We start from the raw sequence: 55,854 nt of genomic DNA, 5'->3' as shown, positions 1-55,854 counted from the left end.
GTGCGTCGACTGATCGGCGGCGGCATCGTCGGCACCGGCTCCAGCCCCGGCCTGGCCAACGTCTCGTTCCTCACGCCGCTCCGCCTTGCCGAGCTGCTGGCGGTCGACTCGCTGCCGGGCCACCCCCTCACCAACGCCGCGCTCGCCGCGGCCGCCCGCGTCGTGCTGCGCCGCCGGCCCGAGCCCTTCGGCCGCGTCGCCGACCACCACGCCAGCGAGGCGGCGGTGGTCGCCCTGTACGCCGAGCTCAGCCGCCTTCGACCCCCGACGCGGCAACGCCTCGCCGACGGCGACGAGCGGACCGCGAGCCTGGTCGCCATCCACCGGGCCGTGGGGCGCGAGCTGGGCGACCGCTTCTACGACGAGGACACCCGGGCCCACGTCGCCGCCGAGCGCCTGCGGAGCGAGGAAGACGCCATCGCGTTGCTCGGCCGTCTCGTGTGGTTCCTCCCCGAGCGGCTCAGCCCCGCGCAGTCCGAGCTCGTCGCCGCCGCGCTCGCCGCGGTGCCGTCCACGGTCATCGTCGGACTGACGGGCGACGACGACGCCGACGGCTCGGTCCTCCGCACCTGTCGCGGCGTCGGCATCGAGGCCGGCGACGAACGGGGGCGCCCCGAGTCGCCCACCGGCACCCGGATCATCAGCGTGTCCGACCCCGACGAGGAGGTGCGGGCCGTGTGCCGCGAGGTGCTCGCGCTCGCCGAAGCGGGCACCCCCCTCGACCGCATCGGCGTCTTCCACCCCGACCCCGACCCCTACGCCCGCACGCTCCACGAGCAGTTCGCGGCCGCGCACCTGCCCCACAACGGCCCGTCCCGCACGAGGCTCGCCGACGGGGTCGCGGGGCGCACGCTGCTCGACGCCCTCGCCCTGCCCGAGCGGGCCTGGGGCCGGGCCGACGTGCTGGCCGTGGCCAGCGCCGGGCCGTTGCGCCACGAGGGCCAGGTGGTGCCCACGAGCGCCTGGGAGAACCTGTCGCGGGCCGCCGGCGTGCTCGGAGGCCTCGACGACTGGTCCGCCAAGCTCGAGACCCTGGCCGTCCAGCGCGAGGAGCGCCACCGGCTGCTGGGCGAGGATCCGACCACCAGCCCGGGGTACCTCGCCGCCCTGCTCGACGACGCCCACCGGGCCCGCGCACTCGCCGCCTGGGTGGCGGCCCTCGCCGAGATGGTCGAGGCGGTCGATGCGGCCACGGGGTGGACGGCGAAGGTCGAGCGAGCCCAGCAGCTGCTCGTCCACCTCCTCGGCCGGGCCGGCGCCCGGCGGGGGTGGCCCGACGCAGAGGTCACGTCCAGCGAGCGGGTCGAGGCGGCGCTGGAGCGGCTGGCCCTGCTCGACACCCTCGACCCCGATCCGAGCACCACCACCTTCCGACGGGCCGTCGAAGCCGAGCTCGACGAGCCCGCGGGGCGGGTCGGTCGCTTCGGCGACGGCGTCCTCTACGGGCCCTTGGCGATGGCCCCGGGTCTCGACCTCGACGCGGTCTTCGTCCTCGGGATGGCCGAGGGCACGTGCCCGAGCCCCCGCTCCGAGGATGCCCTCCTGCCCGACGACGTCAGAGCGGCGGCCGACGGCGAGCTCCTCACCCGCGACGAGGGCCTCCGCCAGCAGCACCGGCACCTGCTCGCCGCCCTCGACGCCGGCCGCGAGCACCGGATCCTCGTGTTCCCCCGCGGCGACCTGCGTGGCAGCCGCTCACGGCTGCCCTCCCGGTGGCTGCTCGACACCGCCTCCGCGCTCCACGGCGAGCGCGTCCACAGCACCGACTTCGGCGCCCTCGGCGAACCTGTGGTGGGAGAGGTGCGCTCGTTCTCGGACGGGCTCGTCCGGGCCCCGGCCGCGGTCTCGCTGGTGGAACGCGACCTGTCGGCGCTCGAGGCGCGTCGCCGCGCCGGGCACGACCCGCTCACCGGTACCGCCGTCGGCCCCGACCTGCGCCGCGGCCTCGTCGCGCAAGGGGCTCGGCGCAGCGAGCACCTCACCGAATGGGACGGCAACCTCGCCGGGCTCCCCGTCCCCAGCCCGTCGGGGGGCAAGCGGTTGTCGGCCACCGCCATGCAGTCCTGGGCCTCCTGCCCGTTCCGCTACTTCCTCGGGCAGGTGCTGGGGCTGGCCGAGCGCCCCGAGCCCGAGGCGGTCACCACCATCGGGGCGGCCGATCGCGGCACGCTGCTCCACGAGGTCCTCGAGCGATACGTCCGCGAGGCCATCGAGCGACCCGAGGGCCCACCCGACCCCGACGAGCCGTGGTCCGCGGCGGACCGGGACCGCCTCCGCGAGATCGCCGCCGAGGTGTTCGCCCGCTTCCGGGGCGAGGGCCGCACGGGACGCGAGCTGTTGTGGCGGCTCGAGCAGCGGTTCCTCCTGTCCGATCTCGACGCGTTCCTCGCCGACGACGCAGCGCGGCGAGCCGCCTTCGGGTCCACCCCGATGGCCGTCGAGCAGCCGTTCGGCATCGACGGAGAGGAGCCCCTGCGCATCGAGCTCGAGGGAGGTCGGACGCTGGCCTTCCGTGGCTACATCGACCGCGTCGACCGCACCGTCGACGGCGGGCACGTGGTCGTCGACTACAAGAGCGGGAAAGGCAGCGCGTACAAGGACCTCGAGTCGGATCCCGTCCTGGGCGGCACCACGCTCCAGCTCGGGTTGTACGCCGAGGCCGTGGCCCAGCGCTTCGGTGGCACCGGGACGTCGAGCTACTTCTGGATGCTCAGCGCACGGGGCGACTACCTGCTGCACGGCGGGCCGTGGGAGGACGGGCACCGGGCCCGCTTCCGCGAGGTGCTCACCGCCATCACCGACGGCATCGAGGCCGGCGCCTTCCCGGCGCAGCCCGGCGGGTACGAGACCTTCTGGCGCACGCACGAGAACTGCGGGTTCTGCGACTTCGATCGACTGTGCCCTCGCGACCGGGACGAGCACCAGCTGGCCAAGGCGGACGCGCCCGAGGTGGCGGTGCTCACCCGGCTCCTTCCACCGGCACCCGCAGATGACGACGCCGGGGAGGTGGCGGGATGACGGGGCCACCGTCGGCGGGACTGGTCGACGACGCCGAACGCGAACGGATCTCCCGCACCGGGCTGCACGAGACCCTGTTCGTCGAGGCTGGCGCCGGCACCGGCAAGACCACCCAGCTCGTCACGCGGGTCACCAACCTGGTGCTCCGCGAGGGCGTCCCGCTGCGTCACATCGCGGCCATCACCTTCACCGAAGCCGCCGGCGCCGAGCTGCGCGACCGCATCCGCCAGCAGTTCGAGGTGCTGCTCGACGGCGAGCTCGACGACGCCTCCCGCGCCGCGGCCGAAGCCGCGCTCGCCGAGAGCGACGTGGCCGCCATCGGCACCCTGCACTCGTTCGCCCTGCGCATCCTGGGCGAGCACCCCCTCGACGTCGGCCTCCCCCCGCGCGTCGAGGTGCTCGACGAGGTGAGCTCGCAGTTGGCCTTCGAGGACCGCTGGGCCCTGTTCCTCGACGAGCTCTTCGACGACCCGGGCGCCGAGGAGCTCGTCGTCACCGCGAGCCTGCTCAACATCCACATCGACGGGCTCCCCACCCAGGCCTCGCTCCGTGACGTCGCCGCGGTCTTCAGCGACAACTGGGACCGCCTCGATCCGGACGAGCCCGATCCGGGCCCCCTGCCGGCACTCGACCTCGCCCCGCTGCGCCGGGCGGTCGACGCGGTCGAGGCGCTCCTCTCGTCGTGCACGGATCACGACGACACGCTGTACAAGAAGCTCGTCACCGCCTGGCTGCCCCAGGCCCACGCCATCCTCGACAACGCGGACCCGTACCAACGGGTGGCCCAGCTCCACCAGTACCCCGCCAAGTGGAAGGGCGGCTCGTCCGGGCGCAAGGACCGGTGGCACGACGTCGCCGCGGCCCGCGCCGCGGTCGACGACCTCGGCACCGTCGGGCGCTCCCTGCTCGCGGACCTGACCGACGACGTGCTCCAGCGCCTGCGGGTGCGCCTCGCCCACTTCACCCACGCCGAGGCCGAGCGGCGGCGCCACGAGGGTCGCCTCGAGTTCCATGACCTGCTGGTGCTCGCCCGCGAGCTCGTGCGCACCAGCCCCCGCGCCCGGCGTTCCCTGCACGAGCGGTACCAGCGCCTCCTGCTGGACGAGTTCCAGGACACCGACCCCATCCAGATCGAGGTCGCCACGCGCATCGCCGCGGCACTGTCCGACCCCGTCGCGGCGCCCCACTGGGCGGACGTGCCCGTGGAGGCCGGCCGCATCTTCTTCGTGGGCGACCCCAAGCAGTCCATCTACCGGTTCCGGCGGGCCGACATCCGCCTGTTCCTGCAGGCCCGGGCCGCCTTCGCCGGCGGCGAGCCCGTCGCCCTGGTGCAGAACTTCCGGACCGTGGCGCCCATCCTGGAATGGGTCAACCACATCTTCTCCTCGGTGATGCCCGAGGAGGTCCCCACCGCGCAGCCCGAGTATCGGGCGCTCGTCGCGGCACGATCAGCCAGCGATCACGGCGACCACCGGGTCGTGCTGCTCGGCGGCGGCCGACCCAAGCCCCTGAAGGCCGCCGAGCTCCGGGCCGAAGAGGCCGCAGACGTCGCGCGTGCCATCGCCCTCATCCGCGACGACCCCGCGGCCTGGCCCGTCGAGGAGGAACGGCCCGCTCCCGGAACGCCGGCGTGGCGCCCGGCCCGGTTGTCCGACATCACCGTCTTGTTGCCCACCCGCACCTCGCTCGGTCAGCTCGAGGACGCCCTCGACGATCTCGCCATCCCTTACCGGGTCGACACGGGCACCCTCGTCTACGACACCCAGGAGGTGCGCGACGCCCTGAGCGCCCTGCGGGCCATCGACGACCCCACCGACCGGATCGCGCTGGTGGCCGCCCTGCGCTCGCCGCTCTACGCCTGCTCGGACGTCGACCTCTTCACCTACGTCGCAGCGGGCGGCGAGTGGAGCCTGCGCAAACCGCCGCCCGACCGGCTGCCCGACGACCACCCGGTGGTGGCGGGCATGGCCCACCTGCGCGAGCTCGCGGCCCAACGCTGGTGGCTGGAGCCGAGCGCCCTGCTGCAGCGGCTGTTCGAGGACCGCCAGGCCTTCGCCCTCGGACTGGGCCACCGCCGGCCGCGGGAGGTGTGGCGCCGGCTGCGCTTCCTCGTCGACCAGGCCCGCCAGTTCGAAGAGTCGGGCGGGCACGGTCTCCGCGCCTTCCTGCGCTGGGCCGACCTCCAGTCACGGGAGACCAGTCGGGTGCACGAGCCCCTGCTCCCCGAGACCGACGACGAGGCGGTGTCCATCAAGACCGTGCACGGCGCGAAGGGGCTCGAGTTCCCCATCACGGTTGTCAGCGGGCTCACGACTGCGCGGGGCAACGGCCGCCGTGGCGTCACGGTGGTGTGGGACGAGGACGACCTCCGGCCGGGCATCGGCATCCGCAAGGACACGAGCACCGCCAACTTCGACCGCCAGGCCGAGTACGAGTCCGAGATGGACGCCCACGAGCGCCAGCGCCTCCTCTACGTGGCCTGCACCCGGGCCCGCGACCACCTCATCGTCTGCACCCATCACCTCGAAGGCGTGGACTGCCACGGCGCCACGCTCGCCCGCTGCAGCGCGGACCTCGGCGAGGAGGTCGTTCGGCGCCTGCCCGAGGATCTCGTCGTCGGCGTCCCGGTCGCACCGCCGACCACCTCTGCCGCCCCCGCGGACGACGACCGGCCCCGCTGGCGGAGCCGTCGAGCGGCGTTGCTGCGCCGCAACCGGGACCCGCGGGTGCTCTCCGCCACCGCGGTGGCCCGCCTGGGCCGCCTCGAGGACCCCACCGCGGGTCCGCCGGGTGATCCCACGGCGTCAGCGGAGCGGGACGATCTCGCCGACGAGGTGGTCGAGGACGACGCCACCGCGACGGACGAGTCCGGCCGCCCCGCGTTCCAGCGCCGGCGGGGACGGGCGGGCACCGCCGTCGGGCGGGCGGTGCACGCCACCCTCCAGGTCGTCGATCTCGCCACCGGCGACGGGCTCGCCGACCTCGCCGCCCAGCAGGCCTTCGCCGAGGCCGTCCCGGACCTTGCGGGAACGGTCGAGACCCTCGCCCGCTCTGCGCTGGCGTCGGCGTCGGTGCGGGCCGCGCTCGCCGGCGGTCGCCTGTGGCGGGAGGCCTACGTCGCCGCTCCCCTGGGTGACCGCGCCGTCGAGGGCTACGTCGACCTCCTCTACGAGGGCCCCGAGGGCCTGGTCATCGTCGACTACAAGACCGACGCCGTGGCCGACGAGGCCGCGGTGGATGCCAAGCTCGGCCAGTACCGCCTCCAGCTCGCCACCTACGCGGAGGCCCTCGCGATCAGCACCGGACTCGCCGTCGCGGCGGCCCGCCTCGTGTTCTGCCACGCCGGCGGCGCCATCGAGCGCGACGTGGACGACCTCGATGCCGCACGCGCCGAGGTCCGGGCGCTGCTCGCGGGTTCGGCGGTGGACTGACCGTCCACAGCCATCTCCACAGGTGTTGAAAAGCACGGAAATGGCATCAAGATGAGCAGCGAGTGAACATCGAGGGTCGATCCCACCCGCGCTCGACGTCGACCCACGTGCCACGCTGTCGGCGACCGAGGAGACGTGCCATGGCCTGGACCGAGAAGGACATCCCCGACCTGCACGGCCGCACCGCGGTGGTGACGGGCGCCAACGGCGGGCTCGGCCTGGCCACCGCGCAGGCCCTCGCCGGCGCCGGTGCCACCGTGGTGATGGCCGCGCGCGACCAGCGCAAGGCCGCCGCCGCGGAGTCCGCCATCCGCAACGCCCATCCCGCCGCCGCGCTCGACATCGTCGCCCTCGATCTCGCCAGCCTCGCGTCGGTCCGCCGAGCCGCCGACCAGATCCGCGAGCAGCGTCCCACCATCGACATCCTCGTGAACAACGCCGGCCTCATGGCGATGCCGGAGCGCCGCACGGCCGACGGCTTCGAGATGCAGTTCGGGGTCAACCACCTCGGCCACTGGGCCTTCACCGCGCTGCTCCTCGAGCCCCTGCTCCGGGCCGACGCCGCCCGTGTGGTGACGGTCACGAGCACGGCGCACCACATCGGCCGGGCCGTCGACCCCGACGACCTCGACCTCGAAGGCCACTACAAGCCCTGGGGCGCCTACGGCCGGGCCAAGCTGGCCAACTTCCACTTCGGCCTCGGCCTCCAGCAGGCCTTCGAGCGCGCCGGGGTCGCCGCCGCCAGCCTCGTCGCCCACCCGGGGCTGTCGAACACCGACCTCCAGGCCCACACCGTGGCTGAAGGCGGCGGTGGCGCCTCGGCCCCGTTCTTCCACGCCCTCGCCGGCGCCACGGGCATGAGCGCGCAGAACGGCGCCCGCTCCCAGCTCCGCGCCGCCACCGATCCCGAGGCGAAGGGCGGCGAGTTCTACGGCCCGCTCTTCGTGAACAACGGCCCGGCCGTGCGCAAGCCCGTCCTGCGCCGCCTCGGCATGCAGAAGGCCATCGCCACGCTCTGGCAGGTGTCCGAGGACGCCACCGGCATCCCGCTCGACATCGCCGGCGCCAAGGCAGCCACAGGCGCCTGACGCCGGCTGCGCCCCGACCGCTCAGGGCGCCTCGGCCGGCGCCGATCCGTCGGGTACCGGGAACTGCCAGATGCCTCGGGCGGCGTCGAGGCGATCGGGCTTGTAGACCACGTAGAAGTCGCCGGTGGCGTCGAGGGCGTCCACCTCGAACACCACGTCGCCGGTGACGGGCTCGTCGGCGACCTCGCCCGTGGACGGGAGCGTCGACGACACCGGCTCGTAGGTGGTGACGTCGGGGGACACCAACTGCCAGTCGGTGGAGAACATCGGCTGCGGCTCGTCGTCGCGGTTCTCGATACGCACCGAGACCGTGACCGTGCCGTCCCCGTCGTAGGACACCGCCTCGACCGACGTCGTGTACCCCGACAGCCCGGCCGCCTGGCCGAGCGCCCGTTCCTGGTCCTCCCGGAACTGGTTGGCGCGTTCGGGGAACAGCTCACCCGGATTGGGCTCGCCACCGCCGGCGCTCCCTCCGCCGCCGCACCCCGCCGCGCCGACGAGAGCCACGGTGAAGAGCACCCCCGCCACCGCCCGCCGGAACGACACCCGCCCGCTGCTCCCCGCCACCGGTTGCACGACGCCATCTTGGCCCGCCCGGACCGAGGGGTGGGAAGCGAGGCACGGCACCACGCGCCGCTCGACCACGCCGATTCACAAGAGTTCTCTAGCTTTTCATATGTTCTCATGCCATCTTCGTGCGATGCACACCGACACCGCCACCCTCGAGGCCCGGTTCGAGGCCGAGCTCGGCCCCCTCGTCGCCACGCTCCTGGGCGTGGTCGGGCCCATGCCCACCGCCCGCATCACCGCCGTCCTCCAACGGGCGGGCCACTTCGCCCCGCTGGTCGCGGAGGGCTACGACGACGGCGACCTCCACGGCCTCGTCGAATGGGTGGTCGACGACGAGCAGGTCTTCTTCGCCACCGGCGACGACCTCGTCGCCCACGTGCCGACCCTGCTCGACGGCGTGGTCCTCACCCACCAGGTCACGGCGAGCGAGATCGACCGGGAGGTGCTGGACCTGGGGGTCGATCTCGCCGCCCTCGTGCGCTGCTGCTCGCGGCTCCCACTGCTCGGCGGCGGCTGCGCCGAGGTGCGTCACGACTGGGGCGCCCGTCCCGCCCTCGCCCAGGCGGCCATCGACCTGGGCCTGCCCACCGATGCCCGAGCCGCGCCGGAGGGCTCGCTGGTCGGCCCGCCCGGCTGGCTGGGCGGGATCGTCGCCGGCGCCCACGTCGCCGCCGGCGGCAACGGCGGGACCCTTGCCGTGGTCCCGGTGGCAGACCCTGCCGCGGTCACCTCGCCGCACCCTGCCCTCGTCGAGGCCATCGCCGCCGCGGCCGAACGACGTCGCCTGTGCGCCGACGAGGTCGACGGAGGCCCCACCGACGTGCTCCTCGACGCCCTCGCCCACGACCCGACCCTGCTGCGCGCACCGGCGGTCCCGCTCTCGCTCGTCCTCGGACCCGCCGGCCTCCTCTGGGACGGCGACACCCTCCGCCGAGCCCGACCCTGAGGTGATTGTCAGACCCCCGGCGTAGGTTCGATGGTGGCTCCTCGACGTCCGCCACCCGCCATCCCCACCCGCCGCCCAGCGGCCTCGGCCTCTCCCGGCCCCACGACCCGCCGCCCACCCCACCGGGGTTCCCATGCCCAGTCCCGACTCCAGCTCCTCCGACACCCGCTCCCCGAACGCCACGGACGCCACGACCGCCGGGCAGGCCCGCGCCCTGCTGCACCGCCTCGCCGGTCCCACCGCCGAGTTCCACACCGACCAGCTCGAGGCCATCGAGGCCCTCGTCGACGAGCGCCGACGGGTCCTCGTCGTGCAGCGCACGGGCTGGGGCAAGAGCGCGGTGTACTTCCTCGCCACCCGCCTCCTGCGTGACCAGGGCAGCGGCCCCACCCTGCTCATCTCGCCCCTGCTCGCCCTCATGCGCAACCAGATCGAGGCGGCCGAGCGCATCGGCCTGCGGGCGGCGTCGCTCAACTCGGCCAACACCGACGAGTGGGACGTCGTCGAGCAGGAGATCCTCGGCGACGGGGTCGACGTCCTGCTCATCTCCCCCGAGCGCCTGAACAACCCTCGCTTCCGCGCCAACGTGCTCCCCCACCTCGTGGCCACCGTCGGCCTGCTGGTCATCGACGAGGTCCACTGCATCAGCGACTGGGGCCACGACTTCCGCCCGGACTACCGCCGCCTGGCCCGGGTGCTCGACCGCCTCCCCCGGGGCGTGCCCGTCCTCGGCTGCACCGCCACGGCCAACGACCGGGTGGTGGCCGACGTCGAGGAGCAGCTCGGTGAGGGGGCGGTCGAGATCCGCGGCGGCCTCGACCGGGCCAGCCTCGAGCTCGAGGTCATCGACCTGCCCTCGCAGGCCGAGCGCATGGCCTGGCTGGCCACCGAGGTCCCCGCCATGGAGGGCACCGGCATCGTGTACTGCCTCACCATCGCCGACGCCCAGCGGGTGGCGGCCTGGCTGCGCAGCCGTGGCCTGTCGGTGCTCTCGTACACCGGCGCCACCGAGCCCGGCGAGCGCCTCGTGGCCGAGGAGGCGCTGCGGAGCAACGAGGTGAAGGCCCTCGTGGCCACCTCGGCGCTGGGCATGGGCTACGACAAGCCCGACCTCGGCTTCGTCGTGCACTACCAGGGCCCCGGCTCCCCGATCGCCTACTACCAGCAGGTGGGTCGGGCCGGGCGCGCCCTCGACCGTGCCCGGGTCGTACTGCTGCGGGGCCACGAGGACGCCGACATCCAGGACTACTTCATCCGCACCGCCTTCCCGCCCCGAGAGCAGGCCGAGCAGGTCATCACCCTGCTCGAGGACGCCGGCGGCCCGGTGAAGATCACCGAGATCGAGGCCGAGGTCAACGTCCGTCGCTCCCGCCTCGAGGGGATGCTCAAGATCCTCGACGCCGAGGGGGCGGTCGAGCGGGTGGGATCGGCGTGGCAGCGCACCCTCGTGCCGTGGTCGTACGACGACGAGCGGGTCGAGCGGGTCACCACCGCCCGCCGGGCCGAGCAGGCGGCCATGGCCCGCTACGGCACCGACGGCACCTGCCTCATGCGCTTCCTGCGGGCCGAACTGGACGACCCGGTCGACACCGACTGCGGACGCTGCTCGGTGTGTCGAGGCCAGAGCAGCGCCGAGGCCGGCGCCGCCCTGACCTTCGACGTCGACCTGGTCGAGGCGGCCCGCACCTTCCTGCGCTCCTCCCCGCTCTCCATCGAGCCCCGCCGCCAGTGGCCGCGCGACGTCGAGGCCCTGTCGGGCAACATCCCCAAGGACCGGCGCTTGCTGGACGGCCGGGCCCTGTCGGTCCTGGGTGATGCCGGCTGGGGCGACCTCGTCAAGCAGGCCCGCGTCGCGGGCGAGCCCTACGACGACCGGTTGGTGCAGGGTGCGGTGCAGGCCATCGCCGGCACGTGGCGTCCCGACCCGGCGCCGGCGTGGATCACGACGGTGCCCGGGGCCGGGCCCGCGGCGTCGCTCCTGGTCGACTTCGCCGAGCGTCTGGCCGGGGCACTCGATCTGCGCTTCGTGCCCGCGCTGACCCTCACCCGGGCCATCGAGCCGCAGGCCCACATGCACAACAGCGCCCAGCAGGTGGGCAACCTCTGGGGTGCCTATGCCCCCACCGCCGACGTGCCTCCCGGCCCGGTGCTGCTCGTGGACGACCTCGTCGACTCCCGCTGGACTCTCACCGTGGCCGGCGCCGCCCTGCTCGAGGCCGGCTCGGGCCCCGTCCTCCCCTTCGCCCTCGCCAAGGCCGGCGGCGACTGATCCCGACGCCGCCATGCACCCCTCCCCTCACCCTCCCTCCCCTTCTGGGTACTCCCCTGTGTTCTCCGCGACACACACCAGTACCCGGAACGCGGCCGAGCGAGCCTGATGGCCCGCCTCGACGACGGCGTGCTCGCCGCCCTGCTCCTCACCAGCCCCCTCGCCGGCGAGGGTCCCCCGCCCCTGAAGGCCCGCAAGTTCTGGGCCCTGGTCGCCGAGGTGGGCGACCTCGCGCCCCTGCTCACCGAGGTGCCCGCCGACCGCCCCGACGCCGACCGACTCCGCACCCTGCTCGGCCGGGCCACTGCGTTCGCCTTCTCGGTCGAAGAGGCCGAGCGTCAAGGCATCACCCTGTTGTCCGCGCTCGACCCCCGCTACCCCGCCCGCCTCCGAGCGGGGATGGGGGCGCAGGCGCCGCCGGTGCTGCACACCGTCGGCCCGCTCGAGTGGCTGTCCGGACCCTGTGTGGCCATCGCGGCCGAGGGCGGGGCGGCGGTCGACGACGAGTCGACACTCGGGGCGGTGCGCGCCGCCGCCCGCCAGGTCGCGAGCGACGGCCACACCGCCCTCACGGGCGGCTTCGCCACTGCGGTCGACGCCGCCGCATCCACCGCCGCGCTCGACGCCGGCGGCGCCGTCATCGCCCTGCTGGCCCACCCCCTCACCGCCCACCTGCGCCGCGCCGAGGTGCGCCGGGCCGTGCACGGCGGCCGCCTCTGCCTCGCCACCCCCTTCCGCCCCGACGCCCCCTGGTCCCACACCACCGACGCCGGCCGCGCCACCGTCGCCGCCGCCCTCGCCGAGCGCGTCGTCACCATCCCGGATCGCGCCCCGACGCTGCTCGACGACGCGCCTCCCTGACCGGCCCCGGGCGCACCCAGGGTGGGGTCAGACGCGCTCGATGATGATGGCGGGGGCCATGCCGCCGCCGGCGCACATGGTCACGAGGCCGACCTGCTGGTCGCGGCGCTCGAGCTCGTCGAGCACCGTGCCGATGAGGATGGCGCCGGTGGCCCCGATGGGGTGGCCGAGAGCCATGGCGCCGCCGTTGACGTTCACCTTGTCGCGGTCCACCTCGAGGTCGCGCAGGAACTTCTCGACCACCACGGCGAAGGCCTCGTTCACCTCGAGGAGGTCGATGTCGTCGAGGGTCATGCCCGCCTTGGCCAGCACCTTGCGGGCCGACGGCACCGGGGCGTTGAGCATCAACGTCGGGTCGTCGCCCATGTTTGCGGTGGCCACCACGCGCGCCCGCGGCGTGAGGCCGTGCGCTTTGGCGTAGTCCTCGCTGGCCATCAGGATCGCGGCGGCCCCGTCGACCACGCCCGAGGAGTTGCCGGCGTGGTGGACGTGCTCGATGACGAGATCGGGGTACTTCTGGTTGATGAGCTCACGGAAGGTGAGGCTGTCCTCGGTGTGGCGGTAGTCGGCCACGGCGGGGAAGCTCGGTGAGAGCTGCGCCAGTGACTCCTCGGTGGTCTGGGGCCGGGGGAACTCCTCGTGGTCGAGGGCGACGGTGCCGTCGAGGTTGAGGACCGGGATGAGGCTCTTGTCGAAGCGGCCCTCGTCGATGGCGACCGCGGCCCGCCGCTGCGACTCCGCGGCGAGGGCGTCCAGCGCCTCACGGGGGATGCCCTCCTGGCTGGCGATGGCATCCGCACAGACGCCCTGGTGGGACTGCGGGTGGATGGCCTGGAGGTGCAGGTTGTTGGCGCCCATGGGCAGCAGGCCCTTCTTGGGCAGCGACATCATCTCGGTGCCACCGGTGACCACGAGGTCCTCCATGCCCGCCATCACCGCGTGGGCGCCGTAGTTGGCGCTGGTGATGCCCGAGCCGCAGAAGCGGTCGAGGGTGGCGCCGCTGGCGGTGATGTCGTAGCCGGCGTCGAGCGCCGCCATGCGCCCGAGGTCGCCGGACTGCTCGCACACCTGCGAGCTGGTGCCCCAGATGACGTCGTCGACGTCGGCGGTCTCGAAGCCGTTGCGGTCGACCAGGGCGGCGAGCACCGTCCGGGCCAGGTGCTGCGGGTGCAGGTGGGCGAGCGACCCCTTGCCCTGCTTCCCGATCCCCCGGGGGGTCCGGCATGCGTCGATGATCAGCGCCTCAGCCACGTGGTGTCCCTCTTCCTCGTCACGGCGGCGTGCGTCGCCCCCCGTCCCGCCGACGCTACGCGTCCTGCGCGACCGGCCCCCAACGCGGCAGGCGACATCGGAGGCGGACCCGGCTGCTCAGGGCGTGGCGCCCCAGGTGTCGACGAAGGTGATCTCCTCGACGGGACGCCGCGCCGCCGGCCGGAAGTCGGTGCCGATCGTGTAGGCGACGGGGAACAGCGCCACCTGGGTCACGTCGTCGGGGATGCCGAGGAGCTCGGCCACCGCGCGCTCCTGGAAGAGGTGCAGCGTGGTCCACACCGAGCCGAGCCCCCGCGAGCGCAGGGCCAGCAGGAAGCTCCACGCCGCCGGGAGGATCGAGCCGTACGAGGAGGCCGCCACCCCGTTCGGGACGCCGTCGAAACGGCCCTCGATGCACGGGATCACCAGGACCGGCACCCGGTGGAGCACCTCGGTGAAGGCCAGGGCACCCTCATAGACCCGGCGCGTCCGCTCGTCCGTCGCCTCCTGCGCCGCCCGGGTCAGGTACCCCGTGCCGTTCTCGGCGTAGCGCCGGGCGATCTCTGCCTTCTTGGCCGGGTCGGTGACCACCATCCAGCGCCAGTCCTGACGGTTGCTGCCGGTCGGCGCCTGCGTGGCGACGCGGAGGCAGTCGAGGACCACCGACAACTCGACCGGCCGGTCCAGGTCGAGGCGGCGCCGCACGCTGCGAGTCGTGCTCAGCAGGCGGTCGGTCTCGGCGAGGTCGAACGGCGGGTCGCGGGGCTCGTCGGTCAAGCGACCATGATGCCCGCCCGGCGTGAGCCGGGCCCGGCGACCCCGTGAAGCCCGGCCAGGCGTTCGTCGACGACGGCCGCCGGCGCCGGCACGTCGATCACTCCTGGCGCGGACGGCGCGGTGACGAGTGCGTCACGAGGCGCCGTGGGGCAGGCTCGGGGCATGAGCGACGTCGACGCCCTCTTCGCCCGGGCCGCCCAGGTGGCGGCTGCCTACCGCTCCCGGGTGGGCGAGCTCCCCGTCGCGGGGCCGGCGACGCCCGACGAGCTGCGCGCCGCCTTCTCCCTCCCGCTGCCCACCGCCACCCTGCCCGCCGAGCAGGTGCTCGACGAGCTGGTCGCGGCCGCCGAGCCCGGGCTGGTGCACACCGCCGGCGGGCGCTTCTTCGGGTTCGTCATCGGCGGCTCCTACGAGCTCGCCGTCGCCGCGGACATGGTCACCGCGGGCTGGGACCAGTGCGCCTACAACGGCGTGCTGACGCCCTCGGGGGCCATGGCCGAAGAGGTTGCCGGCGGCTGGCTGAAGGAGCTGCTGGGCCTGCCCCCCACCGCCTCGGTCGGGTTCGTCACCGGCGGGCAGGAGGCCAACACCGTCGGGCTCGCCTCCGGCCGCCACCACGTGCTCGCCGAGGCGGGCTGGGACGTCGAGGCCGACGGGTTGGCCGGCGCGCCACGGGTGCGCATCGTGGCCGGGGCCGAGCGCCACGCCACCATCGATCGGGCCCTGCGCCTGCTCGGCTTCGGCACGAACACCCTCGAGCCGGTCGACGTCGACGTCAACGGCGCCATCCGCCCGGACGCCCTGGCCGACACCCTCGCCGCGCAGCCGCCGGGGCCGACCATCGTCTGCCTCCAAGCCGGCAACGTGAACACCGGCGCCTGCGACCCGCTGCGCGAGGCGATCGGCGTCGCCCGCGACCACGGCGCCTGGGTGCACGTCGACGGCGCCTTCGGCCTGTGGGCGGCGGCCAGCCCCACGACCCGCCACCTGGTGGACGGCATCGAGGGGGCCGACTCGTGGGGCTGCGACGGCCACAAGTGGCTCAACCTCACCTACGACTCGGGCTTCGCGATCTGCTCGCGGCCCGAGGTGCACGCCGCCGCCGTGCGCTACTCGGCGGCCTACCTGACGGGATCGGGGGGCGCCGACCTGGGCATGTCCGACTTCACCATGGAGTCGTCCCGCCGTGCCAAGGGCTTCGCCACGTGGGCGCTCCTGCGCCACCTCGGTCGCGACGGGGTGGCCCACGTCGTCGACCACCTCTGTGCGATGGCCCGACGCTTCGCCGCCGGCCTCGCCGATGGCGGGCTGCGCATCGCCAACGACGTGGTCCTCAACATCGTGCTGGCCGACGCGGGCGACGACGCCACCAACCGCGCCATCGCCGCCGCGGTCCAGGCCGAGGGCACCTGCTGGCTCGCCACCACCGAGTGGCAGGGCCGCACGCTCCTGCGGATGTCGCTGTCGAGCCGCGCCACCACCGAGATCGACATCGACCAGTCCGTCGCGTCGGTGCTCCGCCAGGCCCGCTCCCGCGCCTGACCCTCCGCCCCCGCGCCGCGCGTCAGCGGTCCCGGCGTCGGCGAAGCTCCTCGTGGTCGACGAGGTCGTCGTAGTCGGGATGGCGCTCGATCCACGCCGCGATGAACGGGCAAAGCGGGACCACCGGCGCCCCCTCGGCCCGCACCTGATCCAGTGCGCCGCGCGCCAACGTGGACCCGAGGCCCTCGCCTTCGTGCGCGGGGTCGACCTCAGTGTGGGTGAACACGTACCGCCCGTCGCGGAGGACGTACTCGGCGAACCCCGCCACCTCGCCGTCGACGCGGACCTCGAAGCGGCCCTGGTCCGGGGCGTGGACGACCGCGACCTCACTCACGACGGGTCGACCTGGCGGCGGCGAGAGAGGGCGACGCTCCGGTTGACCACCATCGGCCCGTCGGGGAGCACGTCGATGCTCGGACCGCCGCTGGGGTCGCCGTCCGGAGGGGGCGGGAGAGGTGACGTCATGGCCGGAGGGTAGGCGTCACCGTGGCGCTGTCCACCCCGGCTGCGGGCCATCGTCCTCGTCGAGGGGACCTGCTGAGGCCGGAGGGGAACAACGACGGGTGCACAGGGGTTCAGCCATCGATGGTCGTGACCCCCGCGCGGGCCGACCCCCGACGAGACCACGACGAACCACGAGGTGCACCGATGTCCGAAACGCCCGACATGAACGACTGGAACGCGCAGATCATCGCCGAGTTCCGGGCCAACGACGGCCAGGTCGGCGGTCAGTTCGAAGGAGCGCCGCTGCTGCTCCTGCATTCCACCGGCGCCAAGACCGGCCAGGAACGCATCGCCCCCGTCATGTACCAGGCCGTCGACGGCGGCTGGGCCATCTTCGCCTCGAAGGCCGGCGCCCCCGACAACCCCGACTGGTTCCACAACCTGCGCGCCAATCCCGACGCCAGCATCGAGGTGGGCGCCGACACGAAGGCCGTGCGGGCCGAGATCCTCGCCGGCGAGGAGCGCTCGACCATCTGGGAGACCCAGAAGGAGCGCTTCCCGGGTTTCGCGGAGTACGAGGAGAAGACCGACCGGGAGATCCCGGTCGTCCTCCTGCGCCCCGCCGACTGAGCCCAAAACGACCGGAGAGGAGGGCCTGGGGGGAAGGCCCTCCTCTCCTGGTTGTTGGGGCGGCCGCCGAAGCGGTGGCGCCCCGATCGGGAGCGATCTGTCGTGGGGGGACGACGATCGAGCTCCCGAGTCCTGTGGGTCAGGCCGCCTTCGCCGCGGGCTTGGTGGCCTTGACGGGCTTCACGGGCTTGGCGTCGGCATCGACGAACTTGGCCCGCACGGGGGCGGTGACGGTGACCAGCTCGCCCACGAAGGCCTTCTGGTTCTTGACCACCGCGTCGACGGCCTTGAAGGCGAAGTCGACGTACTCGTCGACGGTGCCGAGGCGGTCGAGGTTCGGGACCTTGATGGCCTCGGGGAGCTTCTCGTCGGCCCACTCGACGGCGCTGCGGACGCCGTCCACGATGGGCTCCTGGATCTGCTCGAGGAGCTCGAGGGCCTTGGCTTCGAACTCGTTCAGCTGCTCGATGACTTCAGACATCTGGCGCTTCCTTCACTCTTCGGCGTCTCGGACGGCGCTCCCGGAGGTCGTGCAGCTCGCTCCGGTGGCGCCTGTGCTCACTCTTGCAAGCATGTTCGCGAACGTCAACCTCTTTGCTAGAAAAATCTAGCAATCGTGACGGATGTCTCAGCCGATCACCGGGACGCGGTGGTCTCAGCGGGGCGTGACGCGCACGGAAACGGCCTGGAAGCCGCGGAGGGTCATGCGGTGACGCCGCACGAGCGGCCCGTCGAGCTCGATGGTGCGGCAGCGGTCGCGAAGGGCGGCGAACACCTCCTGCCCCTCGGCCCGGGCCAGGTTGGCACCGAGGCAGTGGTGGATGCCCGAGGCGAAGCTCATGGGCGGGCCCTCGTCGCGGCCGACGTCGAAGCGGTCCGGGTCGGTGAAGTGATCAGGGTCCCGGTTGGCCGCCCCGAGCAGGGTGACCACGCTCTGGCCCACGTCCACCGGCTCGCCCGCCACCTCGGCCGGCTCGAGCGCGGTGCGGACGTCGAGCTGCACCGGCGAGTCCCAGCGGAGCATCTCCTCGACCGCGGTGGGCAGCAGGGTCGGATCCGCCCAGAGGCGGGCCATCTCGTCCGGGTTGCGCAACAGCGCGACGGTGCCGTTGCCGATCAGGTTCGTGGTGGTCTCGAAGCCCGCGGCGAACAGCAGCATGGCCACGACGATGATCTCGGGCTCGCTGAGGCGGTCGCCGTCGTCGTTCACCGCCAGCAGGTCCGACAACAGGTCGTCGCGCGGTTGGGCGCGGCGCTCGGCCACGAGGTCCTGGAAGTAGCCGTAGACCTGGGCGTTGGCGGCTTCCGCAGCCTTCAGGTCGTCCACGCTGGCGCCGGCCTCGATGCCCGCGGCCGCGGCGGTGATGAGGCTGCGGAATTGGGGCCAGTCGGGCTCGGGGACCCCGACCATGGCACCGATGACGGCCACCGGCAGGGGGAAGCCGATCGCGTCGAGCAGGTCGCCACCGCCGGACTCGACGAAGCGGTCGACCACGCCGTCGGCCAGGGTGCGGATGCGCGATCTCATCTCCTCGACCCGCCGGGGCGTGAACGCCCGCGACACCAGCCCGCGCTGGCGGGTGTGGGTCGGCGGGTTGAGGAACAACATCGACATGGGCCGATTGGCGCCCCGCCGGCGGAGGAGGTCCCGGCGGAACTCGGTGGCGGCGGGGTCGCTGCTGGGGATGAGGCTGTCGCCTTCACGGTTCGACTTGCCGAAGCGGTTGTCCCGCAGGACCTCGCGGCAGTCCTCGTAGCGGCTGAGGAAGATGGCGCCCGTGCCGCTGTGGTGCACCGGGGCCACCGAACGAAGGTGGTGGTAGTAGGGCGTCGGGTCGTCGAGGGCGTCGGGCTGGAAGAACAAGGCGGCGACGGTCTCGTCCGGCGTCATCCCGTCCGCCGGCGACGGCGCCCCTTCCGACCGGGGCCCTGCTTCAGCGCTCACGTACCAACGGTACGTCCGAGCCGCAGCCGAGGGCGACCGCACCGCATGGTCCGGCCGTGGTCCGGCCGTGGTCAGGCCGCGGTCGCCGGACGGACCTTGTAGACGAGGCGGCCGTTGGCCACCACCCGGGCGTCGTCGGCCGCCCGGACCTCGGCCTCCGCGAACACGATCGAGTTGCCCCGCTGGGTGATCCAGCCCTCGGCCACGGCGTCGGCCCGGATCAGCGCCGCCCGGTACTCGACGTTCATCGTGAGCGTGAGCATCTGAGGAACGGTGGGGAACACCCAGCCGACGGCGGGCACCACCACGGTGTCGATGAGCGAGGCGACGGCACCGCCGTGCACGGGGCCGGCGGGCTGCTCGAGCTCGGGTCGGTAGGGCAGGCGGAGCCGGCAGTAGTCCTCGCGCAGCTCCTCGACCTCGAAGCCGAGGAACTTCGGCAGGTACACCCGGTCGGGCCACACGCAGAAGTTCTTCCAGAGCGCGGCGGCGTCGTCGGGCAGCGGGGCGTGGGCGGCGGCGCGAGGGGCGAGCGGGTCGGCGGCGGCGTCAGGCATGCGCCGACGCTACGCCGCCGCCCGGCAGGCGAGACCCGTCGCTTTCTCCGGCCCACTGACCCGTCGGACGCTCAGGCGCCCGGCTGCCGGCCGCCGGTTCCGGATCACCAGACGTTGTTGGCGGTGAGGATGGCGGCGACGGCGACCAGGGTGCCGGCGAGCGCCCAGAACTGCCGGATCATCTCTCGGTGGAAGGCCGCCATCAGCCGGGCCTCGAGCATGTCGACCGCTGATGCGATGCGCTCATCCATCCGCGCTTCGAGCCGGACGATGTCGTCTCGGATCACGTCGAGGTCGTGCTTGGTGGCCACGTCGGCCCAGCCCGTCGGTGGCAACAGGCTCATCAGCGCATCCGCTCTCGCGTCACCCAGCACCTCTCGAAGTCCTTCGTGCAGCTCGAATCGAGCCGTCTCGTCGATGGCCATGGACACACCCTTCCGATCGTTCGGTCACGGAGGGGAAGTCGGACAGCACGTCGACGGTACCGCTGTCCGGTCGAGCGCTCAAGGGTTCTCCAGCCGGTCAGCGCCGACGGAGGGCCTCCCCCATCGACCCGACGATGCGGTCGAGCAGCGCCGCCGAGGTGGCGAAGTTGAGGCGCACGTGCTGGGCGTAGGAGGACGCTCCACCGCCGGGACCCGAGACGTCCAGTCCTCCGCCGTAGGGCGGGCCGTCGCTGAGCGCCACCCGGGCCTCGTCGAGGAAGAAGCGGGCGGGGTCTTCGAGGCCGAGCGCGGCGCAGTCGAGCCAGGCGAGGAACGTCCCCTCGGGTGGGTGGAGGCGCACGCCGGGCAGCTCGGCGCCGACGAGCTCGACCAGGCGCCGGCGGTTCCCGTCGAGGTACGCCACCAGATCCGCGAGCCACCCCCGGGCGTCGAGGCCGTCCCGGTAGGCGGCGACGGAGGCGGCGATGCCGAGGGGCGAGGGGCCGGGCACGGCGAACAGCGGGAGGCGCCGCCACTGGTCGGCGTCGTCGTGGTTGGTGGCCACCACCTGGGCGCACTTGAGGCCGGCCAGGTTCCACGCCTTGGATGCCGAGATGACCGTCACGGCGTGCTCCGCCGCCGCATCCGACACCGAGGCGTACGGCACGAACGGGTGGCCGGGGGAGGTGAGCGGCCCGTGCACCTCGTCGGCGATCACCCGGCCGCCGTGGCGGTCGACCACCGCCGCCAGGCCCTGCAGCTCGCCGGCGGTGAAGACCCGACCGGTGGGGTTGTGCGGGTTGGTGAGCAGCACCGCTCGGGCGCCGGCGGCGAGGGCCGCGTCGATGCGCTCGAGGTCCAGCACTGCTGCACGCAGGGCGGTGCCCGACGTGGGGGGCGGACCGGCAGCCGGTGAGGCGCCGGCGGTCGTGCCCGCCTCGGCAGCGGTCTCGCTCGACCGCCTCGGCGAGCCGGGCGACGCCGGGTCGCCTGGGCCGGCGGGGGCGACGGCCATCCCGCCGCCGTCGCCGCCGATCATGGCCACGGGGACCACCGGCCGGCCCGACAGCTCGATCACGTCGAACAGCGGCGGGTAGGCCGGGGTCGGGAGGACGACGGGGGCGCCGGCGGGCACGAACGCGCCGAGGGCGCCGGCGATCCCCGCCAGGACGTCGGCGACGAGGAACACCCGCCGCGGGGACACCTCCCACCCGTAGGTGGCGGTGAAGAAGGCGGCGGCCGCGTCCGTGAGCTCGGAGGTGTCGGCCTCGACGTAGCCGAAGTCCTCGCGCTCGACGGCGTCGAGCAGCGCCGCCTTCACCGCCTTCGCCACGTCGAAGTCCATCTCGGCCACCCAGGCGGCCAGCACGTCGGGGCCGTAGAGCGACCACTTCACCGTGCGCCGGCGCCGCAGCCGCTCGACCGAGACGTCGTCGAAGCGCGAGGAGGTCATCGGCCGGCGCCGCTCGTGGCCACCCGACCCGCCGTCACGCGCCCGCCGTCACTCCTTCGTGGCGACGTGGTTGGGAACGACGTTGATCTTGGTCTCGTAGATGGTCTTCTCGAGCTCGTGCTGCTCGCCCCCGAGGGTGGCCCGCAACTGGTCGCGGCAGGGGTCGCACGGCCCGTAGAAACGGGCGGCGGCCGGCTGCCCACAGCGGGGGCAGTCGAACTCGTGCAGCTCGCTCAGGTCGCTCGTCACCATGCTCACGACGCCCATGCTCGCAGACCCGAACCAACGAGGTCGACGACCCTCATCGTGCCGCGGGAGCTGCGCTCGATCCTCACCCGCGGGCGACGGCTGGCGCCGTCGCGATCGGGGCGGCACCCGCTCGTCGCGACTCGGTCGAGTCGGTGGATGATCGGGATGCTCGCCGGCGGCAGCGAGCTGCCCCTCATCGATGACGGGCGGGTGAATTCCGGCCGGGGGCCGCTCGGGGCGAGACGAGACGGCGCGGAAGCGGCCATGCTGGGAGTGGTCGAGACCGGAGGGTGCACATGACCAACGACGCCAAGCTCGGGATCCTCGTCGGCGGCGGCCCCGCGCCGGGGATCAACAGCGTGATCGGGGCGGCCACCATCCGCGCCGAGCTGGCCGGGGTGCCCGTGATCGGCATCCGTGACGGCTTCGAGCACCTCATGGCCGGCGACACGAGCCATGTCACCGAGCTGACGGCCGAGTCGGTGAGCCGCATCCACTTCCGGGGCGGGTCGATCCTTGGCACCGCCCGGGCCAACCCCACCAAGGACCCGGCCCTGCTCGACGCCTGCATCGACTCGCTCGGGCGCCTCGGCATCACCCACCTGATCACCATCGGCGGGGACGACACCGCCTACTCGGCCATGCGCCTCGCCGAGCGCTCCGAAGGCCGGCTCCAGGTCGTCCACGCCCCCAAGACCATCGACAACGACCTCGACCTGCCGCCGTGGGTGGACACCTTCGGCTTCCAGACCGCCCGCCATCAGGGTGTGGGGATCGTCTCGAACCTCATGACCGACGCCAAGACCACGGGGCGCTGGTACTTCGTCATCGCGATGGGACGGAAGGCCGGCCACCTCGCCCTCGGCATCGGCAAGGCCGCGGGGGCCACCATCACGTTGATCCCCGAAGAGTTCGGCGACCACATCGCGCTGTCCGAGCTGGTCGACACGCTCGTGGGCAGCATCATCAAGCGTCGCCGAGCGGGTCGCCGCGACGGGGTGGCGGTGATCGCCGAGGGCGTGGTCCTCAGCCTCGACCCCGCCGAGCTCGAAGAGCTCGAGGACGTGGAGCTCGACGAGCACGGCCACGTCCGCATCGCGGAGATCGACATCGGCCAGATCCTCAAGGTGAAGGTGCGCGAGCGCCTCGCCGAGCTCGGCATCAAGACCACCATCGTGGCCAAGGACGTCGGCTACGAGCTGCGGTGCGCCGACCCCATCCCGGTGGACATGGAGTACACGCGCGACCTCGGCTACTGCGCCGCCAAGTACCTCATCTCCGGGGGCAGCGGCGTGATGATCACGATGCAGGCGGGGCACTTCGTGCCCGTGCCCTTCGCCGAGATGCTCGACCCCGAGACCGGCCGCACCGCCGTGCGGGTGGTCGACGTCAACTCCACCCGCTACGCCATCGCCCGCCGCTACATGCTGCGGGTGCGCCGCGACGACTTCGACGACGCCGACGAGCTGGCGGCGCTGGCCGACGCCGCCGGCCTGTCCGTCGACGCCTTCCGGGCCATGTTCGAGCCCATCGTGGCCAAGGAGCCGCCGGCACTCGACCTCCACGTCGCCGCCGCCGACGCCCCGCCCCCGGGCTGAGCCCCCCACTTCGTTCTGGTATGGAGTTGGCAACACCTGCGTGGCAGGGCGTGTACGAACGGGGCGGCGTCAGACGCGGTAGACGCGGCGGGCGGTGCCGGCGAAGAGCTGGGCCTGCTCGTCGGCCGGGTACTCGGCGGCGATGCGCTCGAAGGCCTCCCACACCACGGGGTAGTCGACGCTGATCTTGTCGACCGGGAAGTTCGACTCGAACATGCACCGGTCGGGGCCGAAGCAGTCGATGGCGTGGCGGTACCAGCGCTCCTGCACGGCGAGGAACGCGTCGACGTCGGGGCGCTCGCCGCCGAGGGGCCAGAAGCCGTTGTCGGGCATGGCCAGGCCGCCGAGCTTGGCCACGACGTTCGGGCAGGCGGCGAGCTCGGCGAGCTGCGGGCACCAGGCCTCGAAGATCTCGTCGTGGCGGCCGGCCCACACGCCGACGCCGAGCGGCGTCGAGAAGTGGTCACAGACGATGGTCGTGCCGGGCACCGCCCGGGCCAGCTCGATCAGGTCCCCGAGCTGCACGTGGTACTGCCAGGTGTCGTAGGACAGGCCCCGCTCGCCGAGGTGGGCGACGCCGCGACGGAAGTCGGCGTCGGTCGAGCGATCGGGGTCGGCGCCGCCGGGGATCATGAGCGTCATCCCCGACGGGACGCTGGCCAGCGCGTCCCGGATGCCCCGGAACCGCCCGCCCGCCGCCGACTCGTGGGCGTCGAGCACCTCGTCGAGCTGGTCGATCGGCAGGCTGAGGTCGGCGTGGCCGACGATCCCGACGATGGTGGCGCCCGGCGTCCGCTCGCTCTCGTCGGCGAGGCCGGCGACGTACTCCGTCTCCCCCACCGGGCGGAGGTGCTCAGGGCCGTCGGGCCGGTAGGAGGCGTGGCACTCCATGAAGATCGTGGCCACGACCTCCGGCACCGTGTCGGTGTCGGCCCGCAACTCGTCGAGCCCGTAGGCCCCCATCGCCCCGCCGGCGAAGTCCGCCGGCCAGAGGTGGTGGTGCGGGTCGACGATCTCGCGCGTGGTGGCCCCCATGGCCGCGGAGCCTACGACCGGCGCCGGCCACGGGCCGCCCAGCGCCCTCTCGCGCCACCCGACGCCGCCGGACGACCGAGCCCTGCCGAACTGGCTCCCGATTCGGTCGTCCTGGCGATCGGATCGGGAGCCAGAAGCGACGACCCGGCCGTCAGTCCGGCGGGCGGTGGGCGACGACGACCATGAGGCCCTCCATGTTCGTCTCGGTGCCGAAGCTGAGGCCGATGTCGACGGCGAGGCCCTCGGCCTCGAGCAGGGGGCGGACGACGCCCTCCACGTCGACCAGCACGTTGTCGTGGCGCTCGAAGCCGCGCTCGTAGGTGCCGTCGGGACGCCGCATGAAGGTGGTCATCAAACGGGCGAAGTGGTCGGGGGCGTCGCTGGCCCGCTCGATGATCAGCGCCCAGTCGTCACCCAGCCACGGGGTCGGGGGCCTCGCCATCTGGGCGTCGCGGGTGGTGAGGTCCTCGAGGTCGAGGGCCAGCACACCGCCGGGGCGCAGCGCCCGGGCGCAGGCGACGAGCGCCGCCTCGAGGGTGGTCCGGTCTGGCAGGTAGCTGAGGGCATGGCCGGTCGACACGATCGCGTCGCACTCGGGCAGCGGGTCGTCCGGCAGCGCCAGCACCCGGTGCTCCTCCGCCTCCGGTGCATACGACCGGGCGAGGTCGAGCATGTCCGGCGAGGCGTCGGTGGCGATCACCCGGTGGCCGGCGCCGAGCAGGTGGCGGGTCAGCAGCCCGGAGCCGCAACCCACCTCGACGACAAGGCCGTCCCGCCGCCGCACGTCGTCGAGCAGGGCGAGGATGCCCGGCGCACAGGCGTCGGCGTGGAACCCGAACCCCTCGTGATGGATGCGCGACAGCGCCGGCCGGTAGTAGCGGTCGTCCCCCATGCCCCCATGGTGGCCGACCGCCCGCCCCTCAGCCGTACTGCTCGCGCAGCTTGTACTTCAGGATCTTGTTGAGGGTCTCGTTGCGGGGCAGGGCCTCGACCACCTCGAGGCGCTCGGGGATCTTCTGGGTCATGAGGCCCGCGTCGCGGCAGAGCGCCACCATCTCGTCGAAGGTGAGCTCGTCCTCGCCGGGGGCGGCCTGGACCACGGCCACCACCATCTCGCCCCGCTCGCGGTCGGGCACGCCGATGACGGCCACGTCGCCCACCTTCGGGTGGGTGTAGAGGACGTCCTCGATCTCCTTGGCGGAGATGTTCTCGCCCTTGCGGATGATGATGTCCTTCAGGCGGCCGGTGAGCACGATGTGGCCGTCCTCGCGCAGGTGGCCGACGTCGCCGGTGCGGAAGTAGCCGTTCTCGTCGAAGGCATCGGCGTTGAGCGACTCGTCGGTGTAGCCCTTGAAGACCATCGGGCCCTTGAGGCGGACCTCGCCGTCCTCGCCGGCGGCGCACACGTTGCCGTCCTCGCCCACGATGCGCACCTCGCAGGCGTAGACGGGCTTGCCCTCGGTGTTGGCGAGCTGGTCCTCACTGTCGCTGGGCGAGCCCTGGGCGATCATCGGGCACTCGGTCATGCCGTAGCCGTGGAGGGTGCCGAGCTCGCAGAGCTCGCGCTTGACCTCGTAGTAGATCTCGGGCGGCTTGGGTGCCCCGCCGCCGGCGAGCAGGCGCAGCGAAGGCAGGATCGGGGTGGACGGGTCCTTGCGCTGCTCGGCGAGGAACATCAGGTAGTGGGCGGTCGAGCCGCCCGCCGAGGTGACGCCGTACTCCCGGAACGCCGGCAGGATGGCCTCGAGGTTGAAGCCCTCGACGATGACCGCGCCCACCCCGGTGACGAGCATGAGCACGAGGTAGTCGGGGCCGGCGATGTGGGCGAAGGGGAAGGCGATGGAGCCGAGGTCGACGTCCGGGTCCCACTCGATGGCGTGGGCGAGGCCGTAGCCGCCGGCGATGAGGGTCTTGTCGGTGTGCTGGACGCCCTTCGGGTCCGACGTGGTGCCCGACGTGTAGTAGAGCCAGCGGACGTCGTCGCCGGACTCGGGCGGCGGCGGGAGGGTGGACGGGTCGCCCTCAGGGAGATCGCTGTACGCCGAGAGCACCTGCACGGGCGGCTCGACGTCGGCGCCCAGGCGCTCGGCACGGGCGTTGTAGTCGACGCCGAAGAGCTCGCCGGGGCCGAGGTAGAGCTTCGGGGCGAACTGGTGGAGGGCGAAGTCGACCTCCTTCTCCCCGTAGATGTGCAGGATCGGGTTCTGCACCACGCCGAGGCGGGCGAGGGCCACCGAGGCCACGACGGTCTCGATGCGACTGGGCAGCTGCCAGGTGACCTTGTCGCCCGGGCCGATGCCCATGGCCTGGAAGCCGGCGGCGACCCGCTCGGCACGATCGTGCAGCTCACCGAAGGTGAGGGCACGGCCGTCCGGGTCGACCAGCACCCGGGCGTCGGGCGACAGCGCCGCACGGCGCTGCACCAGCTCCCACATCGTCTCCGATTCCTGCAGCGGCGTCTCGTCGGCCATTCGGTCCTCCCCTCGTCCGGGCGTCGGGCCCGGCACACCAGATCGCTTGTCGTCGGTCCCGGTCGGCGGCACCCGAGGGTCGTCGCCGACGAGGGGTCAGTGTGGCATGGCGCCGAGCCGGGCGGTGGCGTCAGGGCGCGGCCCGTCGCCGGTCACGGCCAAGGCGTGCCGTAGTTCGTGCAGCCGCTGAGGTCGGTCTTTGCCTGGGCATGGCGCATCACCGGGTTCTCCGAGGCGAAGTTGTCGTGGAACGAGCAGTCCGCGAACGCCGCGGTGGCCCCCTTGCCCACATAGACCGCCCCGGACCACCAGGACTTCCTGATCTGGACCGGGGCCTTGATGTGGTGCACCTCCGTGCCGCGGACGGAGATCACGCCGTCCTTGGCGACGCGGATCGCCGCCGCTCCGGTGCGGTGGATCTCGGAGTCGACGATCTCTGCCCGACCCTTGGTGACGTCGACGCCGAACCCGACCGTCTCGTGGATCGTGGCGTCCGTGAGGCTGATCGACCCGCCGTCGACGTCGACCCCGTTCCTCTTGGCGCCCGAGACGTCGAGGTGTCGGAAGGTCCCGACGGCCGCACCCTCGACGGCGATGCCGTGCCAGGAGCACCCCGCGATCGTGATCTCTTCGAACACGGGCTGCGCCTCGCCGGAGACGGCGACCCCCGACGGCCCACGTCGCCGATGGTGCACCGCGTGAGCCGAGGCGCGCCGCCGAGCACCGCGATGCCCGAGCCCCCGGCGCCCTGCACCTCGAGGCCCGAGAACGTAGGGACGCCGCCGGTCTCGACGATCACTCCCTGCTTGCCCGTCCCCGTCACCCGCCCGTCCTCGAACGTGCCGGCGCCCCGTTCACTGACCCAGACCCCGCACGATGCCCCGCCCTCGACGGTGAAGTCACGGAACGTCGGGTTGCTCTCGTCGTCGGCGACCGCGATCGCCGGGAAGTGCTTGCCGTTCAGCACGGCGCTCGAGCCCTCGATGCGGACCCGCTCGAACCTGCCCCGCCCGGCGGTGTAGACGACGATGCCGTGACGGGTGAGCTTGCTCATCGTCACGTCGGTGAAGGTGGGGTCGGCCCCTCCGTCCACCTTGATGCCCGCCAGCGTCGATCCGGTGACCACCACGTTCGCCCAGGTGCCGGCGCTCTGCTCGGTGAGGTGCAGCGCGTGGCCCTTGGAGCCGTGCACCTGCAGGCCGTCGGTGGTGGGCGTCGACGCGCCGTCGACCAGGAGGCCGGTGGTGACGGACGAGATCTCGCAATCGGCGAGACGAGGGGCGGAGGCGCCGGTGACGAGCACGCCCTGATCGGTCACCTCGTGCACCCGCAGGCCCTCGACGTCGGGCCGCGAGCCACCGCTGACCACCAGGCCCACCGCGACCTTCGTCACGTTGCAGTGCAGCAGGCGGGGGGACGAGCCGCCGCCCACGCAGAACCCCTCGGTGCCGGCCGCCCCGCCCCCGACCACCGCCACCCGGTGCAGCTCGGGCGCCGACGGGCCCGCCACCTCGACCCCCACGGCCGGCTCGCCGGCGACCTCCAGGTCGGTGAAGGTGCCGCCGGCGCCGTCCAGGATGGCGACGCCGGTGCGGACACCTTCGATCCGGCAGTCCTTCACCCACGGCGCGGCCCCCTCGCCCGACACCGCCAACGCGGTCCCGGGGCTGGCGAGGACCGCCGCCTCGTAGCTGCCGAGGGCCCGCGCGACGTGCAGCGCGCTCGTGCCACCGCGGACCTCACCGCCATGGAGGACGGGATCGGCGCCGTCGCGGACGTCCAGCCCGTGTTCCCCGCCCTCGATCCGGCAGTCCTCGAGGCGGCCGTGGGTGTCTTCGCCGAACACGACGCCCACCTGCACCTCGGCGATCTCGCACTGGCGCAGGACGGGGCGGACCGTGTCGCCCTCGATGATCACCCCGGTCGACCGGTCGTGGCCCCGAGCCGAGACCGCGCAGCCGTCCAGGGTCACCCGGCCGGCGGCGACCCGGACGCCCACGCCGTCGCGTCGGGCCGCGGCCACGACGGTGAGCCCTTCGACGAGGCCTTGCGGAGCCGTCCAGGTGAGGGCCGTCCCGTCGTCCACCTCGAGGACCACCTCGTCGCGCTCGCCCTCGGCCACGATCTGCAGCTCGCGGTCCACGGTCACCGCCTCGAGGTAGTGGCCGGGCCGGACGTAGATCGTCGAGCCCGTGGGGACGGCACGGGCGGCGGGTGCGATCTCCCGGAAGTCGGCCTCGCCGTGAGGGGCGACGATCACCGTCCTGGGATCGTTCGCGGCCGGGCCCGGGCCGGAGAGCCGCTTGCCGATCTCCTCGACGAAGGTGGGCACGAAGCGCTCCATGAAGCCCTTCTTCAGCAGCGGCTGGGCCTCCATCGAGCCGAGCTTCTTGAGCCCGTGCGGGAGTCGGTTCGTGTCCAGCTTGGTGACGTCGTCGACCAGGGCGAGGAAGATCGGGACGCCCTGGCGGAGCGCGGCCTGCACCTCCTGCTTGTGCACGTCGCGCTCACGGGAGGCGGCCTTGCGCTCGAACTCGTCGAACCACCGCTGGCCGATGACCACGACCATGGCGTCGGTCTGGCCCAGGGCCTCGTCGATCGCCTCTTTCCAGTTGTCGCCCCAGTAGAGGCTCTCGCCGTCGTAGAAGATCCGGTCGTTGCCGAACTCGCGGACGAGGGCGTCGCGGATGCGACCCGCGGTGCTCTCGGTGTCCGCCTCGCGGTAGCTGACGAAGATCTTCTTCCCGTCAGACATCATCGATCTCCACGTCGCCGATTGCCGTGCGGGTGCACGGGAGCGACGCCGTCGCGCCCCGCCTGCGTGACCCGTCCCATCGCCCGAGCCTGCCCGTCACCCACTGATCCGCCCACAGAATAGCGGCGCCGCGGTGACCGTCTCCCGGTGGGAGCGTGCGGCTCAGACCCGTTCGGCGACGAAGGTGCCCTCCAGCACCGGGAAGCCGTCGGCCTGGAGCTCGGTCTCGCCGGTGTCGCCGGTGATCTCGCCGCAGATGGCGGTGTCGGTGATCTCGGTGACGCTCACCGAGTGGAACCCGATGGGCAGGACCCGGTCGTCGCCGAGGTAGAGGGCCTCGAAGCTCACGCTCGGCGGCACGTCCGGGATGGTGGCGTCGGGGTCGGTCAGGTCCCCCGGTGAGTCGACGGCGCCCTCCCCCGTCTCGAGGGCGCGGTACTCGCCGGCGGTGATCTCGCCCTCTCCGCCCGTGGAGATGGTGACCACCATGATGAGACCGCCGGCGGGGACCTCGGGGTCGCCGACGGGCGCCGACAGCCCGAACTGCGGGTCGGCCGCCACTTCATAATCGGCGAACACGAAGCTGGCGCTGCTGCCCGAATCGTCGGCGAACGAGGTGGCGACGTCCACGGGCCCGCTGGCGAGTGTCACCGGGTCGCCGGCGGCGCCACGGGCCGACTCGCCGTTCACCACCTCGAGGGTGGTGGCGTCGGGGCACCCGCCGACCGCGCTGTCGGCCTCGCTGTCGTCGGTCGTGGCGACGGAGGTCCCGACCGTGGTGTCGTCGGCCGGGGCGGCATCGTCACCGCCGCCGCTGCCGCAAGCCGCCGCCGCGAGGGTCAGGGCCGCGACGGCGCCCGCCTTCCGTGCCCAACCTGACCGTCCCATCGGGTGCCCTTCCATCGCGTCCGTCGCGTGCTCGATCGTCCGGCCCGAGCGGGCCGGCGGGCGAGGGTACTGCGCGCCGGCCGGCAGCCTCGACGACCGAGGCGGCGGTGGCGGCTCGGGCCGATGCCCACACGACCGCGGCGGCGGCTCGGGCCGACTTCCGACCGGACCGAGGCGGCAGTGGCGGGTCGAGCCGTGGCCCGACCGGACCGAGGCGGCGGTGGCGGCTCGGGCCGGCTCCGACCGGACCGAGGCGGCGGTGGCGGCTCGGGCCGGCTCCCGATCGGACCGAAGTGCGGGCGCCGACCCGGACCGTGGGCCATCGCCCCGCCCGCGCCACACTGGCGTCGTGCGCCACGAGCTGGACCCCGCCCGGTCGACGGTGACCGTCCACGCCTCGTCGAGCCTGCACCCCATCACCACCGACGCGCCCGCCACCGGCTGGCTCGACGTCACCCTCGACGCCGACGGCGCGCTCGACCCGACCGCCCCGGTCGCCGGCCGCACCGAGATCGCACTCGGGTCGATGCGCTCGGGGAACCCGCTGATCGACCGCGAGGCCGAGCGCCGCCTCCACCTTCGTCGCTTCCCCACGGTCACCGGGACGCTGACCGGACTGGTGCCGGGCGCCGACGGGCACGCCGGCGAGGGCACCCTCGACTTCCACGGCGTGCAGCGGCCCCTCGAGGGCGTGCTGCACCTGTGGCGGGACGACGACGGCAGCCTCACCCTCTCGGGTACCACCGAGCTCGACGTCACCGACTTCGACGTCCAGCCTCCGAGCCTGCTGGTGGTGAAGGTCCACGCCAGGGTCCGGGTCGAGCTCGCCGCGATCGCCCTCCCCGCCGGCGCCTGACGAACAGGTCCTCCCCGCCACGAGAGCGACCCGACCCGGGAGGTCGTCGGTGAGGTCGAGCGGGCGACGGGCCCGCGCAAGGACCGTGCGTGCCGGCGACGATGAGGGTGGAGGCGAGAGCGACCGGAATCCGGAGGTGCTCGCCTCCACCTCACCCGCTCGGCGCCCGCCGCCGGCGCCTCAGCGGGGCTCGAGGCCGACGAGGTCGGCGAGCAGCTCCATCGAGCGGAGCCAGTCGTCGAGGTCGTTGCGCCACGGGGCGGCGACGACGTAGCTGACGCCGGCGGCCTCGTAGCGCTCGCGCTCGTCGCGGATGCGGTCGTGGTCCATGCCCTGGGGGTCCCAGCCGGTGCGGAGCGAGATGGTGAACCCGGGCTCGGGGCGCTCGGCCCGCAGCGCCTCGATGGGCGCCCGCACCTCGTCGGGGTCGAGGCCGATGAGGTGGAACCCGTCGCCCTTCTCGACCGCCCGCCGGCGGGCCCGGGGCCCCGAGCCGCCGACCCAGATCGGGATGTCGTGGGCGGGCTGGGGCAGCACCCGCAGGTCGTCGAAGCTCGTGAAGCGGCCGTGGAAGGTGGCGGGGTCGTCGCGCCACACCGTGCGCCAGAGGTCGAGCATCTCGTCGAGGCGGTCGCCCCGGTCGCCGAAGTCGTAGCCGAGGGCGGCGTACTCCCCCGCCGACCATCCCACGCCGACACCGACGGTCAGTCGGCCGCCCGACAGGTTGTCGAGGCTGGCGAGCTGGTTGGCCGCCTCGAGCGGGTTGTGCTGGGGGGCGACGAGCACGCTCGTGCCGAGGCCGATCTCGGAGGTGAGCGCCGCCGCCCAGGTGAGGGTGACCATCGGGTCGTAGAGGTAGGGCGACGGGTAGTCCTGCGCCGCGGGCTGGACCAGGTGGTCACTGACCCAGAGGCCGGCGAAGCCCCGCTCCTCGGCCAGCTTCGCCGCCCGCCCGACGGCCTCGGCGCCGGCGACCCGGCCGTACTGCGGAAGGTGGATCCCGACCTGGAACATGGCGACGTCCTACCAGACGGCGACCGGCCCCGGGCCGGCGCCGGCGCCGGCGCCGGCGGTCGTTGGCGAGCAGTGGCCCGACCCCGCCCTCTGGAACCGCCGCAGGCGGAACCCGTCGGGTAGGCGACGGAGATCGACCCTCCCCCCGCCGGTCGTCCCGGTCCTCTTACGCATCTTCATGGCTTTTCAGTACTTTCCATGCTAGCCCTGAAGCATGCACACCTACACCCGCCGCTGGACGGACGACTCGCCGTCGCCCGAGATCACCACCTACCGCTTCGAGGACGCCCTCGACCTGGTCGCCCTGGCCGAGGTCGACCGCCTCATCGGGTGGAAGACCTGGCCCGAGGTCTGGCACCTCGACGACACGGGCCGGTTCCGCTGCTACTTCCGGGCCTCGACGCTCGACGGTGTCAAGCGCTGGGCCGACGACCCGTCCGACCTCCACCGGTCCCGCATCGCCGGCCTCGCCGACGGGGGCTGCCCGAAGCGCTGGCTCATCGTCGACTCCCGGCCCACGGGCATCCGCCAGCCCGTCGACGACGGCGACGCCGAGGCGTTCCTGCGCCTCCGCGACGAGCTCGCCACCGTCGGCCTGACCCTCCTCGACGCGGTCGTGTTCGACGACAGGTGCCACTGGTGGTCGATGCACGAGGAGACCAGCGGCACGACCCGCTGGCCCGAGCCCGGCCCCAGCGACTTCGACGCGATCGCCGTCGGCGAGTAGGTCATGGCCGCGCCCTCGCGCCCACCTGACCCGTTCGAGCTGGTGCAGGACCACCTGCGCCCCGCCGTCGCGGCATTGCTCGAGACGCTGGGCCCGTTGCCCCTCGACGACCTCTACGGGCTCATGCACCGGGCCGGGCTGTTCGCTCCGCTCGATGCCGTGGAGGAGGGGGACGACCACCGCTGGATGATCGAGGATCTCACCGAGTTCGGCTTCGACGGGTTCCACCGCACCGGCGACGACGTGATCGCCTTCGTGCCCGCGATCGCCGACGGCATGGTGCTGTCCCACGTGCTGACGCCGTCGGAGCAGCGGCGTTCCCTGCTCGACCTCGGCCTCGACCTCTGCGTGATCACGGCCCACCGGCATCGGTACCAGCTGGCGTCCGGTGGTGAGGTGAAGGTGGCGCGCTCCTACCCGACCCCGGAGCTCACGGCGTCGGCGCGCGCCCTCGGGTTCGCCACCGACGACGAGGCCGACCCGCACGGCTCGCTGGCCGGGCCGCGCGGATGGCTCGATCCCTTCAGCGTCGGCGACGTGCTGACGGTCGGCGTGTCCGGCCGCACGCTGGCCGTCGGACGCACCCACTTGCGGTGCCTCCCGCCGCTCGCCCGCTCACCCCTGGTCGCCGCCCTCGATCTGGCCGCCCGGCGGCGGACCGAGGGCGCGTACGACGAGTACGTCGTGCTCGACGGTTATCCCGAGGATCTGGTCCTCGACTCCCTCGCCCACCATGCGCACCTGCTTCGGCTCCCCGACCTCCCGGTGTCCACGGCGTTCACCCACCTCGGCATCGAGTGGGACGGCGACACCCTGATCCGCCGGCGCCAGCACGCCGCTTCCGGTGCGCTCCCGTGAGCGAACCCTCGGTGCCAGTCTGGTACCACCGGGCGCTTCGGCTCGCTACGATCGGAGCGTGGATGTGAACGTGAAGAACGTCGACCCCGAGGTACTGGCCCGGCTGTCCGAGCAGGCCGCGGCCGAGGGGATGAGCCAGCAGGAGTGGATCCGCCAGACCCTGCGGCGAACCGCCGCCCGGCTATCGCCTTCCGAGCTCGTGGCCCAGCAGTCGCTCGTCGCCGACCCGATGACGGACGCCGAGTTCGCCGCCATCCAGCGTCGGGTCGCCGACCGCCGCCGCGCCGCCATCGAGCGGCTGGGCGACTGACGGGCGCCCCATGCACGACAGCGTCGTGGCCGACGCCAGCGGCTTGTTGGTCTTGGCGGGGGTGCTCGAGGGCACGCGCCACGGGGTCGACGAGGTGCTCGCTCTGGACGCCACAACACTGCTGCTGGCCGAGTACCTCGCCGTCCGCCACGAGGGGGCGCCCGACCGCTGCCGGTCGGACTACGCCGCCGTGACCCGGATCGTCGGCGAGTGGTTCCCGGCGCGGCCGCTCGCCGTCGACGCCGCCCTCGGCGACCTCCACGACGGCCTCGACACCGCGGTCACCCTCCGCCTGGCCGAGACGCTGGGCGTGCCGCTGGTGACGAAGCGCGCCGGCGCCGCCAGCGACACCGTCACCATCCTCTACTGCTGACGATCGCCGGCCCACCGCGTGAGCAGGTCGGCCAACAGCTCATCCGACGGCAGCTCGTCCTCCTCGTCCCACTCGTCGGGCGGGAACTCGTCGAAGGGGCAACCGCACGAGATCAGCTGGCGCCGACACCGCGGGCACTCGGCGATGTCGCACCCGAGGTGGTGGGCGCCGCCGGGCTGGACGCCGCAGTCGCCGCACCGGCCCTTCGCCCGACCCCACCCACGCTCGGATCCCCATCGGGCCAGTGGGAACGCCTTCCCGTCGATGTGCAGCTCGGTCACCACGCAGGAGGTGGCCACGAGCATCTCTTGTTCGCAGTCGTCACAGATAGCCATGCGCCCATCGTGGCGACGCCCTGTGACAGTCAAACTCGCCGCGGGCGACCCTCGCGGCGGATAGAACGAGCGGATGCTGAGCAGGCGGCGCTGATGCCCATCGCGTGTGGGAACTGCGGCGGCGCCCACGAGACGGTGTCCGAGGTGCGCGCCTGCCACCAGGTGACGCCGTCGGCCCGGGGCGACGTGCCGGAGCCGGACGACGACTCGTACGGCTGGATCGACACCTCCAGCGATTCTGTGCCGGCACGCGCCAACCGCCCCGGCCGGTCGTCAGACCGCCCCGCTCCCCCGGCGCCCGACCGCCCAGGCAGGTCGCCCGACCGCCCCGGCAGGTCGTCAGAGCGCCCCGCTCCCCCGTCACCCGAGGCGCCGGCGCCGGCCGCGCCCGTCCACGCCGGTCCGGCGGCGCTCGGACGCTCGCTGGTGGTCCGGCCTGGCCAGGACGCCCCGGCGGACTGGGCGGCGTGCCCCCGCGTCGTCCTCGACGACGAGGCCCTGCGAGACCCCGCCGCCGTCATCGACCAGCTCGCCGGATGGTGGACGGCGCGCCGGCCGTACGTGGTCGAGCTCGCCGCCACCCTCGACCGCCACCCGGCCGAGACCGACGACCGAGAGCCGTGGCGCCTCGACCCCTCGTTCACCTTCCCCCTCGACCGCTTGGTCCACCTGGTGTGGTCCAACGCTCTCGACCTCCGTGACGGCGGCGTCCCCACCAACGAGGCGGTCACCGCCGCCGTGGCCGCCGGCACGACCATCGCCCCCGAAGGCACTGCCGACGTCCGGACCGCCTCCGGCGAGCCGGCGTGGTGCGACGGCGGGCCGCTCAACCTCGACCTCGACCTGGGCGGCGCCGCCGCCGACGGGCTCCCCGTCCTGCACCGGACCTGGCTCGAGCACGGTCGGGTCACGCCGCTGGCCAACCCGGCACCGACGGCCGACCTCGCCGCCGACCAGCTCGCCGCCGTCACCCACCGGGGCGGACCGTGCCGGGTGATCTCGCCGGCGGGCTCGGGCAAGACCCGCACGCTCACCGAGCGGGCCCGCCACCTCGTCGCCGGGTGCGGGCTGCCGCCGACCGCGCTCACCCTCGTCGCCTACAACACCCGAGCCGCAGGCGAGATGCGCGAGCGCCTCGGCGAGCTGCCCGGCCTGCAGATCCGCACCCTCAACTCGTTGGGCCTCGCCATCGTCGGCGGCACCGGCCCGTTCCGCCGCCCCGGCGCCCGGCCGCCCCGCGTGCTCGACGAGCGGGAGGTGCGGGACCACCTCGAGCGCCTCGTGAAGTTCCCCCGGCGGGCCAACACCGACCCGGCGGCGCTGTGGATCGAGGCCCTGGGCCAGGTGCGCCTCGGCCTGCGTGACCCGACCGAGGTCGAGGCCGACTACCAGGGCGACGTCGACGGGCTCGCCGACGTCTTCCCCCGCTATCGAGAGGCCCTGCGGCGTGACGGTGCGGTCGACTTCGACGAGCAGATCTACCAGGCCGTGGAAGTGCTGCTGCGGGAGCCCGAGACCCGCCGGGCCGCCCAGCGGACGTCCCGGGTGATGCTGGTCGACGAGTTCCAGGACCTCACCCCCGCCCACCTGCTGCTCATCCGCCTGCTCTCGGCGCCGGCCCACGACGTGTTCGGCGTCGGCGACGACGACCAGACCATCTACGGCTACCAGGGGGCCGATCCTCGCTGGCTGATCGACTTCGCCGACTACTTCCCCGGCGCCGCCAGCCACCCGCTGACCGTGAACTACCGCTGCCCGCCGGCGGCCATCGACGCCGCCCGGAACCTCCTCACCCGCAACGCCCGGCGAGTGCCCAAGACGGTCGAGCCGGCGCCCGGCCGGGTCGATGAACAGGGCGCGCTGCAGGTCGTCACCACCGCGGACGGGACGGTCGGGGCGACGGTCGACGCCGTCCGCGCCCAGCTCGACGCCGGCGCCGCCCCGTCCGACGTGGTCGTGCTGGCCCGGGTGAACGCCGCCCTGGCCCCGGTGCAGGTGGCGCTCGCCGTGGGCGGGATCCCGGTCGACCCGGTGCCGGGCATCCGGGCCTGGCTCCAGCGCACCGGGGTGCGGGCGGCGCTGGCGTGGCTCGACCTGGCCCTCGACCCGCGACGCCTGTCGGGCGCGGCCATCCGGGAGGCGGCCCGCCGTCCCCCGCGCGGGCTGTCGCCAAAGCTGATCGACTGGATGTCCGAGCAGCGCGACCAGGGCGGCCTCGAGCGCCTCGCCGGCCGGGTCAGCCGGGAGCGCGACCAGGAGAAGCTGCTCGCCTTCCTCGCCGACCTGCGCCTCGTCGCCGGGGTCGTGGCCGGAGGCGGCGACACCGCGGCGGTGATGGCCACCGTCCGGGACCGCATCGGCCTCGGCGGGGCGGTCGAGTCGCTGGACCGGTCACGGGGGCGGGTCGACCGGTCCACCCACGGCGACGACTTCGACGCCCTGCACCAGCTCGCCACCCTCCACCCCGACCCTCGCACCTTCCGGCGCTGGCTCACCGACCAGCTCAACACCGAGGTGCCCGCCGGCGAGGGCGGCCGGGTGCACCTGTCGACGGTCCACCGGGTGAAGGGCCTCGAGTGGCCCCACGTGGTGGTGCACGAGGTGTCGGATCGCCTGTTCCCCCACCGCCTCGTGGTCGGGCTCGACGGCCGGGAGGAGGAGCGCCGCATCTTCCACGTGGCCCTCACCCGCTGCTCGGCGTCGGTGACCGTGGTGGCGCCGGCCGACGCGCCGTCGCCCTTCCTCGGTGAGTTGGCCGCGCCCGGCGAGCCCCCGCCCCGGCCGGCCCCGACGCCGGCGCCGTCTCGGCCGACGGCGGGCGGAAAGCCGAGCGGCCCGAAGGAGCCCGCCGAGCCGATCGACCCAGCGGCGTGGAAGCAGTCCCACGCCCTCCACGAGGCGCTGCGCCAGTGGCGCAAGGCAAGGTCGACCGCCGACGGCGTGCCCGCGTTCGTGGTGTTCGCCGACCGCACCCTCGACGACCTCGTCGCCCGCCGCCCCACGACCTTCCCCGAGCTCCTCGCCTGCCACGGCATCGGCCCCGCCAAGGTCGAGAACTACGGCGACGAGCTCCTCGCCGTCATCGCCGAGTTCTCCGACTGAAGCCGAAGGACACGCAGGGCCAGCACGCAAACTCGGGCACTCCCCAGCGGCCCACCGGCAGCGCCCGCTCCCGCCGATGACGCAACGGCCCGGCCGCGCACGCGCAGTCCGAGCGATACGAAGGGAGCAACCCCCCGTCGATCACCGGGCCGGTGCCCCGCTGCGATCGTCGCCGCCCCGACTGGGGAGCCCCCGATGCGGCGCCGGTAGGGTCCCCCGATGCTGTTCCCCCGACCTCCCGTCGCCCTGCTCGCCTCGATGGTGGTGGTCGTCGGCGTCAGTGCTGGATCGCCGGCGCCCGCGATGGCGGCCGGGGCCACCGCGACCATCACCGGCCGGGTGACCGCCGAGGCCGACAACCAGCCCATCGCGGGGCTCTACGTGATCATCTCGCAGAGCGACCCGTCGGACGGGACGGCGGTCCAGACCGACGCCGACGGCAAGTACGAGCTGACCATCCCCGTCAACCCGGGGAACTACTTCATCTACTTCACCGAGGCGTCCTACAACCCGTTGTACGCGAGCGAGTGGTGGAACGACGCCGGTCGCCGTGCGGACGCGACGCCGGTGCCGGTCACGGCGGGGGCGACCACGGCGAACATCGACGCCCGCCTCGCCGTGGACCGTCAGCCCGACCTCACCGTGCGCCAGGGCCGCTTCGGCGCGGAGGTCGGCCTCGGCACGATCAACTCGACCGGCCAGGGCCAGACCCGGAGGGCCAGCGTCGGGCGCGGCGGCTCCGTCAGCTACGTCGTTTCGGCCATCAACACGGGCAGGGTCCCCCAGTCGCTCAGGCTGACGGGAACGACGACGACCGCCGACTTCCGCGTCCGCTACACCGTCGGCGGCACGGACGTGACCAGGCAGGTGACCCTCGGCGAGTACGTGACGCCGGAGCTCGAGGTCGGATACGCGACGGACCTGAAGGTGACGGTCACGGCCCGCAGTGGTTCGGTGCGCGGCGACGTCGCCAAGGTGCGCGTGACCGCCCGGTCCGACGCGCCACCGAACCAGAGCGACACCGTCAAGGCCGTGACCACCCGGACCTGATGCCCGCACCCTCGACGACCTCGTCGCCCGCCGCCCCACGACCTTCCCCGAGCTCCTCGCCTGCCACGGCATCGGCCCCGCCAAGGTCGAGAACTACGGCGACGAGCTCCTCGCCGTCATCGCCGAGTTCTCGGACTGAGGCGGCGCCTGGCCAGCGATCAGGCGACGACGCGGCTGAGAAGGTGCCGGTTCTTGGCCACCGAGCCCGGCAGAACCGCGAAGTGGACCTGCCCATCAGGATCAACAGCCGCGATGCGAACCACGGCACGGGCCTCGCCGTTGCCGGCGAGGAGCATCGCCCCAGGCACCACCCGCTGGGGGTCGACGGCGTCGGCGATCGTCGACCAGCCGAGGCCGTCATCGTCCTCGGCGTTCAGATCCGCCACGAGATCGAGTTCGTCAGACATGTTGGTGCCCTTCTCGAGCGGGCGTGACCGTCACCGGCGACTGCGGCCGACCACTGCGGTCCATTCGATCACGAGCTCACTGGCGAGGTCACGAGGTGCCATCGTGGTCCGAGCCGTCGTCGGTCGTGGGTGCCCTAGCGCCTCCGCGACCTGAGGAAGGTCTCGTTCAGCGATGTCCCAGAGCAGGCCACGGTCGACCCGGTGATAGGCGTGAGCGAGGATCGTCCGGGTCGCAGCCAGCTCCCGCCACGCAACCCGTGGATGGGCGGCTCGGGTCTCGTCGTCGATCTGGCTGGCAGCCTCACCGGCGATCTCGACGATCCGTTCCAGAGCGAGCCAAGCACGGGCTCGGCCTCCAGGGCGGGTCGACCGCGCTCGACGAGCTCCGCTGCGGTCACGCACATCCGCCGGATGTCGTTGAGGCGCTTCCAGTCGCTGCGGCTCACAAGGCGACGGCCTGGGCGCGTACGTCCTCGTCTTCTGGCAGCAGGCTGCCCGCGGAAACGACGTCCACCCCGACGCCGAGCAGCTCCTGCAGCTCGAGCTCCAGCCTGGCCAAGTCGAACAGCGAGGCGCCCGGTTGGAACTCGACGAGGAAGTCCACATCGCTCTGCGGTGACTCATCGCCCCGCGCGACCGAGCCGAAGACCGTCGCGGAGGCGCCCCGGTGGCGCGCCACCGCCGCCTTGATCTCGTGGCGGTGCGTCTCGACGAGCGCCCGCAGCGGGCGCTGCGACTCGGCCATCCTCGAGATCCTACGACCGTGCACAGGCCGCGTCAGGACCCATTGACGAACCGGTCGAGCATGCCGACCGCGCCGACCAGGAAGGAGTCCTCATCGACCGTCAGGACGACCGGCGCGGTCACCAGACCCGCCGAGCGCCGTTCGCCGTCTCGGGATCGAGGTCCCAGCCGGCGAGGATCTCCCGGCCCCGGCCCCGATCGGTGGCCAGGTCGAGGGCGATGGCCACGGGATGCGCCGGCCGGGCGCTCACGCCGCCGGGCAATGGCAGCGACGGGCCCCAGGGCGCCGCGGCCTGCGGGGCCGGCGCCACCGCGACCCGCACCCCCGACTCGCTACCGCCGGTCGGGGGCGGTGGGACGAAGGCCGCCCGAGGCAGGTACAGCGAGGGCACCGCACCACCGACCACGGCCGGTGCCCCGTACGCGACGGCGGCCAGTGTCCCGACGACGACCCCGTCCTCCATGATCGCCCGCTCGGCGGCGACGACGTCCCGGGACCACGACGGCGCCCAGTGCTCGGACAGTTCCCAGAACAGCGCCGGCGTGTCCGGCACGTGCCGCTGCGAGTCGAGGAGGTGCGCCCGCTCGAGCGCCCGGGCCACGGCAGAGACCTGGGTCGCCGAGGCGCCGACGTCCTTGGCCACGGCCCGGACCCCGAGCGACTGATCGGGATGGGTGAGCAGCCAGTACGCCACCCGAACGCCGACACCCGAGAACGGCGAGCGGAGCGGGGCCCCGTCGTCGCCCGTCTCGACCCGGGCGGCTACGTGAGGATCGTCGACGACCGAGTCGATGCGCACCCCCGGCGCCCGCACCACGAGTCGACGGGTCGCCCGGTCCCAGTAGCCGACGCCGGCGTCGACGAGCTCGGCCCTGGCGGCGGCGTCGATGCGGTCGGCCGCCACGACCACACGGCTCGTCGCGCCGGGTGTCGCACCGAGGCGCCGGACCAACCCCAGTGCGTCGGAGAGCCGCACCCGGCTGAACGCCTCGACCTCGAGGGTGAGTTCCTGACCGTCGACCGAGGCGACGATCGCCGACGGCGAGTCACCTGAATCTGTGCCGGCGTCGAGGATCTCGACGTCAAGCGAAGAGAGCGCCGCCGTCACGTCCGCCACCGCCTCACGTGGCTCCATGTCGACATTGTACGGTATACGTGGATCCACGTACACCGTACAGGCGCCGCCCGCGCGCCAGTGTGGGGCCGTCACCCCGGCCCCGAGGGACTTCCCCGTCCCCCGACGACTGCAGCATCCTGCAAACCTTCAGAATTCTGCAGCCCATAGGCGGGCCGCAGTGCACACCGCTCTGTGGTTGGCCGCTGCTCGGGAGTCGCCTCGATCGCCATGGGCCGAGGGTACGAAGGCCCTCTGACAGCGATCGACGAACGCCCCGTCCACCCCTCGTGAGGGCGGCCGGCGCCGGCGGCGGCCGGAGCGGCAGGAGTACTCCGGTGACCGCCCGGTGGACTCCCGCTCCGGGCACGAGGGAGAGGATCGGGCAAGATCGAGGGCATGGACACCACGAGGGCGGGGACGCCGACGGGACTGCTGATCGCCGGCGAGTGGCGGGACGGGACGAGCGACGCCGTCGTCGCGGTCGAGAACCCGGCCGACACCACGATCGTGGCCGAGGTGGCCGGCGCCTCGGCCGCCGACGTCGATGCCGCCGTGGCCGCGGCCGTCGAGGCGGGGCCGGCGCTGGCCCGCCTCACCGAGTTCGAGCGGGCCGAGCTGCTCCACGCCGTCGCCGACCTCCTCGACGAGCGGGCCGAGGCCCTCGCCGTCCAGATGACCGCCGAGTCGGGCAAGCCCCTCGTCGCCGAGACCCGGGACGAGCTGGTCGAGTCGGCCGACATCTTCCGGCTCGCCGCCGAGGAGACCAAGCGCCTCGAGACCCACGTGATGCCGAGCATCGAGCGCACCAAGCGGGTGTTCACCCACCGCAAGCCGGTCGGGGTCTACGCCCTGCTGACGCCGTTCAACTTCCCCATGAACATCCCCGCCGAGCTGCTGGCGGCGGCGCTGGGCGGCGGCAACACCGTGGTGATGAAGCCCAGCGAGTCCACGCCGCTGTCGGGGGCGGCCCTCGCCCAGGCCGTCGTGGACGCCGGCTTCCCCGCCGGCGCGGTCAACGTCGTCCACGGCCGGGGCGACGTCGGCGCCGCCCTCACCACCCACGCCGGCGTGGACGGCATCGGCTTCGTGGGCTCGGCCGACACCGCCGAGGCCATCGTTCGGGCGGCGGGCCTCAAGCGCACCCTGATCGAGGCGTCGGGCAACGGCCCCCAGATCGTATGCGACGACGCCGACCTGGCCCGCGCCGCCGAAGCCGCCGTGTTCGGCGCCACCTTCGTGGCCGGCCAGTGCTGCGTCGCCACCGAGCGCCTGTTCGTGCAGGAGTCGGTGCACGACGAGTTCCTCTCGCTCCTGCTCGCCGCCGCCGCCGAGCCCGTCCTCGGCGACCCCATGGCCGACGACACCGCCTACGGCCCGGTCAACAACGAGACCGTCGCCGCCCGCATGGACGCCCACGTCGCCGACGCCGTGGCGGCCGGTGCCGGGGTCCTCACCGGCGGTGAACGGGCGACCGGCTTCGCCAGCGACCTCTACTGGCCCCTCACCGCGCTCGACGGCGTGACCCCGACCATGGCCGCCTTCCGGGAGGAGACCTTCGGGCCCATCCTGCCCATCACCACCTTCGCCGACGACAACGAGGCCGTCCGCCTCGCCAACGACTCCCACCTCGGCCTCCAAGCGGCGGTGTTCACCTCGTCGCTGAGCCGGGCGTACCGCTACATCGACGACCTGCGCGTCGGCACCGTCCTGGTGAACGAGTCGACCAACTTCTGGGAGCAGCACCCGCCCTTCGGCGGCGCCGGCGGCACCAGGACCGGCTGGGGCCGCATCGGCGGCAAGTACACCCTCCACGACATGACCGACCTGCGCACAGCGGTCATCGACGTGCGGTAACGGCGGCGGCGCCAGGCCGATTGACCAGAGCGTTCGTCGCGCGCCGGCGCCAAACCTTGTGCCGGTGCCGAGCCGACCGGCCCCACGCGAGAGCCGCGACCAGACAGCCCAGGGCGGCGACCGCCAGCAACAAGGTGGTCGTGGCCAACTGGCTCGGACGCGAGGTGTCGATACCGCCCCTCGCGGCGGGCGGTGAATCGGCAACCTCCGTCTCGAACGTCGGTGTCGAACCTGCAGATCAGCGACTGCGCGAGGAGTTCGATGCCCCGTCCTGGTCGGCAGCGGGGCGCCCGCCGCCGGTCAGGCGGCCGGTGCCACCGTGATGTCGGCCCGCTCGGGGAAGAAGCACACCAGGCCGGTGATCTGCTCGGCGCCGGGGATGGGCGCCTCGTAGCTCCAGGCGATGCCGTCGTGCACCTGCTCGCCGACCGCCACCGACCAGTAGGACGCGTCGCCCTTGAAGGGGCAGTGAGTGGCGAAGCTGGTGGGACGGAGCTCGACGTTCACGTCCTCGCGGCGCAGGTAGTAGCGGGTGGGAAGGCCGGTCTCGTCGAGCAGGACCGGTCGGTCGGTCTCGGCGACGGTTTCCCCGTCGACGGTGACGGTGACGTGCAGGTCGGCAGGGGCAATGGTGATGGTGTGGCCGGCGGTCATGGTGGGGTCAACACATTGGGCCGGGAGGCATTCCGCCCCTCCCGTCGGCACCGGCGATCGCAGGGGGTGTCGACCCGCTGTGCAGGTGGCGCACGCGTCCCGCTTCGAGGTGACCGGGTCGAGCCTCTTCCGGTTCGACCTCGAGCAAGCGGAGGACCTCGCCGTCGTGGACACCCCGCCGGCGTGCCCGCGCCAGACATCGCACGGCTCGGCCCTTGACATCAAGTGGACTTGAGGTTCTACCGTCCCTTCGAGACCCGCCCGCCTGAGGAGTTGCCGCCCATGACCGCCCCCGGTTCCGCCGCCACCGCCAGCCCCACCACCACCCACACCGCCGCCACCGAGGGGCGCACGGGACCCTTCGTCCTCGTCGCCGCCGAGGACGGCCTGCACCACGGCGGCCGCCCGGCCGAGCACCTGGCCGGCCGGGCCGTCACCGCGGTGACGGCGACCGACCCCGCCGCAGCGTGGGCCCTCGTCGACGGCGCCGAGGTCGTGCGGGTGACCCCGGACGGCGCCGAGGAGGTCGCCCGCCTCACCGACGGTCGGGGTCTGTGCATCCACGAGGACCGAGGGACCGTCTTCGTGGGCGGGACAGAGGCCCGGCTGTGGCGGCTGGAGGGCAGTGACCTCGTCCGGGTGGCCTCCTTCGACGACGCCCCCACCCGCTCCGAGTGGTCCACGCCCTGGGGAGGGCCCCCGGACATCTTCTCCATGGCCTCCCACGGCGACGACCTCTACGTGAGCGTCCACGTCGGCGGCATCCTGCACAGCGACGACGACGGGCGGAACTGGCGGGCGACCATCGACCTCCACGACGACGTCCACCAGGTGGTGGTCGACGACGACGGGACCATGTGGGCGGCCACCGGCCGGCGAGGGCTGGCCCGCAGCACCGACAAGGGACGCACGTGGCAGTACCTCGACGCCGGGCTGCACGCGACCTACCTCCTCGCCGTGGCCGTCACCGACGCCGGCGTCCTGGTGAGCGCCCAGTCGGGCCACGCCGGACGCGACACCGCCGTGTACCTCCTCGACGGCGACCGCTTCGAGCCAGTGGCCGGTCTGCCCGAACCCTTGTCGGGTGTCTCGCCCCGCCACCTGGCGGCGAGCGGCACCCACGCCGCGCTCGCGACCGACGACGGCGGCGTCCACCTGAGCCACGACGGCGGCCGGACCTGGCGCTCGCTGGGAGCGGTCGACGTCCCCCACGGCGTGATCGTCACCGGCTCCGCGCTTCCCTGATCGACGCTCTGACCAAGCCAGCCCTGCGCCCTGCCGGCCAGACCCAGCGCCCGAGGCTCGGTGGCGGCCGCCGCAGGCGCAGGGCCAGGACCGGCGTCCACCCGCCGCGACCAGTCGGCCGACTCGGGCCGGGACCCGTCGGCGCCGCCGGCGCAACTCCTCGACAGCGGACCGGCCCGACCCCACAATGGCGCCACCGCCCGCCTCGAAGGAGCGCCCCATGCCGCCGGCCATCACCGGGATCTCGCACGTCGACCTCAGCGTCATCGACCTCGAGGCCAGCACGCGCTGGTACACCGAGCTGCTGGGCATGGTCCCGCTGTTCGGCGGGCGCAACGAGCCCTACGACTACGAGGTGCAGTACCTGATGGAGCCGACGTCGGGCGTGATCATCGGCCTTGAGCAGCACGACGCCAATCCCGGCACCCCGTTCGACGAGCGCCGTGTCGGCCTCGACCACCTCAGCTTCAATGTCGCCACCCGCGAGCTTCTCGACGCCTGGCGGGACCACCTCGACGCCCTGGGCGTGTCCCACACCGGGATCACCGAGGAGGACAACTGGGACGTGCTGGTCCTGCGCGACCCGGACAACATCCAGCTCGAGTTCATCCTCCTCAAGCTCGACGCCGACGCCGTCCTGGGCGGCTGAGTCGTCCCCACCACTACGGCTGGAGTGCGGAACTCACCCGGACCGGGACCAGTCGCAGACCAGGTCGCTCGCCGATCGGCGCCGACCGGATGTCAAGGAGTTTCGCTATTCGGTGTGCGAGGCGCCGTCGGTTCAGGTCCGGGGTCAGTCCGAGTTGCGGGAGCGGCGGACCAGCAGCCAGACGCCGACGGCCGCCGCCACCACGAGCACGACGCCGACCACGATCAGCGCCGGCGACGGACCCGACGACCCGGTGTCCTCCGGCGTGGCGGGGATGTCGGCGAGCACGACGAGGCGGAGCAGCAGGCTCATGGCTCCATCCAACCACGCCCGGCGGTGGGACCGAGGCGCGTGGCCCACGCCATGGTGAGGGCGATCAGCACGGGGTACTCGAGGTAGGCGTGGTACGAGGCCAACGAGGTGTAGAGGGTGCGGCCCTGCGTGTAGTCGTGCGCCGCCACGACGGCGACGAGAACCGTGACCCCGGCGGCCAGCAGCACGAGCCGATGCCCGCGCAGCTTCGCTCCGACGGGCGTGGCCTCGAAGGCGGCGGTGGCCTCGGGTGCGTGGCGGGGGAAGAACCAGCACCAGACCGTGTAGTGCATGACCTGGGCGAAGGCGAACAGCGCGAGGAGGCGGGCAGCGGCGGGGCCGGCGGGATCGCCCACGATCGACGGGAGGACGGTGGCACCGCCGGCGGCGGACGCCGCCGAGCTGCCCGTGGCCAGCCATGGGTCGAGCACGCCGGACAGCAACACCAGGGGCACGGCGACGGCCCACGCCACCGTCGTGGCGCGCAGGGCCCGCCGGCGGGTCGGGTGCACCATCGTCGCCGACCACTCCCAGAGGAACACGGCCGGCAGCAGGTTGTGCAGGTTCGCCTGGAGCACGAACCAGGTGTCGGGCCGGGCCAGGGCGAACGCCGCCACCGGGGCGAGCACGGCCAGCCCCACCGCCCGCGCCCGCCACGACCGTGCCAGCAGCACCGTGGCGACCAGCATCCCGACCAGCAGGAGGACCTCGACCTCGCGGGGCAGCACGCCGGGAAGCAGGAGGCGGCTGACCACGATGGACACCAGCACGACGTTCACGCCCACCAGGAAGCGGCCCCGCAACAGGCCGTGGTAGTGACCGGACACGTACCGGACCTCGAGGGCCACGTGGACCATCCCGATGGCCAGCAGGCCGAAGACCACCACGTCGAGCGGCACCGAGAGCGCCAGCGCCAGCGCCATGGCGACGGCGAGTCCGACGATGGCTGACCTCTCGTACCCCGTCGCGCTTGGCGCCACCCTGGCGGTCGAGGTGCCGCTGTACGCCGCGCTACTGCCCCGGCTGGCGCCGGTGTCCAGGTCGAGGGCGGTGGCGGTGGGTGTGGCGGTCAACGTGGTCTCACACCCCCTGTTGTGGTTCGTGCTCGTCCCTCTGGTCGAGCAGGCCGGCGCCTCGACGGTAGTGGCCGTCGCCGTGGCCGAGCTGCTGGTGTGGCTGCTCGAGGCGGCGCTGTGCCGGTTGCTGGCCGGGAGCGGGTGGCGGGCGTCGTTGGAAGTGGCGGCGGTGGCGAACGCCGCCTCCCTGGGCCTCGGCCTCGTGCTCGCCGGCCTCTGACCGTCCTGCACCTCTTCGGGCCCGGTCTCGCCGCCGACCTGCTGGGGTCCTCCATGGCGTCACCGGCCCGGAGACCTCGGCGCGGCGCCGGGTGTCGGCCATGGACTGGCCCGCGGTTACACGGCGTGGATCTCGATGAGGTCGTCGAGCGCTCGGAAGTCGTCGGGGTTGCGGGTGAAGAGGGGGAGACCCTCAGCCACGGCGGTGGCGGCGATCAGCAGATCCACGGCTCGAGCTCCCCGGGGCTTGCGTCCGGCGTTCATGACGGCGGAGAAGACCCTGCCGTAGGCGCGGGCCGCGTCCGCGCCGAAGGGCAGCGGGTCGAAGGCGGCCTCGGTTCGTTGCAGCCGGTCTTGGCGTCGGCTGCGTTCTCTGGGGTCGTCGGTGGCGTGTGGGCCGGCGGTGAGCTCGGCGAGCGTGATGGCGCTGATGGCAACCTCGAGCGGCAGAGAGCTGACGGGCACGTGTTCGAGATCGATGACCACCGACGTGTCAAGGAGCCCCCGTTCAGGTCGGTTGGGGCTAGCCACGAGGGTCGATGTCCTGATCCGCGATCTGGTCGAGGTCGTGGCGGAGTCGGACGGGGTCGACCGGGGCAGCGCTTCGGAAGAGCTCCGTGGCGGCCTCGGCCCGCACGAAGCGGTGTCGGCGCAGTGGGGTCAGCTCACCGACCGGTTCGCCGTTCCGAGTGACGATGAACGACTCGCCTTCAGCGAGCGCCCGCATGATCCGCCCGCTGTCGTTTCGAAGCTCTCGTTGATTGATCTCACCAGCCACCCAGCGAACGTAGCACGGCGTGCCACATCTTCCGCTGAACGATCGGCTCACCACGAGTCCTCTTCACCACCAGCATCGACCTGGCTCTCGGCCTGTGCCTCGGCCAACCAGTCCTGTCGCTCGCGCGCCCAGGCCCGGATCTCGACCATCTCGAGACGGGCACGTCTCGACAGCTCGTCGTCGTCGGCGTCGCCGACCTCATCGGGCTCGAGGATCCAGCGGTGCTCGAACGGCACACCGAAGCGGTACTCCTCCAGTCCCTGCTTCATCCACGGCAACAGCCACAGCTCGAGGTGATCGAGCGCGGCGCGCAGGTCTTTGTGGGCGAGGTACCGGCCGCTCCCCTTCGAGTCCAACCTTCTTGGCGACACGTAGCGGTAGGCGTGCCCGGCGGCGTCGAGGTTGAGGTAGCGACGGGTGTAGACGTGCTTGTAGAGGTGGAGGTCGGGCCGGTCCCGGCGGCGGACCTGCGCCATGATCATGAAGTCGCCGAGGTCGAAGTACCGGTAGCGGCGGACGCCGGCGATGGTCCGGGCGACGGCCTCGAGCGGTCGGGTCCAGTCGTCGCTCAGGGGACCGTCGTAGGGCGGGAAGACGAGACGCATCGGGTGCGCACCTCCGGGATCGTGGTCGGGAGGCGGCACTCGGTCCGTGCTGCGAAGGACTCCAGCACGGCGAACGGCTGGACTCGGCCCATGATGGCGCAGGGTGGCGACGAGGGCAACGCCCTCGACGGCGTCCGTCCGAGCGAGAATCGGTCAGTCGTCGAACAGCGAGGGCTGCGCCGGCGGCTCGTCGCCGGTGGCCTCGACCTCCGTCGCCGCTCCCTCGGCGAGCTCTCGCTCGGCCCGACGGAGCGAGGGGCGGACGACGGACGCGCCCGAGCGCCGGATCTTCACGTTGCGATCCCTGGCAGCCAGGAGTGCCGCGGCATCGGGGCCGTCCCCGCCGAGGCCGTCGACGAACCGGTCGAGCATGCCGATCGCGCCCACCAGGAACGACCCGCCGGGGACGACCAGCGCCGTCGCCGCCGCCCCCGCCGCCGCACTACGGTCGTCGCCGCCGGGGGGACGTGGGGCGACCGGCACGGACGGAGCCGACGCCGGACCGCCCCCGCCGGCAGGAAGGGGCCCGACGATGGCCCTGCGCACCTACCCCGAGGGCGGCGAGCACCCGGGACCGATCGGCCGGACCATCGCCGAGTCCGAGCCCGCCTGGCCGGTCCCACCCTCCACGCCCGACGGCGCCCCCAACGTGCTGGTCGTCCTCTTCGACGACCTCGGCTTCGCCCAGCTCGGCTGCTTCGGCGGCCTCGCCGGCCGCATCCGCACCCCCCACCTCGACCGCCTGGCCGCGCGGGGCCTGCGCTTCCAGAACTTCCACACCACCGCGCTGTGCAGCCCGAGCCGGGCCGCGCTGCTGACCGGCCGCAACCACCACAGCGTGGGCGTGGCCACGATCATGGAGCGGGCCACCGGCTACCCCGGCTACAACGGCCGCATCCCCAAGGACACGGCCATGCTGCCGGCGGTCCTGCGCCGGCACGGCTACGCCACCATGGCCCTCGGCAAGTGGCACCTCACCCCCGACGAGCACGTGTCGCCCGCCGGGCCCTTCGACCGCTTCCCGCTGGGCCAGGGCTTCGACCGCTACTACGGCTTCCTCGGCGGCGAGACGTCGCAGTGGGAGCCCGACCTGTGGGAGGACAACCACCGGGTCGACGCGCCCGGCCGCCCCGAGGACGGCTACCACCTCAGCGAGGACCTCGTGGACCACGCCATCGAGTGGATCACCGGCCTCAAGGCGGTGGCGCCGAGCCGGCCCTTCTTCACCTACCTGGCCTTCGGCGCCACGCACTCCCCGCATCACGCGCCCGCCGACCACATCGAGGCCTACCGCGGCGTCTTCGACGACGGGTGGGACGTCATCCGGGCCGAGACCCTCGACGCCCAGAAGGCGGCGGGGATCGTGCCCGAGGGCACGGTCCTGCCCCCCCGCAACCCCGGGGTCGAGGCGTGGGACGACCTGAGCGACGACCACCGGCGCCTGTTCAGCCGGCAGATGGAGGTCTTCGCGGCGATGGTGACCCACACCGACGAGCAGATCGGCCGACTGCTCGACTTCCTCGACCGCGGCGGTCTCCGCGAGGACACGCTGGTCATGGTCCTCAGCGACAACGGGGCCAGCGCCGAGGGGGCCCGGTTGGGCCGGTGCGACTCGTTCGGCTACGTGAACGGCGTGGTCGAGAGCCTCGAGGAGATGGTCGGCCGCCTCGACACCTGGGGGACGCCGCACACCCACCCTCACTACGCGTCCGGCTGGGCCATGGCCGGCAACACCCCGAACCGGATGTACAAGGCCTTCGTCCACGAGGGCGGCACGCGCGACCCGCTCATCCTGTCGTGGCCCGGCCATCTCACCGACGAGGGCGCGATCCGCTCCCAGTTCCACCACATCTGCGACCTCGCCCCGACCATCCTCGAGGCCATCGGGCTCGAGTGGCCCGACCAGGTGGACGGCCACCTCCAGCGACCGGTGGAGGGGACGAGCCTGCTCTACACGCTCACCGAGCCCGACGCGCCGACGCGCAAGCGCCGGCAGTACTTCGAGATGTTCGCCCACCGGGCCATCTGGGCCGATGGGTGGAAGGCCGTGGCCCTGCACTGGTCGAACGCCATGGTCCTGCGCCTCGGCCAGGTCGATCACGAGCTCCACGACGGGGACCACGACGCCGACGTGTGGGAGCTCTACCACCTCGACGAGGACATCTCCGAGATGCGCGACCTCGCCGCGGAGCACCCCGAGAAGCTGGCCGAGCTGGTCGACCTCTGGTGGTCCGAGGCCGAGCAGCATCAGGTGCTCCCGCTCGACGACACGCTGCTCGAACGGCTGCTGGCCGAACGCCCGACCGTGTTCGAACCGCGCGAGACCTACACCTACGCCGGACGGGTTCGCCTGCCGCGCCAGGGCTCACCGGTCCTGCGGGACTGCTCGTACACGATCCACGCCGAGGTCGAGGTGCCCGACGGGGACGGCCGAGGCGAGGGGGTGATCGTGTCGTGCGGCGGCAGCGACGGCGGCATCTCACTGTGCGTGCTCGATGGCCGGGTGCACTTCGTCAGCAACTTCCTCGGCAAGGAGCACACGGTGGCGACGTCCCGCTCGACGGTGCGCCCGGGACCGCTCGTGCTCGACGTCGCCTTCGAGCGCACGTCGCCCAACGCCGGCCGTGTGCGCCTGTCGCTCGACGGCGAGGTCGAGGCCGAGGCCGAGGTGGCCCACACGAACCCCATCGCGTTCTCCTCGTCCGAGGGGATCGAGGTGGGCACCGACGGGGTGACCGCGGTCTGGCCGCGCTACCACTCGCCCTTCGCGTTCGACGGCACCATCGACCGGGTCGTGCTGTCGACCGCCCGGCCCGAGCAGCGCCCCACCCCGGAGCAGGCCGCGGCCGAGGCCCGGGAGGCCATGCTCCGCCAGTAGCCGGCCGGCGCCGGCCTCGTCGCCTGCGCATGGCACCCCGTGCCACGCTCTGCGTTCGGATCCCAGCCGACGCCGAACTCGAGGCAATAGCCCCCGGGTTCCGGGGGCTATTGCCTCGAGTTCCATGGCTGAGGGCGTGACGGACACGCTCGGTGAGATCGACGTGGGTGCCGCCCCTTCGTCGCGCTCGTCGGCTTGGCGACACGCCGCTAGAAGGAACCGATCACCCGTGCACGGTGCCCGCTTTCGCGGACGCGCGCCGTCGGCTGGGATCAACCGCCGGCAGGGTCGGGCTCGGGCGGCGCCGCCGTGACCTCGACGGGGAAGCCGTTGAGGTGGGGGTTGCCCGAGAGAGGGTCGACCCGGTCGTTGCCGGCGAGGCGGTTGACGTTGACCCCCGGCCGGGTCGAGGCCACCGACAGTCGGGCGCCGTCGAGGTCGTGGCCCCACCCGTAGGGCAGGCTCACCACACCGGCCATGACCGCGTCGGTGACGTCGACGGTGACCGTCAGCTCGGCCAGGTCGGTGCGCAGGAGGGCGCGGTCGCCGTCGCCGAGGCCCCGGGCGGCGGCGTCGTCGGGATGCATCGCCAGGACGCACCGCTCCCGGCCCTTCACCAGCGTCGGCGTGTTGTGCTGCCACGAGTTGTTCGAGCGGAGGTGGCGGCGCCCGATCAGCACCAGGGGCGGGCGGTCCTCGTCGAGGCGTGCATGGAGCCGGTCGAGGTCGGCCACGAACTCGGGAGTGGCCAGGTCGATGCGGCCGGTCGGGGTGCGCAGCATGTCGGGCAGGCGGGGCTCGAGCGGGCCGAGGTCCACGCCGTGGGGGTGGGCCAGCAGGACGTCGAGGGAGAGGCCAGGACCGTCGCCGGCGGGCCGGGTGCCGAAGCCGTCGCCGTAGGGCCCGATGCGCAGGTTGAGGTCGAGGATGCGCTCGGGGCCGGTGCGGGGCTCGAGCGCGGCCAGCACGTCGGCGGGGTCCCAGCCGTGCACGGGGCTGAAGGGGTCGGCCGTGGCGAGGAGGGCGAGCAGGCCGGCGAGCTCGTCGTCCATCGCGGCCACGTCGGGGTCCGGGCCCTTGCCTTGGAGGACGCCGGTGAGGCGCACCAGCGTCTGCCACTCCGGGGGCAGGTCGTCGGTACGCTCCAGGACGGGCGGTGAGTAGTTGGCGATGTTGCGGATGGCGAACTGGTAGAAGGCCACGTCGTAGTGGCTGCGCTCGAGGTGCGACGGCACCGGCAGGATCACGTCGGCGTGGCGGGTGGTCTCGTTCAGGTAGAGGTCCACCGAGACCATGAGGTCGAGGCGGTCGAGGGCGGCTGCCAGGCGGTCGCTGTTGGGCGTGGACAGGACGGGGTTGCCGGCGATGGTGACGAGGGCCCGGACCTGGCCGTCGCCGGGGGTCTCAATCTCCTCGGCGAGACAGGCCACGGGGAGCTGGTCGAAGGCGCCGGGGAGGCCCCTCACCCGACTGCGGACGTTCCCGTAGTCGGTGCCCATGCCGACCCCGGGTCTCCCGGTGGTGTTGAACCCGAGGGCGGCGGGGCGGCTGAACATCACGCCGCCGGGCCGGTCGAGGTTGCCGGCGGCGATGTTGACCACGTCGAGCAGCCACGACGACAGGGTGGCGAGGTCGGCCAGGCAGGTGCCGAGGCGGCCGTGGAGGGCGGACCGCTCGGTCGTGGCCAGGTCGCGGGCGAGGGCCCGGATCCGGTCCGGGGTGATGCCGCAGGTGTCGGCCACCACCTCGGGGGTGAAGGGGGCCAGGGCGGCGCCGGCGGCGTCGAGGCCGTCGACCCACTCCCCCGCCGGCCCCGGGCGGACGAGGCCTTCGTCGAAGAGGGTGTGGGCGAGCCCGACCAGGAGCGCGGCGTCGGTGCCGGGGACGATGGCGAGGTGCTCGTCGGCGACCTCGGCGGTCTTGGACCGGCGGGGGTCGATCACGATGAGGCGGCCGCCACGGGCCCGGATGGCGGCGAGCCGACCCGGCCAGTCGGGCGCGGTGGCGAGGCTGCCGTTCGACTCGAGCGGGTCGGTGCCGAGCAGTACGAGCAGGTCCGTGCGGTCGAGGTCGGGCACGGGGAAGGCCGTGCGGGCCCCGAAGTGGACGCTGGAGACGATCTCGCGGGGGCGCTGGTCGACGCTGGCGGCGGCGAAGCGGTTGCGGCCGACGGCGCCGTAGAGCGACGGCGTGTAGACGATGGTCTCGTAGTTGTGGGACCACGGATTGCCGCTGTAGAGCGCGACGGCGTCCTTGCCATGCTCGTCGAGGATCGGCCGCACCCGCTCGTCGATCACGGCGAAGGCCTCGTCCCAGGAGGCGGGCCGGAAGCGGCCGTCTTCCTTGATCAGGGGGGTCCGGAGCCGGTCCGGGTCCTCGTGGAGGTGCTTCAGCGACGAGCCCTTGGGGCAGAGGTAGCCGTGGGAGAAGACGTCGTCGCGGTCGCCCCGGATGCGGCGCACGGCGCCGTCCTCCACCTCGATCGCAAGCCCGCACGTGGCCTCGCACAGCGGACAGGTCCGCAGGTGGGTGCCGGCGCCCCTCGGCGGCGGGATGCTGCTCATCCGGCGTACCCGCCTTTGACGTCGACGACCGGGCCGCACCCCGCCAGACACGGGGTGCGGGTACGCAGTCGGCTGCCGGCAGCTGGACGGCGCTCATCCGACACCGTCCACCTCGACCCCCACGACGGCCTGCACCTCGCTTCGCGCCCCGAGCGGGGACGCAAGTGGGTGCCGGCGCCGCCCGGCGGCGGAACGGCGCTCATCCGGCGCCGCCGGCTTCATTGGCCCGGTCGAGCTCGTCGGCGCCGTGCAGGTAGAGGCTCTGGGTGACGTAGGAGGGGTTGGTGAGCGCCGCCTGCCGGCAGAGCTCGGCCTTGAGCGAGCGGGCCTCGACCACCGCGGGCTCGTCGCCGTCGCCGAGGGCCAGCAGGTCCACGACGTGGAGCGCCAGGCGCACGTCGCCCGCCTCGGCCAGGGCGCGGGCACGGGCGAGCACGGCGTCGGGGTCGGTGATGGCCGCCCGCAGTTCCCGGGCCACGTCGGCCGGGTGGGCGGGGTGCAGCGACGTCGGGTTGAGGTCCTCCCACCAGCCGAACTGGCCGCGGTAGACGTCACGGAAGACGTGCTCGATGGAGGTGTAGCCCTCCTGGAGCCACGGCCGGTCGAACAGCTCGGGCGGCGGCTCGAGGGTGTTGACGATCTCGGCGACGTTGCGCCCCTCGTTCATGAGGGCGACGACGGCATCGTGGCACCAGCGCAGTGCGGCGGCGGTCGTGGCCAGGAAGTCGGCGACCGTGTCCGAGCCCTCGAGCGGTGGGCCGAACTCGCAGATGAGCACGTCGGCGCCGAAGTCGGCGAGGCGGTCGAGGGTCTCGGCCCATCGGACCGGGTCGCGGCGGGGCCGCTGCGGGCTGCCCACGTTGGGGAAGAACGGGATGCAGGCGGGGCCGCCGTAGAGCAGGCGGTCCTGGGGGATCCACGCGGCGATGGCGTCGTCGGTCTCCGACGGCGCCCAGTGGACCTCGACCGTGCGGCCCGGCATCTCGATCACGTACCGGTCGGTGAAGGTGTGCGTGGGCCGGGTGAAGGGGAAGACGCGGCCCTCCAGGGACCCCGGCGGGTAGCGGAACTGCCGCTCGAGCAGGCGGTTCTGCAGGCCGTTCGACTCGAGGTACCGCTCCTGGCGGCGGACCACGTTCTCGTGGGCGACCACCTGCGGGATCCGCCCGCTCTCGGCGACGCACGCCGCAACCCAGTCCCGACACCCGAGGTTGTAACGCTGGTGCCCGTGGCTGAACACGAGGTGGGTGAACGGTGCGTTCGTGCGCGACCGGATGGCAGCCAGCGACGCCGGCGCCTGATCACCGGTGTCGATCTGCACCAGACCCTCGGCGGTCTCGATCGTGACGAGCCACCCCGCCTGCTCCTGCCCGAACACCCCCGGCCCGAGATCGACGAGCCGGTGCCCGCCGGCGAGCGCGTCGTCCTGCCGATCGAGCCCGCTGAGCTCCTCGTTGCTGTCGGACACCGCAGCGTCCGTGGTGGGCGTCGTCGCTTCTTCGCTCACAGGTCCCCCCGACCGGCTCGCCGCTGTGGAGCCGCCCGGTCACCGGGCGGCGGGGGCAACCGTACCCAAGCGGTGACGGTCCGGCGGCGGCGCTGCAACCCACCGGCAGAGGGGCCGGCTCGACCGGCGCACTGAATCGATGCCCTCAACCGTCCGACGCCGCATCGGAGTGACAATCCGAATGGCCGTGGGGCGGACAGTCCGAATGCGACCGCGATTGGACGGCCGCCCTTGGGCTGCCCACGCCTAGGAAACGATGATCTCCAGGCCATTGCTGGCTCTACGCGACTGAGTGGGGAGAGCGGGTTCGGATCCGGGGTGGGCGTGGGCGGGTGGGCCAGGTGATCCCGCCGGCGTGGAGCAGGACTCGGAGCCGGTAGTTCTCGAACGAGCGGAAGCCGTGACCGCACCGCTTG

General features: G+C 73.2%; 53 protein-coding genes and 1 pseudogene (1 of these 54 only partly in view). 23 read left to right on the top strand and 31 right to left on the bottom strand.

The features are described from left to right. The 3 genes from JNK12_08105 to JNK12_08095 form a co-directional block, all read left to right on the top strand. Nucleotides 1-3,018, top strand: partial view of a PD-(D/E)XK nuclease family protein gene (locus JNK12_08105; protein ID MBL8775878.1) — the 3' portion only. The gene continues 156 nt to the left of window position 1, outside the view; 3,018 of the gene's 3,174 nt are visible here — the last part of the coding sequence; its start codon lies off the left edge, out of view; the stop codon is at nucleotides 3,016-3,018. Then, nucleotides 3,015-6,449 (top strand): UvrD-helicase domain-containing protein, encoded by a 3,435-nt coding sequence (locus JNK12_08100; GenBank protein ID MBL8775877.1) that lies wholly within the window; start codon nucleotides 3,015-3,017, stop codon nucleotides 6,447-6,449. Before JNK12_08105 ends, JNK12_08100 begins: the two co-directional genes overlap by 4 nt. 140 nt (nucleotides 6,450-6,589) lie before the next feature. Beyond that, nucleotides 6,590-7,537 (top strand): SDR family NAD(P)-dependent oxidoreductase, encoded by a 948-nt coding sequence (locus JNK12_08095; GenBank protein MBL8775876.1) that lies wholly within the window; start codon nucleotides 6,590-6,592, stop codon nucleotides 7,535-7,537. A gap of 21 nt (nucleotides 7,538-7,558) precedes the next feature. On the opposite strand, the gene JNK12_08090 is transcribed toward JNK12_08095, so the two are convergent. After that, nucleotides 7,559-8,113, bottom strand: coding sequence for a hypothetical protein (locus tag JNK12_08090; GenBank protein ID MBL8775875.1), 555 nt, complete (start codon nucleotides 8,111-8,113; stop codon nucleotides 7,559-7,561). Between the two features lie 124 nt (nucleotides 8,114-8,237). Between JNK12_08090 and JNK12_08085 the strand changes: the two genes are divergently transcribed. The 3 genes from JNK12_08085 (at nucleotide 8,238) to JNK12_08075 (ending at nucleotide 12,183) form a co-directional block, all read left to right on the top strand. Next, the gene (locus tag JNK12_08085; GenBank protein ID MBL8775874.1) at nucleotides 8,238-9,053 is read left to right on the top strand and encodes a hypothetical protein; all 816 of its coding nucleotides are present in this window, start codon (nucleotides 8,238-8,240) and stop codon (nucleotides 9,051-9,053) included. 133 nt (nucleotides 9,054-9,186) lie between these two features. Continuing rightward, entirely contained in the window at nucleotides 9,187-11,322 is a 2,136-nt protein-coding gene (locus tag JNK12_08080; GenBank protein MBL8775873.1) for an ATP-dependent DNA helicase RecQ, read from the top strand. Nucleotides 11,323-11,430: 108 nt separating this feature from the next. Continuing rightward, entirely contained in the window at nucleotides 11,431-12,183 is a 753-nt protein-coding gene (locus JNK12_08075; protein MBL8775872.1) for a DNA-processing protein DprA, read from the top strand. A gap of 27 nt (nucleotides 12,184-12,210) precedes the next feature. On the opposite strand, the gene JNK12_08070 is transcribed toward JNK12_08075, so the two are convergent. Both JNK12_08070 and JNK12_08065 read right to left on the bottom strand, forming a co-directional pair. Then, nucleotides 12,211-13,434 (bottom strand): acetyl-CoA C-acetyltransferase, encoded by a 1,224-nt coding sequence (locus JNK12_08070; protein ID MBL8775871.1) that lies wholly within the window; start codon nucleotides 13,432-13,434, stop codon nucleotides 12,211-12,213. Nucleotides 13,435-13,551: 117 nt separating this feature from the next. Further along, nucleotides 13,552-14,211 (bottom strand): nitroreductase family protein, encoded by a 660-nt coding sequence (locus JNK12_08065; protein MBL8775870.1) that lies wholly within the window; start codon nucleotides 14,209-14,211, stop codon nucleotides 13,552-13,554. Nucleotides 14,212-14,373: 162 nt separating this feature from the next. On the opposite strand from JNK12_08065, the gene JNK12_08060 reads away from it, so the two are divergent. Beyond that, nucleotides 14,374-15,753 carry an aspartate aminotransferase family protein gene (locus tag JNK12_08060; protein ID MBL8775869.1) on the top strand — a complete coding sequence of 460 codons (1,380 nt, stop codon included), beginning with the start codon at nucleotides 14,374-14,376 and terminating at the stop codon, nucleotides 15,751-15,753. A gap of 22 nt (nucleotides 15,754-15,775) precedes the next feature. On the opposite strand, the gene JNK12_08055 is transcribed toward JNK12_08060, so the two are convergent. Beyond that, nucleotides 15,776-16,087 carry an N-acetyltransferase gene (locus tag JNK12_08055; GenBank protein MBL8775868.1) on the bottom strand — a complete coding sequence of 104 codons (312 nt, stop codon included), beginning with the start codon at nucleotides 16,085-16,087 and terminating at the stop codon, nucleotides 15,776-15,778. A gap of 314 nt (nucleotides 16,088-16,401) precedes the next feature. Here JNK12_08055 and JNK12_08050 point away from each other — a divergent pair, with 314 nt between their 5' ends. Further along, entirely contained in the window at nucleotides 16,402-16,827 is a 426-nt protein-coding gene (locus tag JNK12_08050; protein MBL8775867.1) for a nitroreductase family deazaflavin-dependent oxidoreductase, read from the top strand. Between the two features lie 139 nt (nucleotides 16,828-16,966). Here the strand turns inward: JNK12_08050 and JNK12_08045 are convergent, their stop codons facing one another. From JNK12_08045 to JNK12_08020, 6 genes are all read right to left on the bottom strand, one after another. Next, nucleotides 16,967-17,308: a hypothetical protein gene (locus tag JNK12_08045; GenBank protein ID MBL8775866.1), complete on the bottom strand. Its 342-nt coding sequence runs from the start codon at nucleotides 17,306-17,308 to the stop codon at nucleotides 16,967-16,969. Nucleotides 17,309-17,482: 174 nt separating this feature from the next. Next, nucleotides 17,483-18,772, bottom strand: a complete 1,290-nt coding sequence (locus JNK12_08040) for a cytochrome P450 (protein ID MBL8775865.1) — start codon at nucleotides 18,770-18,772, stop codon at nucleotides 17,483-17,485. A gap of 71 nt (nucleotides 18,773-18,843) precedes the next feature. Next, nucleotides 18,844-19,329 (bottom strand): PaaI family thioesterase, encoded by a 486-nt coding sequence (locus JNK12_08035; protein MBL8775864.1) that lies wholly within the window; start codon nucleotides 19,327-19,329, stop codon nucleotides 18,844-18,846. 104 nt (nucleotides 19,330-19,433) lie between these two features. Further along, the gene (locus JNK12_08030) at nucleotides 19,434-19,754 is read right to left on the bottom strand and encodes a hypothetical protein (GenBank protein ID MBL8775863.1); all 321 of its coding nucleotides are present in this window, start codon (nucleotides 19,752-19,754) and stop codon (nucleotides 19,434-19,436) included. A 97-nt stretch (nucleotides 19,755-19,851) separates the two neighbouring features. Then, complete coding sequence (locus JNK12_08025) at nucleotides 19,852-21,207, bottom strand: aminotransferase class I/II-fold pyridoxal phosphate-dependent enzyme (protein ID MBL8775862.1); 1,356 nt, start codon at nucleotides 21,205-21,207, stop codon at nucleotides 19,852-19,854. Between the two features lie 48 nt (nucleotides 21,208-21,255). Then, complete coding sequence (locus tag JNK12_08020) at nucleotides 21,256-21,435, bottom strand: hypothetical protein (protein ID MBL8775861.1); 180 nt, start codon at nucleotides 21,433-21,435, stop codon at nucleotides 21,256-21,258. 317 nt (nucleotides 21,436-21,752) lie between these two features. Here JNK12_08020 and JNK12_08015 point away from each other — a divergent pair, with 317 nt between their 5' ends. Next, entirely contained in the window at nucleotides 21,753-23,054 is a 1,302-nt protein-coding gene (locus JNK12_08015; protein MBL8775860.1) for a 6-phosphofructokinase, read from the top strand. Between the two features lie 69 nt (nucleotides 23,055-23,123). On the opposite strand, the gene JNK12_08010 is transcribed toward JNK12_08015, so the two are convergent. The 6 genes from JNK12_08010 to JNK12_07985 all read right to left on the bottom strand — a co-directional run bounded on the left by JNK12_08010 (nucleotide 23,124) and on the right by JNK12_07985 (nucleotide 30,203). Then, complete coding sequence (locus tag JNK12_08010) at nucleotides 23,124-24,089, bottom strand: amidohydrolase family protein (protein ID MBL8775859.1); 966 nt, start codon at nucleotides 24,087-24,089, stop codon at nucleotides 23,124-23,126. Nucleotides 24,090-24,240: 151 nt separating this feature from the next. Then, on the bottom strand, nucleotides 24,241-24,981 hold the full coding sequence (locus tag JNK12_08005) for a class I SAM-dependent methyltransferase (protein ID MBL8775858.1): 741 nt from the start codon (nucleotides 24,979-24,981) through the stop codon (nucleotides 24,241-24,243). 28 nt (nucleotides 24,982-25,009) lie between these two features. Beyond that, nucleotides 25,010-26,560 (bottom strand): acyl--CoA ligase, encoded by a 1,551-nt coding sequence (locus JNK12_08000; GenBank protein MBL8775857.1) that lies wholly within the window; start codon nucleotides 26,558-26,560, stop codon nucleotides 25,010-25,012. A gap of 152 nt (nucleotides 26,561-26,712) precedes the next feature. Beyond that, nucleotides 26,713-26,934, bottom strand: a complete 222-nt coding sequence (locus tag JNK12_07995) for a hypothetical protein (protein MBL8775856.1) — start codon at nucleotides 26,932-26,934, stop codon at nucleotides 26,713-26,715. Continuing rightward, on the bottom strand, nucleotides 26,931-29,315 hold the full coding sequence (locus tag JNK12_07990; GenBank protein ID MBL8775855.1) for a right-handed parallel beta-helix repeat-containing protein: 2,385 nt from the start codon (nucleotides 29,313-29,315) through the stop codon (nucleotides 26,931-26,933). The genes JNK12_07995 and JNK12_07990 overlap by 4 nt, the downstream gene beginning before the upstream one ends. Nucleotides 29,316-29,477: 162 nt before the next feature. Then, nucleotides 29,478-30,203 carry a hypothetical protein gene (locus tag JNK12_07985; protein MBL8775854.1) on the bottom strand — a complete coding sequence of 242 codons (726 nt, stop codon included), beginning with the start codon at nucleotides 30,201-30,203 and terminating at the stop codon, nucleotides 29,478-29,480. A 349-nt stretch (nucleotides 30,204-30,552) separates the two neighbouring features. On the opposite strand from JNK12_07985, the gene JNK12_07980 reads away from it, so the two are divergent. Then, nucleotides 30,553-31,059 (top strand): YceI family protein, encoded by a 507-nt coding sequence (locus tag JNK12_07980; protein ID MBL8775853.1) that lies wholly within the window; start codon nucleotides 30,553-30,555, stop codon nucleotides 31,057-31,059. A 180-nt stretch (nucleotides 31,060-31,239) separates the two neighbouring features. Here JNK12_07980 and JNK12_07975 read toward each other — a convergent pair whose 3' ends face one another. Continuing rightward, on the bottom strand, nucleotides 31,240-32,073 hold the full coding sequence (locus JNK12_07975; protein MBL8775852.1) for an LLM class F420-dependent oxidoreductase: 834 nt from the start codon (nucleotides 32,071-32,073) through the stop codon (nucleotides 31,240-31,242). Between the two features lie 214 nt (nucleotides 32,074-32,287). Between JNK12_07975 and JNK12_07970 the strand changes: the two genes are divergently transcribed. From JNK12_07970 to JNK12_07955, 4 genes are read left to right on the top strand one after another with little or no spacing between them, the layout of a single operon-like run. Then, the gene (locus tag JNK12_07970; GenBank protein MBL8775851.1) at nucleotides 32,288-32,800 is read left to right on the top strand and encodes a hypothetical protein; all 513 of its coding nucleotides are present in this window, start codon (nucleotides 32,288-32,290) and stop codon (nucleotides 32,798-32,800) included. Between the two features lie 3 nt (nucleotides 32,801-32,803). Then, a complete protein-coding gene (locus tag JNK12_07965) occupies nucleotides 32,804-33,658 on the top strand; it encodes a hypothetical protein (protein ID MBL8775850.1) in 855 nt (284 codons plus the stop codon). A 58-nt stretch (nucleotides 33,659-33,716) separates the two neighbouring features. After that, on the top strand, nucleotides 33,717-33,968 hold the full coding sequence (locus tag JNK12_07960) for a hypothetical protein (protein ID MBL8775849.1): 252 nt from the start codon (nucleotides 33,717-33,719) through the stop codon (nucleotides 33,966-33,968). A 10-nt stretch (nucleotides 33,969-33,978) separates the two neighbouring features. Continuing rightward, nucleotides 33,979-34,341, top strand: a complete 363-nt coding sequence (locus JNK12_07955) for a hypothetical protein (GenBank protein MBL8775848.1) — start codon at nucleotides 33,979-33,981, stop codon at nucleotides 34,339-34,341. Here JNK12_07955 and JNK12_07950 read toward each other — a convergent pair. Then, a complete protein-coding gene (locus JNK12_07950; protein MBL8775847.1) occupies nucleotides 34,332-34,676 on the bottom strand; it encodes a hypothetical protein in 345 nt (114 codons plus the stop codon). The two genes, JNK12_07955 and JNK12_07950, sit on opposite strands and share 10 nt — an antisense overlap. Nucleotides 34,677-34,769: 93 nt before the next feature. Between JNK12_07950 and JNK12_07945 the strand changes: the two genes are divergently transcribed. From JNK12_07945 to JNK12_07935, 3 genes and pseudogenes are all read left to right on the top strand, one after another. After that, entirely contained in the window at nucleotides 34,770-37,778 is a 3,009-nt protein-coding gene (locus tag JNK12_07945) for an ATP-dependent DNA helicase UvrD2 (protein MBL8775846.1), read from the top strand. 219 nt (nucleotides 37,779-37,997) lie between these two features. Next, nucleotides 37,998-38,828, top strand: coding sequence for a carboxypeptidase regulatory-like domain-containing protein (locus JNK12_07940; GenBank protein ID MBL8775845.1), 831 nt, complete (start codon nucleotides 37,998-38,000; stop codon nucleotides 38,826-38,828). Nucleotides 38,829-38,835: 7 nt separating this feature from the next. Further along, nucleotides 38,836-38,967, top strand: a pseudogene (locus JNK12_07935) (HRDC domain-containing protein). Nucleotides 38,968-38,986: 19 nt separating this feature from the next. On the opposite strand, the gene JNK12_07930 reads toward JNK12_07935, so the two are convergent. The 4 genes from JNK12_07930 to JNK12_07915 form a co-directional block, all read right to left on the bottom strand. Further along, nucleotides 38,987-39,235: a hypothetical protein gene (locus JNK12_07930; GenBank protein ID MBL8775844.1), complete on the bottom strand. Its 249-nt coding sequence runs from the start codon at nucleotides 39,233-39,235 to the stop codon at nucleotides 38,987-38,989. A 30-nt stretch (nucleotides 39,236-39,265) separates the two neighbouring features. Further along, entirely contained in the window at nucleotides 39,266-39,637 is a 372-nt protein-coding gene (locus tag JNK12_07925) for a DUF86 domain-containing protein (protein ID MBL8775843.1), read from the bottom strand. A gap of 40 nt (nucleotides 39,638-39,677) precedes the next feature. Continuing rightward, nucleotides 39,678-39,980, bottom strand: coding sequence for a nucleotidyltransferase domain-containing protein (locus JNK12_07920; GenBank protein ID MBL8775842.1), 303 nt, complete (start codon nucleotides 39,978-39,980; stop codon nucleotides 39,678-39,680). Between the two features lie 118 nt (nucleotides 39,981-40,098). After that, the gene (locus tag JNK12_07915; GenBank protein MBL8775841.1) at nucleotides 40,099-41,115 is read right to left on the bottom strand and encodes a hypothetical protein; all 1,017 of its coding nucleotides are present in this window, start codon (nucleotides 41,113-41,115) and stop codon (nucleotides 40,099-40,101) included. Between the two features lie 378 nt (nucleotides 41,116-41,493). Here JNK12_07915 and JNK12_07910 point away from each other — a divergent pair, with 378 nt between their 5' ends. Then, complete coding sequence (locus tag JNK12_07910; GenBank protein MBL8775840.1) at nucleotides 41,494-42,951, top strand: aldehyde dehydrogenase; 1,458 nt, start codon at nucleotides 41,494-41,496, stop codon at nucleotides 42,949-42,951. Nucleotides 42,952-43,251: 300 nt separating this feature from the next. Here the strand turns inward: JNK12_07910 and JNK12_07905 are convergent, their stop codons facing one another. Further along, a complete protein-coding gene (locus JNK12_07905) occupies nucleotides 43,252-43,605 on the bottom strand; it encodes a DUF427 domain-containing protein (protein ID MBL8775839.1) in 354 nt (117 codons plus the stop codon). Nucleotides 43,606-43,690: 85 nt separating this feature from the next. Between JNK12_07905 and JNK12_07900 the strand changes: the two genes are divergently transcribed. The 3 genes from JNK12_07900 (at nucleotide 43,691) to JNK12_07890 (ending at nucleotide 45,499) form a co-directional block, all read left to right on the top strand. Then, nucleotides 43,691-43,840, top strand: coding sequence for a hypothetical protein (locus tag JNK12_07900; GenBank protein ID MBL8775838.1), 150 nt, complete (start codon nucleotides 43,691-43,693; stop codon nucleotides 43,838-43,840). A gap of 47 nt (nucleotides 43,841-43,887) precedes the next feature. Next, nucleotides 43,888-44,850, top strand: coding sequence for a hypothetical protein (locus tag JNK12_07895; protein MBL8775837.1), 963 nt, complete (start codon nucleotides 43,888-43,890; stop codon nucleotides 44,848-44,850). A gap of 220 nt (nucleotides 44,851-45,070) precedes the next feature. After that, nucleotides 45,071-45,499: a VOC family protein gene (locus JNK12_07890; GenBank protein MBL8775836.1), complete on the top strand. Its 429-nt coding sequence runs from the start codon at nucleotides 45,071-45,073 to the stop codon at nucleotides 45,497-45,499. Between the two features lie 144 nt (nucleotides 45,500-45,643). Here JNK12_07890 and JNK12_07885 read toward each other — a convergent pair whose 3' ends face one another. Both JNK12_07885 and JNK12_07880 read right to left on the bottom strand, forming a co-directional pair. After that, nucleotides 45,644-45,811, bottom strand: a complete 168-nt coding sequence (locus tag JNK12_07885; protein ID MBL8775835.1) for a hypothetical protein — start codon at nucleotides 45,809-45,811, stop codon at nucleotides 45,644-45,646. Continuing rightward, nucleotides 45,808-46,734 (bottom strand): hypothetical protein, encoded by a 927-nt coding sequence (locus tag JNK12_07880; protein MBL8775834.1) that lies wholly within the window; start codon nucleotides 46,732-46,734, stop codon nucleotides 45,808-45,810. The genes JNK12_07885 and JNK12_07880 overlap by 4 nt, the downstream gene beginning before the upstream one ends. A gap of 19 nt (nucleotides 46,735-46,753) precedes the next feature. On the opposite strand from JNK12_07880, the gene JNK12_07875 reads away from it, so the two are divergent. Next, the gene (locus JNK12_07875) at nucleotides 46,754-47,107 is read left to right on the top strand and encodes a hypothetical protein (GenBank protein ID MBL8775833.1); all 354 of its coding nucleotides are present in this window, start codon (nucleotides 46,754-46,756) and stop codon (nucleotides 47,105-47,107) included. Nucleotides 47,108-47,223: 116 nt separating this feature from the next. Here the strand turns inward: JNK12_07875 and JNK12_07870 are convergent, their stop codons facing one another. The 4 genes from JNK12_07870 to JNK12_07855 all read right to left on the bottom strand — a co-directional run bounded on the left by JNK12_07870 (nucleotide 47,224) and on the right by JNK12_07855 (nucleotide 48,972). Then, complete coding sequence (locus JNK12_07870) at nucleotides 47,224-47,637, bottom strand: type II toxin-antitoxin system VapC family toxin (protein ID MBL8775832.1); 414 nt, start codon at nucleotides 47,635-47,637, stop codon at nucleotides 47,224-47,226. Beyond that, nucleotides 47,630-47,884, bottom strand: a complete 255-nt coding sequence (locus JNK12_07865) for a type II toxin-antitoxin system prevent-host-death family antitoxin (GenBank protein MBL8775831.1) — start codon at nucleotides 47,882-47,884, stop codon at nucleotides 47,630-47,632. Before JNK12_07865 ends, JNK12_07870 begins: the two co-directional genes overlap by 8 nt. A 47-nt stretch (nucleotides 47,885-47,931) precedes the next feature. Then, nucleotides 47,932-48,489: a hypothetical protein gene (locus JNK12_07860; GenBank protein MBL8775830.1), complete on the bottom strand. Its 558-nt coding sequence runs from the start codon at nucleotides 48,487-48,489 to the stop codon at nucleotides 47,932-47,934. A gap of 153 nt (nucleotides 48,490-48,642) precedes the next feature. Further along, a complete protein-coding gene (locus JNK12_07855; protein ID MBL8775829.1) occupies nucleotides 48,643-48,972 on the bottom strand; it encodes a hypothetical protein in 330 nt (109 codons plus the stop codon). A gap of 49 nt (nucleotides 48,973-49,021) precedes the next feature. Here JNK12_07855 and JNK12_07850 point away from each other — a divergent pair, with 49 nt between their 5' ends. Continuing rightward, a complete protein-coding gene (locus JNK12_07850; protein MBL8775828.1) occupies nucleotides 49,022-51,367 on the top strand; it encodes an arylsulfatase in 2,346 nt (781 codons plus the stop codon). 272 nt (nucleotides 51,368-51,639) lie between these two features. Here JNK12_07850 and JNK12_07845 read toward each other — a convergent pair whose 3' ends face one another. Beyond that, the gene (locus tag JNK12_07845) at nucleotides 51,640-53,931 is read right to left on the bottom strand and encodes a molybdopterin-dependent oxidoreductase (GenBank protein MBL8775827.1); all 2,292 of its coding nucleotides are present in this window, start codon (nucleotides 53,929-53,931) and stop codon (nucleotides 51,640-51,642) included. A gap of 199 nt (nucleotides 53,932-54,130) precedes the next feature. Further along, complete coding sequence (locus JNK12_07840) at nucleotides 54,131-55,438, bottom strand: hypothetical protein (GenBank protein MBL8775826.1); 1,308 nt, start codon at nucleotides 55,436-55,438, stop codon at nucleotides 54,131-54,133. Nucleotides 55,439-55,854 lie beyond the last annotated feature (416 nt).

This window comes from Acidimicrobiales bacterium, assembly GCA_016794585.1.
GTDB lineage: Bacteria > Actinomycetota > Acidimicrobiia > Acidimicrobiales > DATDAH01 > JAEUJM01.
Note: the sequence above shows the minus strand (reverse complement) of the source record. Positions and strands in the feature narration are given on the sequence as shown.

What these genes read in the sequence shown, in the direction of transcription:
- JNK12_08100 (MBL8775877.1), top strand. Translation starts at nt 3,015, where the DNA reads ATGACGGGGCCACCGTCGGCGGGACTGGTCGACGACGCCGAACGCGAA.
- JNK12_08095 (MBL8775876.1), top strand. Translation starts at nt 6,590, where the DNA reads ATGGCCTGGACCGAGAAGGACATCCCCGACCTGCACGGCCGCACCGCG.
- JNK12_08085 (MBL8775874.1), top strand. Translation starts at nt 8,238, where the DNA reads ATGCACACCGACACCGCCACCCTCGAGGCCCGGTTCGAGGCCGAGCTC.
- JNK12_08080 (MBL8775873.1), top strand. Translation starts at nt 9,187, where the DNA reads ATGCCCAGTCCCGACTCCAGCTCCTCCGACACCCGCTCCCCGAACGCC.
- JNK12_08075 (MBL8775872.1), top strand. Translation starts at nt 11,431, where the DNA reads ATGGCCCGCCTCGACGACGGCGTGCTCGCCGCCCTGCTCCTCACCAGC.
- JNK12_08060 (MBL8775869.1), top strand. Translation starts at nt 14,374, where the DNA reads ATGAGCGACGTCGACGCCCTCTTCGCCCGGGCCGCCCAGGTGGCGGCT.
- JNK12_08050 (MBL8775867.1), top strand. Translation starts at nt 16,402, where the DNA reads ATGTCCGAAACGCCCGACATGAACGACTGGAACGCGCAGATCATCGCC.
- JNK12_08045 (MBL8775866.1), bottom strand. Translation starts at nt 17,308, where the DNA reads ATGTCTGAAGTCATCGAGCAGCTGAACGAGTTCGAAGCCAAGGCCCTC.
- JNK12_08035 (MBL8775864.1), bottom strand. Translation starts at nt 19,329, where the DNA reads ATGCCTGACGCCGCCGCCGACCCGCTCGCCCCTCGCGCCGCCGCCCAC.
- JNK12_08030 (MBL8775863.1), bottom strand. Translation starts at nt 19,754, where the DNA reads ATGGCCATCGACGAGACGGCTCGATTCGAGCTGCACGAAGGACTTCGA.
- JNK12_08025 (MBL8775862.1), bottom strand. Translation starts at nt 21,207, where the DNA reads ATGACCTCCTCGCGCTTCGACGACGTCTCGGTCGAGCGGCTGCGGCGC.
- JNK12_08015 (MBL8775860.1), top strand. Translation starts at nt 21,753, where the DNA reads ATGACCAACGACGCCAAGCTCGGGATCCTCGTCGGCGGCGGCCCCGCG.
- JNK12_08010 (MBL8775859.1), bottom strand. Translation starts at nt 24,089, where the DNA reads ATGGGGGCCACCACGCGCGAGATCGTCGACCCGCACCACCACCTCTGG.
- JNK12_08005 (MBL8775858.1), bottom strand. Translation starts at nt 24,981, where the DNA reads ATGGGGGACGACCGCTACTACCGGCCGGCGCTGTCGCGCATCCATCAC.
- JNK12_08000 (MBL8775857.1), bottom strand. Translation starts at nt 26,560, where the DNA reads ATGGCCGACGAGACGCCGCTGCAGGAATCGGAGACGATGTGGGAGCTG.
- JNK12_07990 (MBL8775855.1), bottom strand. Translation starts at nt 29,315, where the DNA reads ATGTCTGACGGGAAGAAGATCTTCGTCAGCTACCGCGAGGCGGACACC.
- JNK12_07985 (MBL8775854.1), bottom strand. Translation starts at nt 30,203, where the DNA reads ATGGGACGGTCAGGTTGGGCACGGAAGGCGGGCGCCGTCGCGGCCCTG.
- JNK12_07975 (MBL8775852.1), bottom strand. Translation starts at nt 32,073, where the DNA reads ATGTTCCAGGTCGGGATCCACCTTCCGCAGTACGGCCGGGTCGCCGGC.
- JNK12_07970 (MBL8775851.1), top strand. Translation starts at nt 32,288, where the DNA reads ATGCACACCTACACCCGCCGCTGGACGGACGACTCGCCGTCGCCCGAG.
- JNK12_07965 (MBL8775850.1), top strand. Translation starts at nt 32,804, where the DNA reads ATGGCCGCGCCCTCGCGCCCACCTGACCCGTTCGAGCTGGTGCAGGAC.
- JNK12_07955 (MBL8775848.1), top strand. Translation starts at nt 33,979, where the DNA reads ATGCACGACAGCGTCGTGGCCGACGCCAGCGGCTTGTTGGTCTTGGCG.
- JNK12_07950 (MBL8775847.1), bottom strand. Translation starts at nt 34,676, where the DNA reads ATGGCTATCTGTGACGACTGCGAACAAGAGATGCTCGTGGCCACCTCC.
- JNK12_07945 (MBL8775846.1), top strand. Translation starts at nt 34,770, where the DNA reads ATGCCCATCGCGTGTGGGAACTGCGGCGGCGCCCACGAGACGGTGTCC.
- JNK12_07940 (MBL8775845.1), top strand. Translation starts at nt 37,998, where the DNA reads ATGCTGTTCCCCCGACCTCCCGTCGCCCTGCTCGCCTCGATGGTGGTG.
- JNK12_07930 (MBL8775844.1), bottom strand. Translation starts at nt 39,235, where the DNA reads ATGTCTGACGAACTCGATCTCGTGGCGGATCTGAACGCCGAGGACGAT.
- JNK12_07920 (MBL8775842.1), bottom strand. Translation starts at nt 39,980, where the DNA reads ATGGCCGAGTCGCAGCGCCCGCTGCGGGCGCTCGTCGAGACGCACCGC.
- JNK12_07915 (MBL8775841.1), bottom strand. Translation starts at nt 41,115, where the DNA reads ATGGAGCCACGTGAGGCGGTGGCGGACGTGACGGCGGCGCTCTCTTCG.
- JNK12_07910 (MBL8775840.1), top strand. Translation starts at nt 41,494, where the DNA reads ATGGACACCACGAGGGCGGGGACGCCGACGGGACTGCTGATCGCCGGC.
- JNK12_07905 (MBL8775839.1), bottom strand. Translation starts at nt 43,605, where the DNA reads ATGACCGCCGGCCACACCATCACCATTGCCCCTGCCGACCTGCACGTC.
- JNK12_07895 (MBL8775837.1), top strand. Translation starts at nt 43,888, where the DNA reads ATGACCGCCCCCGGTTCCGCCGCCACCGCCAGCCCCACCACCACCCAC.
- JNK12_07890 (MBL8775836.1), top strand. Translation starts at nt 45,071, where the DNA reads ATGCCGCCGGCCATCACCGGGATCTCGCACGTCGACCTCAGCGTCATC.
- JNK12_07885 (MBL8775835.1), bottom strand. Translation starts at nt 45,811, where the DNA reads ATGAGCCTGCTGCTCCGCCTCGTCGTGCTCGCCGACATCCCCGCCACG.
- JNK12_07880 (MBL8775834.1), bottom strand. Translation starts at nt 46,734, where the DNA reads ATGGCGCTGGCGCTGGCGCTCTCGGTGCCGCTCGACGTGGTGGTCTTC.
- JNK12_07875 (MBL8775833.1), top strand. Translation starts at nt 46,754, where the DNA reads ATGGCTGACCTCTCGTACCCCGTCGCGCTTGGCGCCACCCTGGCGGTC.
- JNK12_07860 (MBL8775830.1), bottom strand. Translation starts at nt 48,489, where the DNA reads ATGCGTCTCGTCTTCCCGCCCTACGACGGTCCCCTGAGCGACGACTGG.
- JNK12_07850 (MBL8775828.1), top strand. Translation starts at nt 49,022, where the DNA reads ATGGCCCTGCGCACCTACCCCGAGGGCGGCGAGCACCCGGGACCGATC.
- JNK12_07845 (MBL8775827.1), bottom strand. Translation starts at nt 53,931, where the DNA reads ATGAGCAGCATCCCGCCGCCGAGGGGCGCCGGCACCCACCTGCGGACC.